The sequence below is a fragment of the Spiribacter pallidus genome, from assembly GCF_040838495.1.
Lineage (GTDB): Bacteria > Pseudomonadota > Gammaproteobacteria > Nitrococcales > Nitrococcaceae > Spiribacter > Spiribacter pallidus.
The window spans coordinates 1-57,671 of sequence record NZ_JBAKFM010000003.1; the positions used below are offsets into that span (position 1 = coordinate 1).

The 57,671-nt window shown below is 58.6% G+C and carries 44 protein-coding genes and 4 pseudogenes (1 of these 48 running past the window's edge); 7 read left to right on the plus strand and 41 right to left on the minus strand.

Features of this window, described 5'->3' with window-relative positions:
* Window positions 1-152: 152 nt before the first annotated feature.
* The 11 genes and pseudogenes from V6X73_RS06475 to V6X73_RS06525 all read right to left on the minus strand — a co-directional run bounded on the left by V6X73_RS06475 (window position 153) and on the right by V6X73_RS06525 (window position 14,140).
* Entirely contained in the window at window positions 153-824 is a 672-nt protein-coding gene (locus V6X73_RS06475; protein WP_367959332.1) for an SIR2 family NAD-dependent protein deacylase, read from the minus strand.
* Window positions 825-842: 18 nt separating this feature from the next.
* Window positions 843-1,274, minus strand: coding sequence for an SIR2 family protein (locus tag V6X73_RS06480; RefSeq protein ID WP_367959330.1), 432 nt, complete (start codon window positions 1,272-1,274; stop codon window positions 843-845).
* 189 nt (window positions 1,275-1,463) lie between these two features.
* Window positions 1,464-3,413 carry an asparagine synthase (glutamine-hydrolyzing) gene (gene asnB / locus V6X73_RS06485; RefSeq protein WP_367981291.1) on the minus strand — a complete coding sequence of 650 codons (1,950 nt, stop codon included), beginning with the start codon at window positions 3,411-3,413 and terminating at the stop codon, window positions 1,464-1,466.
* Entirely contained in the window at window positions 3,401-4,597 is a 1,197-nt protein-coding gene (locus tag V6X73_RS06490; RefSeq protein WP_367981292.1) for an O-antigen ligase family protein, read from the minus strand. Before V6X73_RS06490 ends, asnB (V6X73_RS06485) begins: the two co-directional genes overlap by 13 nt.
* A gap of 508 nt (window positions 4,598-5,105) precedes the next feature.
* On the minus strand, window positions 5,106-5,843 hold the full coding sequence (locus V6X73_RS06495) for a glycosyltransferase (protein WP_367981293.1): 738 nt from the start codon (window positions 5,841-5,843) through the stop codon (window positions 5,106-5,108).
* A 111-nt stretch (window positions 5,844-5,954) separates the two neighbouring features.
* Window positions 5,955-7,058: a GDP-mannose 4,6-dehydratase gene (gene gmd, locus V6X73_RS06500; protein WP_367959327.1), complete on the minus strand. Its 1,104-nt coding sequence runs from the start codon at window positions 7,056-7,058 to the stop codon at window positions 5,955-5,957.
* A complete protein-coding gene (gene fcl, locus V6X73_RS06505; RefSeq protein ID WP_367959326.1) occupies window positions 7,055-8,020 on the minus strand; it encodes a GDP-L-fucose synthase in 966 nt (321 codons plus the stop codon). Before fcl ends, gmd begins: the two co-directional genes overlap by 4 nt.
* Window positions 8,020-9,273 carry a glycosyltransferase family 4 protein gene (locus V6X73_RS06510; protein ID WP_367959325.1) on the minus strand — a complete coding sequence of 418 codons (1,254 nt, stop codon included), beginning with the start codon at window positions 9,271-9,273 and terminating at the stop codon, window positions 8,020-8,022. Before V6X73_RS06510 ends, fcl begins: the two co-directional genes overlap by 1 nt.
* Before the next feature lie 213 nt (window positions 9,274-9,486).
* Complete coding sequence (gene asnB / locus V6X73_RS06515; protein WP_367959324.1) at window positions 9,487-11,385, minus strand: asparagine synthase (glutamine-hydrolyzing); 1,899 nt, start codon at window positions 11,383-11,385, stop codon at window positions 9,487-9,489.
* Window positions 11,385-12,416 carry a glycosyltransferase family 4 protein gene (locus tag V6X73_RS06520; RefSeq protein ID WP_367959323.1) on the minus strand — a complete coding sequence of 344 codons (1,032 nt, stop codon included), beginning with the start codon at window positions 12,414-12,416 and terminating at the stop codon, window positions 11,385-11,387. Before V6X73_RS06520 ends, asnB (V6X73_RS06515) begins: the two co-directional genes overlap by 1 nt.
* Window positions 12,417-13,052: 636 nt before the next feature.
* Window positions 13,053-14,140 (minus strand): annotated as a pseudogene (locus tag V6X73_RS06525) (IS3 family transposase).
* 216 nt (window positions 14,141-14,356) lie between these two features.
* Here V6X73_RS06525 and V6X73_RS06530 point away from each other — a divergent pair.
* Window positions 14,357-14,704: pseudogene (locus V6X73_RS06530) on the plus strand (integrase core domain-containing protein); the annotation flags it as partial.
* A gap of 168 nt (window positions 14,705-14,872) precedes the next feature.
* On the opposite strand, the gene V6X73_RS06535 reads toward V6X73_RS06530, so the two are convergent.
* The 8 genes and pseudogenes from V6X73_RS06535 to V6X73_RS06575 all read right to left on the minus strand — a co-directional run bounded on the left by V6X73_RS06535 (window position 14,873) and on the right by V6X73_RS06575 (window position 23,947).
* Complete coding sequence (locus V6X73_RS06535) at window positions 14,873-15,607, minus strand: class I SAM-dependent methyltransferase (RefSeq protein WP_367959321.1); 735 nt, start codon at window positions 15,605-15,607, stop codon at window positions 14,873-14,875.
* A gap of 340 nt (window positions 15,608-15,947) precedes the next feature.
* A pseudogene (locus V6X73_RS06545) lies at window positions 15,948-17,102 on the minus strand (IS3 family transposase).
* 222 nt (window positions 17,103-17,324) lie between these two features.
* On the minus strand, window positions 17,325-17,462 hold the full coding sequence (locus V6X73_RS06550) for a hypothetical protein (protein WP_367959319.1): 138 nt from the start codon (window positions 17,460-17,462) through the stop codon (window positions 17,325-17,327).
* A gap of 263 nt (window positions 17,463-17,725) precedes the next feature.
* The gene (locus tag V6X73_RS06555) at window positions 17,726-18,862 is read right to left on the minus strand and encodes a glycosyltransferase family 4 protein (RefSeq protein WP_367959318.1); all 1,137 of its coding nucleotides are present in this window, start codon (window positions 18,860-18,862) and stop codon (window positions 17,726-17,728) included.
* Between the two features lie 79 nt (window positions 18,863-18,941).
* A complete protein-coding gene (locus tag V6X73_RS06560) occupies window positions 18,942-20,270 on the minus strand; it encodes a hypothetical protein (RefSeq protein ID WP_367959317.1) in 1,329 nt (442 codons plus the stop codon).
* A complete protein-coding gene (locus tag V6X73_RS06565; protein ID WP_367959316.1) occupies window positions 20,251-21,276 on the minus strand; it encodes a hypothetical protein in 1,026 nt (341 codons plus the stop codon). Before V6X73_RS06565 ends, V6X73_RS06560 begins: the two co-directional genes overlap by 20 nt.
* A 203-nt stretch (window positions 21,277-21,479) precedes the next feature.
* Window positions 21,480-23,306 (minus strand): ABC transporter ATP-binding protein, encoded by a 1,827-nt coding sequence (locus tag V6X73_RS06570; RefSeq protein ID WP_367959315.1) that lies wholly within the window; start codon window positions 23,304-23,306, stop codon window positions 21,480-21,482.
* A 275-nt stretch (window positions 23,307-23,581) separates the two neighbouring features.
* The gene (locus V6X73_RS06575; protein WP_367959313.1) at window positions 23,582-23,947 is read right to left on the minus strand and encodes a MarR family EPS-associated transcriptional regulator; all 366 of its coding nucleotides are present in this window, start codon (window positions 23,945-23,947) and stop codon (window positions 23,582-23,584) included.
* Window positions 23,948-24,346: 399 nt separating this feature from the next.
* Between V6X73_RS06575 and V6X73_RS06580 the strand changes: the two genes are divergently transcribed.
* A complete protein-coding gene (locus V6X73_RS06580) occupies window positions 24,347-25,669 on the plus strand; it encodes a tyrosine-type recombinase/integrase (RefSeq protein ID WP_367959312.1) in 1,323 nt (440 codons plus the stop codon).
* Here the strand turns inward: V6X73_RS06580 and V6X73_RS06585 are convergent.
* The 9 genes and pseudogenes from V6X73_RS06585 to V6X73_RS06625 form a co-directional block, all read right to left on the minus strand.
* Window positions 25,617-28,069, minus strand: a pseudogene (locus tag V6X73_RS06585) (hypothetical protein). The gene V6X73_RS06580 and the pseudogene V6X73_RS06585 overlap by 53 nt on opposite strands.
* A 6-nt stretch (window positions 28,070-28,075) precedes the next feature.
* Window positions 28,076-30,037, minus strand: coding sequence for a polysaccharide biosynthesis protein (locus tag V6X73_RS06590; protein WP_367959310.1), 1,962 nt, complete (start codon window positions 30,035-30,037; stop codon window positions 28,076-28,078).
* A 47-nt stretch (window positions 30,038-30,084) separates the two neighbouring features.
* On the minus strand, window positions 30,085-30,627 hold the full coding sequence (gene rfbC, locus V6X73_RS06595; protein ID WP_367959308.1) for a dTDP-4-dehydrorhamnose 3,5-epimerase: 543 nt from the start codon (window positions 30,625-30,627) through the stop codon (window positions 30,085-30,087).
* A complete protein-coding gene (gene rfbA, locus V6X73_RS06600) occupies window positions 30,624-31,520 on the minus strand; it encodes a glucose-1-phosphate thymidylyltransferase RfbA (protein WP_367959306.1) in 897 nt (298 codons plus the stop codon). Before rfbA ends, rfbC begins: the two co-directional genes overlap by 4 nt.
* A complete protein-coding gene (gene rfbD, locus V6X73_RS06605) occupies window positions 31,517-32,395 on the minus strand; it encodes a dTDP-4-dehydrorhamnose reductase (protein WP_367959304.1) in 879 nt (292 codons plus the stop codon). The genes rfbA and rfbD overlap by 4 nt, the downstream gene beginning before the upstream one ends.
* Complete coding sequence (rfbB, locus tag V6X73_RS06610; protein ID WP_367959302.1) at window positions 32,392-33,453, minus strand: dTDP-glucose 4,6-dehydratase; 1,062 nt, start codon at window positions 33,451-33,453, stop codon at window positions 32,392-32,394. The genes rfbD and rfbB overlap by 4 nt, the downstream gene beginning before the upstream one ends.
* A gap of 64 nt (window positions 33,454-33,517) precedes the next feature.
* Window positions 33,518-34,462, minus strand: a complete 945-nt coding sequence (locus V6X73_RS06615) for a DUF2235 domain-containing protein (RefSeq protein ID WP_367959301.1) — start codon at window positions 34,460-34,462, stop codon at window positions 33,518-33,520.
* Between the two features lie 73 nt (window positions 34,463-34,535).
* Window positions 34,536-35,234 carry a glycosyltransferase family protein gene (locus V6X73_RS06620; protein WP_367959300.1) on the minus strand — a complete coding sequence of 233 codons (699 nt, stop codon included), beginning with the start codon at window positions 35,232-35,234 and terminating at the stop codon, window positions 34,536-34,538.
* Window positions 35,221-35,589 (minus strand): hypothetical protein, encoded by a 369-nt coding sequence (locus V6X73_RS06625; RefSeq protein ID WP_367959299.1) that lies wholly within the window; start codon window positions 35,587-35,589, stop codon window positions 35,221-35,223. The genes V6X73_RS06620 and V6X73_RS06625 overlap by 14 nt, the downstream gene beginning before the upstream one ends.
* A 237-nt stretch (window positions 35,590-35,826) precedes the next feature.
* On the opposite strand from V6X73_RS06625, the gene V6X73_RS06630 reads away from it, so the two are divergent.
* Together V6X73_RS06630 and V6X73_RS06635 are read left to right on the plus strand one after the other, a co-directional pair.
* Window positions 35,827-36,939, plus strand: coding sequence for a glycosyltransferase (locus V6X73_RS06630; protein WP_367959298.1), 1,113 nt, complete (start codon window positions 35,827-35,829; stop codon window positions 36,937-36,939).
* Window positions 36,936-38,261 carry a protoporphyrinogen/coproporphyrinogen oxidase gene (locus V6X73_RS06635; protein WP_367959296.1) on the plus strand — a complete coding sequence of 442 codons (1,326 nt, stop codon included), beginning with the start codon at window positions 36,936-36,938 and terminating at the stop codon, window positions 38,259-38,261. Before V6X73_RS06630 ends, V6X73_RS06635 begins: the two co-directional genes overlap by 4 nt.
* Here V6X73_RS06635 and V6X73_RS06640 read toward each other — a convergent pair.
* Together V6X73_RS06640 and V6X73_RS06645 are read right to left on the minus strand one after the other, a co-directional pair.
* Window positions 38,258-39,301, minus strand: a complete 1,044-nt coding sequence (locus V6X73_RS06640) for an MraY family glycosyltransferase (RefSeq protein ID WP_367959295.1) — start codon at window positions 39,299-39,301, stop codon at window positions 38,258-38,260. The genes V6X73_RS06635 and V6X73_RS06640 overlap by 4 nt on opposite strands.
* On the minus strand, window positions 39,298-40,272 hold the full coding sequence (locus V6X73_RS06645; protein ID WP_367959293.1) for an NAD-dependent epimerase/dehydratase family protein: 975 nt from the start codon (window positions 40,270-40,272) through the stop codon (window positions 39,298-39,300). The genes V6X73_RS06640 and V6X73_RS06645 overlap by 4 nt, the downstream gene beginning before the upstream one ends.
* An 81-nt stretch (window positions 40,273-40,353) precedes the next feature.
* On the opposite strand from V6X73_RS06645, the gene V6X73_RS06650 reads away from it, so the two are divergent.
* The gene (locus V6X73_RS06650; RefSeq protein WP_367959292.1) at window positions 40,354-42,447 is read left to right on the plus strand and encodes a glycosyltransferase family 39 protein; all 2,094 of its coding nucleotides are present in this window, start codon (window positions 40,354-40,356) and stop codon (window positions 42,445-42,447) included.
* Here the strand turns inward: V6X73_RS06650 and V6X73_RS06655 are convergent.
* The 4 genes from V6X73_RS06655 to V6X73_RS06670 are packed head-to-tail and all read right to left on the minus strand — an operon-like array spanning window position 42,428 to window position 45,690.
* The gene (locus tag V6X73_RS06655) at window positions 42,428-43,375 is read right to left on the minus strand and encodes a phosphoribosyltransferase family protein (RefSeq protein WP_367959291.1); all 948 of its coding nucleotides are present in this window, start codon (window positions 43,373-43,375) and stop codon (window positions 42,428-42,430) included. The two genes, V6X73_RS06650 and V6X73_RS06655, sit on opposite strands and share 20 nt — an antisense overlap.
* On the minus strand, window positions 43,372-44,139 hold the full coding sequence (locus V6X73_RS06660; RefSeq protein ID WP_367959290.1) for a glycosyltransferase family 2 protein: 768 nt from the start codon (window positions 44,137-44,139) through the stop codon (window positions 43,372-43,374). The genes V6X73_RS06655 and V6X73_RS06660 overlap by 4 nt, the downstream gene beginning before the upstream one ends.
* Entirely contained in the window at window positions 44,123-44,884 is a 762-nt protein-coding gene (locus V6X73_RS06665) for an ABC transporter ATP-binding protein (protein ID WP_367959289.1), read from the minus strand. Before V6X73_RS06665 ends, V6X73_RS06660 begins: the two co-directional genes overlap by 17 nt.
* Entirely contained in the window at window positions 44,881-45,690 is an 810-nt protein-coding gene (locus V6X73_RS06670; protein WP_367959288.1) for an ABC transporter permease, read from the minus strand. Before V6X73_RS06670 ends, V6X73_RS06665 begins: the two co-directional genes overlap by 4 nt.
* Window positions 45,691-45,826: 136 nt before the next feature.
* On the opposite strand from V6X73_RS06670, the gene V6X73_RS06675 reads away from it, so the two are divergent.
* Both V6X73_RS06675 and V6X73_RS06680 read left to right on the plus strand, forming a co-directional pair.
* Complete coding sequence (locus V6X73_RS06675) at window positions 45,827-47,545, plus strand: hypothetical protein (RefSeq protein WP_367959287.1); 1,719 nt, start codon at window positions 45,827-45,829, stop codon at window positions 47,543-47,545.
* A 10-nt stretch (window positions 47,546-47,555) separates the two neighbouring features.
* A complete protein-coding gene (locus tag V6X73_RS06680) occupies window positions 47,556-48,581 on the plus strand; it encodes an acyltransferase family protein (RefSeq protein ID WP_367959286.1) in 1,026 nt (341 codons plus the stop codon).
* Between the two features lie 15 nt (window positions 48,582-48,596).
* On the opposite strand, the gene V6X73_RS06685 is transcribed toward V6X73_RS06680, so the two are convergent.
* The 7 genes in view from V6X73_RS06685 to V6X73_RS06715 are tightly spaced (at most 18 nt apart) and all read right to left on the minus strand, a layout consistent with a single transcriptional unit that may run on beyond the window.
* Window positions 48,597-49,517 carry a glycosyltransferase family 2 protein gene (locus V6X73_RS06685; protein WP_367959285.1) on the minus strand — a complete coding sequence of 307 codons (921 nt, stop codon included), beginning with the start codon at window positions 49,515-49,517 and terminating at the stop codon, window positions 48,597-48,599.
* 4 nt (window positions 49,518-49,521) lie between these two features.
* Window positions 49,522-52,263 (minus strand): glycosyltransferase, encoded by a 2,742-nt coding sequence (locus V6X73_RS06690; RefSeq protein ID WP_367959283.1) that lies wholly within the window; start codon window positions 52,261-52,263, stop codon window positions 49,522-49,524.
* Window positions 52,223-53,194, minus strand: coding sequence for a glycosyltransferase family 2 protein (locus V6X73_RS06695; protein ID WP_367959282.1), 972 nt, complete (start codon window positions 53,192-53,194; stop codon window positions 52,223-52,225). Before V6X73_RS06695 ends, V6X73_RS06690 begins: the two co-directional genes overlap by 41 nt.
* Before the next feature lie 3 nt (window positions 53,195-53,197).
* Complete coding sequence (locus tag V6X73_RS06700) at window positions 53,198-53,845, minus strand: hypothetical protein (RefSeq protein ID WP_367959280.1); 648 nt, start codon at window positions 53,843-53,845, stop codon at window positions 53,198-53,200.
* Window positions 53,842-55,473: an ArnT family glycosyltransferase gene (locus V6X73_RS06705; protein ID WP_367959279.1), complete on the minus strand. Its 1,632-nt coding sequence runs from the start codon at window positions 55,471-55,473 to the stop codon at window positions 53,842-53,844. The genes V6X73_RS06700 and V6X73_RS06705 overlap by 4 nt, the downstream gene beginning before the upstream one ends.
* Complete coding sequence (locus tag V6X73_RS06710; RefSeq protein WP_367959278.1) at window positions 55,466-56,743, minus strand: rhamnosyltransferase WsaF family glycosyltransferase; 1,278 nt, start codon at window positions 56,741-56,743, stop codon at window positions 55,466-55,468. The genes V6X73_RS06705 and V6X73_RS06710 overlap by 8 nt, the downstream gene beginning before the upstream one ends.
* 18 nt (window positions 56,744-56,761) lie before the next feature.
* Window positions 56,762-57,671: the 3' portion of a sulfatase-like hydrolase/transferase gene (locus tag V6X73_RS06715; RefSeq protein WP_367959277.1), read on the minus strand. 860 nt of this gene lie beyond the right edge of the window; 910 of the gene's 1,770 nt are visible here — the last part of the coding sequence; its start codon lies beyond the right edge, outside the window; its stop codon occupies window positions 56,762-56,764.

Here is a 57,671-nt window from a genome sequence, read left to right on the forward strand (position 1 = left end):
AAAACCGCTCATCTCAGACCGTCAAGGAGGCCGCTATAGAGGAACCCGGGGAAGACGAGACCTTGATGTGATGATCGGGGGACATCTCACTCCGGTGAAAAGGGCCCTTCTGGATCCGGTGTTTACACTGAGGGCGCTATAGCGACTGCTCTCTACACGGCCACCAGTGTTTCGGGTTCTGTACCACCCGCATCAGGCTCTAACCACAAGCGATGACTCAAAGGCTCTAACCATTCAATGGAGGAGGCTGACGTGAGATCAGCGAAATGCCGAGCAGGCTTGCCGCCTGGGTCGCTGATCGCCCAGAGAACGCGGCCGACAAAGTCATCCTCCTGTGTGCTCTCGTGTGGCGGAGACATCGCTGCCTGATTGATGATTTGAAGCTTGCCTTTCAGTCCGTCGCGATACAGGACCGCCCACGCATGAAGGGTATGGTGCAGATGCTTGTGATTGTCCTCGTCCAGGTACGGGACTGGCGTGATGTCTTTGGCCGCCCATTCCTCCTCCACCTCGGCCTTGGTGCCGGGTTGATAGCCGACGAATGCAAACATGGGCGGTAGCGATTCACCCGATTCGCGATCGGCGGCCACCGCATCGCTGATGTATCGCATCACGGGATCTGACACGCTGTAGCCGACGAAACACACCGTATAGCGCCGGACCAGCTCACTGACGAAGCGCGCCGCCCAACTCTCTGTCAGATACGCCAGACCGAAGTCGCCACCGGAGAGCACCAGCCGGTCTGAACCACCGGCCCGGTTCGTATCGGGTAACAACCCATGGAGATAGACAAGGCCATCCCAATGATTCTTTGGAATCGGCAACTGCGGTGCGGTGAATTTCTACACACTTTGAGAAGCTTGCTCGATCGCTAATTCGAAGAGCCGATCAAAGTTGGTTGTAATCAGCCGCGTTTGGCCGCCGGACGTACGGCTGAGCGTCAGCAACGCCTGATGAGTCTCCCAATTCTTGGCCTTGAAGGTTTTCGCCGTAAGGATGTCTATCAGTGCGTCGGTGATCTGTTCCCGACCATTCGCAAGGTCTTTCTGCAATAAACTGATTGCGACGTCGTATTGCTCTGCGCATATTGCGTTGTTGTGCCTACCGGCCTTGGGCACCGGCAACCTCGCATAGAGCTCATTCACCAGGCTCTTGAAGCCAGGTAACCCCGCTGGCATGGAAATGCCCGCGCCGGTGAAGAACACCACGCTGCCGTCTTCGTGTGCACGCAGAAAGGCTTCGGGTATGTCAGGGCCGTTCGGTTTGAGCTGCATGTAGAGTCTTGGCCGTCCAGCCTAAGCTTGATTTGGGGAGCTGAGTGTAGCCACTGCATGACCGCCACGGCGGAGCGGCTGGAAAAGTGGGCTGCTGAAGTTCAGGAAGGACCGGGAGAAGCTACCGAAAAGTAGGATTTTCGTTCCGATTTTTCCGCGTGCTTGGCATATCGGATGGAAAAGCCGCTTTTAACTAATCGTTCCGACGACACTGCGCTGCTCGTCAAGCCATGCCTGAAACATCAGGACGCACCAAAGGTTATGTTGATTCCGGCCTTGCCCCGACAAGTGCTGAGACCACGCTTTTCGGATTGGCGCCGGATCGAAAAATCCCTCGTTCACAAGCCGCCTCTCCTCGAGTAAAGACTCCGCCCAGTCTCGAAGGGGCCCCCGAAGCCAATGTTCGATAGGTATGCCGAAGCCTTGCTTCGGTCTTTCCATCAGTGAGCGCGGAACATAGCGATCGAGAACCTTGCGAAATAGCCACTTACCCTGACCATCGCGCACTTTATATTCGGTCGGGACCTGCCAGGCGAACTCAACCAATCGGTGGTCGAGGAGCGGCACCCTCGCTTCCAGGCTGACCGCCATGCTGGCCCGATCAACCTTTGTCAGAATATCGTCCGGCAGATATGTGAGCATGTCTAGGAGCATCATCTGCTCCCGCAAGCCGGGCAACTCCGAAAGCCGATCCACCGAACCCCCGTGTTCTCGCTGTTCCGACACCCCCAAGACCATGCGCTCTGGTGCTTTCCAATGGGATCGGAGCGAACGATAGAATTCAAACCCGTCCGCCGCGCCCAAAGCCTTGCCGAGTTTTTCCAGCTTCAGCTCTAGATTCGGGGCCTGCATACGCGGCGGCAGACGGCTCTTCCATCTCTGAAGATCCCGTTGTGACAAGGTTCCGATCCCACCCCCTAAGAACCTTCGCAGAGCAGCAGGCAGTCTGTTTACGCGGCGCCACACCTCCGACCCAACAACATGGCGGTTGTAGCCTCCGAAGAGTTCATCACCGCCATCACCAGACAGCGCGACGGTGACATCGCGCCGTGCGAGCTCGCTAACCAAGTACGTAGGGATCTGGGATGAATCTGCAAACGGTTCGTCGAACATTCGTGGCAGGAGGGGGATGACAGCCTGGGCATCTTCCGGCGTTACGTACAGTTCCGTGTGATCCGTGCCGAGGTGACTGGCCACGGCCGCGGCATGATGCGCTTCGTCATACTCCGCATATGCATTACCAATCGAAAATGTCCTTACGGGGCGAGCACTCTGCGCCTGCATTTGGCTCACTACCATTGTGGAGTCGAATCCACCAGACAGAAACGCTCCCAACGGCACGTCCGCCATCATTCTTCGTCCGACAGAATCGCTAAGTAAGCTGTCCAGTTCCTCTGCGAGTACGTCTGGCTCACCTACTGCCCCTCGAGCGCCATCTATCGCGATGTTTGCAAGGTTCCAGTAACAGACGGGCTCCCCCACATGACGCCCTTTGTCCCGAACCGCCAGATAATGCGCTGCCGGTAATTTATAGATACCGCGGTAAATGCTCCACGGGGAAGGAACGTGATTATAGCGGAGCATAAGGGCCAACGCACCTCGGTCCACCTCACCCCGCCAATCCGGATGCGCGCTCAATGCCTTAAGTTCAGAGCCGAATAGCAACGTATCGCCATTACGACCGTAATAGAGTGGTTTTTCCCCCATACGATCACGCGCCAGGAACAAGGTCTGCTCTGTGCGGTCCCACAGCGCGAAGGCAAACATGCCATTCAATCGTTCAAGGGCGCCTTGAATACCCCAGTGGCGCAACGCAGCCAGTAAAACCTCCGTATCTGAATGGCCTCGCCAAGCAAATGCACCACCTTTGCTTTCGAGCTCCTGCCGAATTGCATTGTGGTTATAGATCTCACCGTTGTATACGAGGACATAGCGGCCACACGGTGAGTGCATCGGCTGGTGCCCGGATCGCGACAGATCCAAGATCGAGAGACGTCGGTGCCCGAGACCTAGTCCAGCATCATAGTCGACCCATATTCCAGAATCATCAGGGCCACGACTCTCGAGCGCTATAACCATTCGGAGAATCGTACTTTGCCTCGTCACCGCATCTCCAAATACCCCAATCACTCCGCACATGAGACACGCTTAGCACTGGGCTCATCTAATCGTCCAGATACGGAATTACGAGGACTTGAAATGTATGCGAGGAAGACCCCAAACTCGACCCAGAAAACAAAATGCCTTGCTGAAAAATGGAAAATACCACTTACGAGGTAGGATACGATAAATGCGAAAATCACATATTGACGCCTTTTAAGGGCTTCAGTCATCGCAATTATTATAACGCCATATATAGCTAACGGAACCAAAAACCCGAACTGCATGGACAAATCGAGCAGATTATTATGCGCCTCATACCCTTCAAATGGAGAAAAAATACCTGAAAAAGAGCCGGCTCCCCAGCCAAATAGAGGCGAGGCCAAACTCGCGCGAACCGCATTAACTAACAGCGCAACTCTGCTCCCACCTTCATCCGCTTCATCCCAGATCTGCACCAAATACTCGTGGACTAACTCACCATAAGATATCACAACAATTGCTGTTAAGAGAGATAAAACCCCGATGTTAAAAATAAGTGGCGTCTTTTGATAATAGAAAAACACTACATAAACTAGGGAGATTGCACCTATCGTAACAGAAGCAACATAAGCATCACTGCCTGACAAAACCCCAATATAAACAAGCAACGGCAAACCTAGAACCAGGAATCGTTTGTCATACATAGCTAATAATAACGAAATGGAAGCGATATAAAATATGAGCTGATTTGGATTGTTTGCGAACCCCGTATACCTGAACGAGCCGGCATTATATCCAATTGTTACAGAAACTAGATTACCCACCAAGAAAGTCGCAAGCGAAGTAACCGCAACGATGCGCATATCGATACGACCACACCTAATTTCATCGGCTATCAAAAAAGCCAGGATCAAACCCCCTGCGAAAGAAAAAACGTACACTGGATCCGACATCTCTGAATAGTGACTAAAAAAATAAACAAAGGCGGTCACCGACGGACATATTAAGAAAAAAGCAACTATTAAATATAATTCACTCCATCCTAAAAGTGTTCTTCGAAAATTAAAAATTCTGCGACCGCCTCTTGTTAGCAAAGCACATGTTATAAAGAGAAAGATCAATTCCGAGATACCAACTGGACCCCAAAAGCGAAGCGCCGTCATATAGCCTGAACCGAGAGCTAGGCCTATTAAAATACTCAGCACTAAGCTTCGCTTGAACTTAGATTCCGATGATAACATAGTGATCTCTTAAGAAATTCTGCCTAGTCTATCGTCGATTAAACAAACAACGCTATATCCTTCATCTATACATGATTAAAACCGCTTGCTTTCCGGGAGTGTACACAGTAACAAACTGCTTTTGTCACCTCGGCAGTGTAGGCAACTACCCCTCCCTTCCATCGCCATCCTAATATCTCGACGGCGCAGCCACGCGTAATAGCCACTGCGCGAGACACCAAACTCCGCGGGGAAGTGGACCCTTTTGCGCTTGAGCATGTCGCTGCCTGCTGTTGCCATGCGCCACCACCAGTCTACTAACTTACTGAGATGTCCACTGCTGGTGGGAGAGATTAGATCAGTGTTGTTCTAGAGGACCTGACCATCTTTAAAGAAATGGATCTAAAGATTTTTAAAGTCGAATAACACCTTGAAAAACCCGATCGCGATTAAAAGAATCTTACAGATGGGGGCATTTCAGCTCGGGCTATTTAGCTTAAAATCAAATAACAATTTATAAGCATTCACGCTACTTTCTATAAGGCAGCAATTGCGGCAAAAGCCTCCGACCCCCTGTCCAAAAGATACACTTAAGCCAGTTTATTATACCCCACGTTAAACCGAAGTGACGTCGAGCTATAATAAACTGGTCATTAGAGCGAGAAACCAAAGCTTCTATGCCTTCCACACTATGGGACACACCGCCCAGCTCACAAATGGCAACTGGCATTTTGTAGAACCTGAGGCCGATGGAATTCAATGCCTTTAGTTTTTGGTCAAGATCCGCGCCTATAGCCAAAGTCAAATCGAATGGATTATCTACGCAGAACCGCGTCGGAAACCAGATTGTTTGGTGTGATGGCATTTTAAGGAGACGCGGCCACATGCGGCCGCTAGCCCCATAGGAACGGTTCTCCCAGAGGTGCTGACCAGCCACAGCGAATGACTCGTTCTCTTGAATTCGCATTAGCTCGGCCATTGCTCTCGGTATTACTTGGTCTCCGGAGTTCATGAAACAAATATACTTCCCACGGACGCGTTGCGTCCCTTTTGTCATTGCATCGTAAATACCTTTATCCCGTTCTGATCTCCAACTGTCAATCACATCTCTGTACTTCGCTATAACGGATTGCGTGTTGTCACCAGAGAGCCCATCCACAACCACTACTTCAAAGTCACTAAAGTATTTATTTAACTCAACGAAGCCATCTAGAGTTTTCTCCAGGCCGAGAGCGTTATTTTTGTTAATTGTCACAAAACTGAACATCTTACTTTCACTCAAAGCCAGTCGTTTAGACCTATACAAAACTATCACCCCGTGCCGAAGCCCAGGTTTTTGGCCACGACCGAACCGTTTCCGGTCATTAACTCTAATTCTCTACTTTCTCTGGGAATCCCAGCCCAGCAACAGCGCTCTTTGCGTACCCGTTTTTATATCGATCTGCATCATCTCCTCAATCAAAGCATCAATCCCAATCTCTGGCTCCCAACCCATCTCCCGCCGCGCTTTAGAAGGATCACCCAACAAGGTCTCCACCTCCGTCGGCCGGAAATAGCGCTCATCGACTTCAACAATGACATCGCCCACCGATACGCCGGGTGCATCGTTACCGCTCACACTTGTCACAACCGCCTGCTCGCCAACACCCTCTCCGCGGAATTCCAGCTCAATCCCCAAGACCCGCGCCGCGGCCACCACGAACTCCCGCACCGAACACTGCTGTCCAGTCGCGATGACGAAGTCGTCGGGCTCGTCCTGCTGCAGCATCATCCACTGCATGCGCACATAATCTTTCGCGTGGCCCCAATCACGCTTCGCATCGAGGTTGCCGAGGTAGAGGCACCTGTCGAGCCCCTGCGCGATATTGGCCAGCCCGCGGGTGATCTTGCGGGTGACGAAGGTCTCGCCTCGGCGGGGGGACTCGTGGTTGAACAGGATCCCATTGCAGGCGTACATCCCATACGCCTCGCGGTAGTTCACGACGGTCCAGTAGGCGTAGAGCTTGGCCACGGCATACGGGCTACGGGGATAGAACGGCGTAGACTCGGTTTGCGGGACTTCCTGGACCAGCCCGTAGAGCTCGGAGGTGGAGGCCTGATAGAAACGGGTCTTCTCCGTCAGGCCGAGCAGCCGGATGGCCTCTAGCAACCGTAGCGTGCCCAGCGCATCGACGTTTGCGGTGTATTCCGGCGACTCAAAGCTCACCGCCACATGACTCTGCGCCGCCAGGTTGTAGACCTCGTCCGGCTGCACCTCCTGGATAATGCGAGTGAGGTTGGATGAATCCGTGAGGTCGCCATAGTGCAGGACGAAGCGCTGCTCGCGGTCATGCGGGTCCTGATAGATATGGTCGATGCGCTCGGTATTGAACGACGAGGATCGACGCTTGATGCCGTGGACCTCGTAGCCTTTCTCGAGCAGAAATTCAGCCAGATAACTGCCGTCCTGCCCGGTGATGCCGGTAATCAGGGCTTTTTTCATGCGGGGTTTTCCAGATACCACTGATAGGTCTGTTCAATGCCCTCGCGCAGGCCGATGGATGCCTGCCAGCCGAGGCCTTTAAGGCGGGAGACGTCCAGGAGCTTGCGCGGCGTGCCGTCAGGACGATCGGGATCGAATGCCAACTGACCCTCAAACCCAACGACATCGGCCACCAAGCGCGCCAAGTCACCGATGGACAGGTCTTCACCCGTACCCACATTGAGGTGCGAACAGCGCGGGTCGGTGTGCGCTTGCCAGGTCGCCCGGTCCAGATTCATAACGTGGACGCAGGCCGCCGCCATGTCATCCACGTGCAGAAACTCCCGCATCGGCCGCCCGCTGCCCCAGACCGGTATCGACTCGGCGCCGGTGACCCTCGCCTCATGAGTTTTTCTGATGAGGGCCGGGAGGACATGGCTGGTCTCGAGGTCAAAATTGTCGCCTGGGCCATATAAGTTGGTTGGCATGACGGAGCGGAAGTCGGTGCCATACTGGCGATTATAGCTCTCGCACAGCTTGATGCCCGCGACCTTTGCGATTGCATAAGGCTCATTGGTGGGCTCTAACGGGCCGGTAAGGAGTACCTCCTCGCGCATCGGCTGCTTGGTATCCCGTGGATAAATGCAGGAACTCCCCAAAAACAGCAGTCGCTGGACCCCGTGGCGCCAGGCCGCATGGATGACGTTATCCTGAATGGCCAGATTGTCGTGGATGAACTCCGCTGGATACGCATTGTTCGCCTGGATGCCGCCGACCTTGGCTGCGGCCAGATAGACTTGTGTCGGGCGATTAGCGGCGAGGAACTCGTCAACGGCGGTGGCGTTGCGCAGATCCAGATCCTTGGAAGTCGCGCTGAGGACGTTCGCCTCCCCCGCAGATTCCAGCGCGCGACGGATGGCGGAGCCAACCATGCCTCGGTGACCCGCGATGTAGATGCCTCCGACACCCTGACCGTTTCCCATCAAGATTGTTCTCCCGCCGTTGAGCCGAGCATCTCCTCGTAGAGCGTCTTGTACTGGCGTGCGATTACCCTAGAGTCAAAATGATCGACTGCACGCTTGCGCGACTGCTGGCGCAGGCATTCCGCACCCTCCGTGTCCTGTCTCAGGACCCAGTCGATTCCCGCCGCCAGATCGCCAGGTTCGTAAGGCCTAGCGCGGTAACCCGTCTCCTTGTGCGCGACGATGTCTTTTGGCCCAGTCGCATCGAAACAAACAACTGGCGTCCCACAGGCCATGGACTCGGCGAGGGTCTTTCCAAATGCATCCATTAACGAAGGCGCGACGAAGACGTCAGCGGCCGCATACGCTAGACGAAGCGATACAGCATCGGAGAGAAAGCCAAGGTGCGTCTTTGGTAGATCGACTCCTTCCATCGCCGCTTGAGCGGATCTCCCGAAGGTGACGATGTGCATGGAACGGCTGTTTGCCTGCGACAATGCTTGAAGGAACCGATCAAACCCCTTGTAGAAGTCGGTCAGCCGCTGCGCGCCGACTAAAATAACCTTCTTATCGGCCGGCAAGTTAAGTGCCTGCCTCGCTACCTGGATTGGTAACGGCGAGAACAAGCGCGTGTCGATGTTATTACTGATCGTTCGGGTTTGATGTCCCCGGAAAACTTCGGAGCGACGCGCGCACTCGCTTAACCAGTCGCTTATTCCGATAACCTGCAATCCGCTCGGTATGGTCGCATTTTTTGCCTTTACTATAGCCCTACTGAGATCCCAGCGGCTCTTACTAGCTAACTGTGGGCAATGACCGCATCCAATCCCGTATCGGTCGCAGTCGATCGCGTAGTGACATCCACCGGTCAACGGCCACATGTCGCGCATGGTCCACACGATCGGCTTGTCAAGCCTACGCAGCGACCTCATCGCCACTAATCCGTTGATCCAGTGCAGATGGATAACATCTGCTGCTCGGTACGCAGACGTCCGAGTGAAATTAATCCCAGCAAGGCCTGTATTGAAGATACTCTGTTGCCGCTTCGTATAGAGGCGTGTCGGAAAATTACCAATTCGATTACGCAACGCATAATCAACCCGCTTAGCCTGAGAGTCTGCGAGCGCGGTAACGGAATCGTCGCCCCGCGCGTCCCGCCCGCTGATCATCAGATGGGAATCAACACCAATCTCACGTAAGGCGCTATGCAACCAGTAGGTACCACGTGCGGCGCCACCGGTTAGTTCGCCAGATTGGAGGTGCAGGACGTTCAAATCAATCTCTACGCACTGTTATTTTGGCTGCAGAGGTAGGGCGTGACATATATATCGACCAGCACTGATTCTTCACTAAACCAATCATTGGCTGGCAAATGTCCATCACAACTGTCCTACAAGATACCAACCATGCCGAAACTAGAAACATTGACCACGGAATAATTTCTCTAGGAAGGAAGTTTTTGACTCGAAGCCTAACCCACCCCAAACTCATAACCGGCAGGATGTGTGCTTTATCCAAGAGAGTAAAACAAAAGGCGCCCAAGCACTGCGGGGGATACTACCCTTATTGATACGATTCTTCATTCTATCTAGGTAGGATCTATCGAAAATCTCCTTGGCTTCGGAGGAAAAGAACGCGTCTCGCACTCTAGGCCGTAAGCGTCCATTCATCCAAGTAGCAAAAGGCAGCTCGAAGCCTTTTTTGGGCCGCTGCCAACAACCGGGCGGGATTAGGTCAGACACGGCATCCACCAAAACTGCTTTCATCTGCCCATTACAGATTTTCGCCTCGGCTGGTAACGCTAACGCATGTTCCGCCAACTTATGGTCTAGGAGCACTGGCCGGACCTCCAAAGAATGAGCCATGCTCATGACATCGTTGTCTCGCAACAAGGTATTTTGCAGGTAACCCTTACATTCGGCATAGCTAAGTTGACTAACTGCATCCCAGTCCGAGAGATCACTGCCGAGAAGAGCCGGATGCGTATACGGACCACACAGGGCGGCTAGGGAGCCGGATAGTTGTCCACGCAGCTTGTTTGGAACTGTTAAGTTACGCATCATCGCCAAACGTTGCTCAAAACTGGCTGCCTTGTAGGCTCTACGGACCGTGAATCGGTTAGGCCTAGCTTTGTGCAACATCGAAGCGATGTAATCCACGGGACCTGCCTCGCCCCGGGCCGCTTCCTTGAATGCGGCAAAGTGGTGATACCCGGCAAATAGCTCATCCCCACCTAAGCCAGAAACCGCTACCTTGACCTGTTGCGCTGCGGCCTGGCTGACTAGATAGGTATTGGTTCCGTCGACGCTAGGCTGATCTAGCGCACTAATAATATCGTCAAAACACTCCGCAACGTCTCGATCGTTAACAAGCACCTCGGTATGCTGACAGCCGATATATTTAGCCACTTCTTTGGCAAACGAAGTCTCATCCGTCACTTCCACGAGTCCTTTAAAGCCCAGGGAAAACGTCTGGACTGGCTCTCCGGTTTCACGCTGCATCAGCGCGCAGACAGCCGCGGAGTCCACCCCGCCGCTAAGAAACGCTCCCACGGGTACGTCGGATACCAAATGGTTCTGAGTGGCCTCTTCCAGGAGAGACCGAGTTTTCTGAACTAGGTCTGGATAGGCCAGAGTCTCAAGGGCATCCCGATTGGCCTCCATCCCCCAGCTCAGGTCCCAGTACCGGGAGGGTGTCGAGACAAAACCGTCCTGGGATACATACACGGCAGTGCCTGGCTCTAGCTGATAGACGCCTTTTAATATGGTGCCCGGCTGGGACACCGCCCCGTAAGACAGATATTCCACCACCGCCTCGGGCCGGACTGTGCGCTGCACCAGACCCGACGCCAGCAGGGCCTTCAGCTCCGAGGCAAAGGCAAACCCTCGCCCGGTTTGGGTATACACCAGCGGTTTGATCCCGAATCTGTCCCGGGCCAGAAACAGGTACGGACTATCCGGTACTTTCTGCCCGCCAAGCCAACTGCCCCCGTAGTCAGGTCCCCGATCCAAAATGGCCAAAGCGAACATCCCCCGCAAACGGCGTAGGCAGTCCTGTCCCCAATGCCTGTAGGCGCTGAGCACCACCTCGGTATCCGTCCGGGTCCGAAAGGAATGCCCAAGCTCTTGCAGCTCCCGTCTCAACTCAAGGTGATTGTAGATCTCCCCATTGTAGGTAATGGAGAACCTGCCTGAGGCATCGGTCATGGGCTGCCTGCCGCCAGCCGACAGGTCGATAATAGACAGCCGCTTATGTCCCAGGCAAATGCCGTTTTCCCACTCCACAAGTATATCCCCGTCATCCGGCCCCCGAGAGGATATGGCCTGGAGCATAGGCTGGAGCGCTTCGGGGGAGGGCGTGTTGTATAAACCTGCTATGCCGCACATTAAGCAAAGACTTCCTTAATGACATTGACTACATTCTTTTCGAAATGGTCAAATAAAAAATTATTTTTGACATGCCAATACCCTGCCTCACCCATTTTGTGGGCAAGCTCAGGGTTGTTCATCAATAATTCAATTTTTTCAGCGATCTCATCAGGATTCGGATTTACGAGAAAACCAGTCTCGCCATCAATAACGCAATCAGTCTGTCCACCTTCATTGCAGGCTATAACAGGAAGCTTATGTAAACCGGCCTCCAAGTAAACCAAACCAAAACCTTCGCCACCCCAAATGTCATTTGGATTTATTCTGACAAAGCTAGGCATAACAAACGCGAAACACCTTGAGAAAATATGGCTTAGCTCTGCGTCATCTACATATCCATGAAAGATCACATGATCTGAAATTCCTAATGTTTTCACAACCTCTTCTAATCGATCCCTATCATCCCCTTGACCTATAACATGAAAAACTGGAATATCAGCAGTATCTGAATTCTTTAAAATAGACAAAGATTCAAAAACAAGCTCATGCCCTTTATATTTTTCCGTTGAATCTATCCTGCTTAGAATCACTATTTCATTTTTCATTTCAACATCGTTGCTTAACTCAAAAGGTTCAATAGCGTTATTGACAATAGATACATTAGCTGAAGGCCAGTTTTCATGAACTCTTTCTGCAGTGAAAGAACTAACGGCTATAACTTTATCTGCATATTCGAGATTCGGATTTTTCTTTTTTCCCCATGCACCCCACACTTCTATACCATGAGTCCAAATTATAGTTTTAGTTTTATTTGGTATATATTTTTTATACCTATTGTACAAAAAGGAGTGCATGAATATTATAAGATTTTTGCCTCTTAAAGAGCGCCTTATACTAATTTCTTTAAGGATACGAATGAGTTTATTATTGCATCTTTTGCTAAACTTTTGTACTATAAAATGCTTGTAAATAGCTTTATATACAAGCTCACTTAAAAATTCTATTCCTCCATTTTTGGAAAAATCATTACTTATTATTAATATTTTCATTATATTTTTTCAGATTTCATTGAAACGATATAGCTGTTAATACTTGTCTCTGTCTCAACTGGAATGCTAACCAACAACCTTAATCAACAATATATTACTTGAATGGTTCTTTATCCAAATATACACCTAAGGCTTTTTCATTCCTATTGGTTGAACCGCGTTGTATATTCTTGTCAAATACCTTAGAATTATTAGTCTGATGCCCAGTGATTATGACATAATTAAATGACTGTAAGTTGATTAATAAATTTTGGATTACTCTATTATCAAGACGTTGCAATACTTGGCGAACCAATGCTGACCGATATAGATATCAGTATTTACAATCGGTTGTTCAAAGTCTATTTCTTTAAACTTTAGACATTCATTGCCATAATTTTCATTATTGTAATTATTTGTCAAGTCCCGCATGATTGCTCACCTGCCGAATGAAACTGCGGGTGAGTAGTCCGCCAGTTTTTCATGGCCTGGATGGGTGTTCGGTGATTCAGCGCTCTGATCCTTCCCACCAGCAGTGGACACCTCAGTAAGTTAGTAGACTGGTGGTGGCGCATGGCAACAGCAGCCAGCGACATGCTCAAGCGCAAAAGGTTCGGTATTCCCCCCATTTATAACCGGGGCGATAAGTAGAGCTCATCAGGCGGCCATGGCCACCTTCTGTTTCGGGGTTATGCCGCCTAGTGCCATATTCGGTCGTTCATTGTTGTAAGTCCATAGCCATCGGGTGGCAAAGTCCTGGACCTCGGCGATCGATTCGAACAGATAGTGGCTTAGCCAGTCATAACGGATCGTTCGGTTGTAGCGCTCAACATAGGCATTCTGTTGCGGCTTTCCGGGTTGGATATAGTTGATGTCTATGCGCTGTTTCTTTGCTCACGGAATGAGCTTATGGCTGACGTATTCCGGCCCGTTGTCGCAGCGAATAGCCTGCGGCTTGCCTCGCCACTCAATTAGCTGCTCGAGAGAACGAATGACGCGCTCTGCGGGCAGCGAGAAGTCCGCATCGATGATCAGGCCTTCACGGTTGTAGTCATCGATGACGTTGAAAAGCCGGTAGGTCCGTCCATCCGATAGCTGGTCGTGCATAAAGTCCATCGACCAGCTTTGGTTTACAGCCTCCGGCACCGCGAGCGGCTCGGGCTTCTCCCGGATCAGGCGTTTCTTCGGCTTAATCCGCAGGTTGAGCTCAAGCGACCGGTAAATGCGATACACGCGCTTGTGGTTCCAGCGGAAGCCTTTGACGTTGCGAAGGTATAGGTAACAGAGCCCAAAGCCCCAGTTGCGGTGATTGTCCGTTAGACGCACCAGCCAATCGGCAATCACTGCATTCTCGTGCCCAAGCTTTGCCCGATACCGATAACAAGTCTCGCTGATGGAAAAGGCGCAGCAGGCGAGTCGAACGCTACAGCGACCGGCGGCGACTGCCTTTCGGGCCATCTCACGGCGATGAGATGGCCTTACCACTTTCCCTCAAGGGCCTCCTGGCGCAGATCCGACTTGAGCCGCTCTTCGGCATACATCTTCTTCAAGCGCCGGTTCTCGTCCTCGAGCTCCTTGAGCCGCTTCATCGTTGAAGTGTCCATGCCGCCAAACCTTGAGCGCCCCTTATAGAACGTCGCATTGCTGATGCCGTGCTCGCGGCAGAGGTCTGGGACTTCGACCCCCGCTTCAGCCTGCTTAAGTACCGCCATGATCTTGCTGTCGGTGAATCGTGATTTACGCATGTGGAATCTCCTGTCCTTGCTAGGGTACAAAATTCCACTTATCACCTCGATCATTTTTCGGGGGGATTACCGACGCCAAGACCTACCGAACCTGGAAGCAGGACACGATAGGTGATCGGCGCCCGATGGCAGAGCGTCCACCGCAGCCGCATGCGCTTACTGAAGCGGAGCAGTGCGAGATCCTCGAGCAGTGCCACCGGCCTGAGTTCGCGAGCCTGCCGCCCTCGGGTGAGCGACGAAAATCCGTTGTCCGAGGCGCTGTTCCGCACCTGCAAGTACCGCCCGGACTACCCGCCGAATGGCTTTGCTGACGTCCATGAGGCTCGAGACTGGGTCCTTGGCTTTGTTTGCTGGTACAACCATGAGCATCGGCACAGCAGCCTGCGCTATGTCACGCCGCGGGAGCGGCATGTCGGCCGCGATAAGGAGATCCTCGCCAGAAGGCATGCGATCTACACCGCCGCCAAGCAGACCAATCCCCGGCGCTGGTCAGGCCGCACACGCAACTGGAAACCCGTGGGTGCGGTCTGCCTGAACCCGGAAAAGGCCCTGGAAGCGGCATAGCAAAATGCGAAAACTAGGTTGACGGACACCGGTTGCGTTCGCATGTAACCGGATGTTCAACGTTGAGCCTCCTCGAGCACAGTGTTCAGCAGTTCGCGTGCGCACCACAAAGGATAGCTCTTCAGAGAGATGGAATTATCCAGGACGTGACAAATAAACTAGCTGTTTTCATTTTTCCACAACCGCAAACCAGTCAGCAATTATTCTATTCTCGAAAATACCAATTTTTTCGCAACATCGCATCTGTATTTTAAAAAATTTCGCCATATATCTAGATATTGTATTTTCTTTTTGAAGAAGTTGCGGTATATTTACAACAGAGCTGTTGATATGAGGTGATATTTTCACATTTTTAAAATGGCCATCTTCCAAAATCGATTTTAGCCCTGCATATGAGTACTCGCGACGATGGGTCTTATCCGTAAAATGAATATGCGCTAAATTTAACTTTTCTAATAATGAATTGTCTTCATTCGGCACACTCAAGAAAAGTCGGCCGCCGCTGCCTAATAACCGATAAGCTTCTTTGAGAAAACCTACATCGTCATCAAGATGTTCAATGATATCGAAAGCTATTATGTTGTCGAAAGGGCCATTCAATAATGAAAGATCCTCAGCGTTCATGGCATAAAACGTGAAGTTGCTTGCTTGCGGATCTCTTCTATCTTCCAAGTCGACTTGGATAACTTCGGGACATCTGTCTTGACAAGATAAAGCATATAAGCCGTTACCGCATCCAACATCCAACAAGGAACCCGTATTGCAATAGTCGCGCAGCAACTGGCTTTTCAAAGGATTCACACCGGGATGACGATAGGATCGCACGACACCTCTATGGGAGGTTGCCTTTAATTCTGTATTTGAAATACGCACAGCTTGGTCTCTCCCGGTACCAGTGAACACTCGATTACGCCGCTATCCGGGCCTCGAATGCATCAGGGCTAATGTATCCAAGGGTAGAATGGCGAAGGGCTAGGTCTTACTCTAGTTAGACTTATTCAAGAAGGGGTTGGTGCGGGGCATCGGGGTGCATACGCGGCACAACATGAAATTATCTTTCCCACCGGCAATGGACACCTCAGTAAGTTAGTAGACTGGAGGTGAACCATGGCAGCAGCAGCCAACGACATGCCCAAGCGAATGAAGGCCCGCTACAACGCGGAGTACCGTACCGAGGCGCTGGCACTCAAAGCATCGGTGTTAGAGCCGCAAGCAGAGAGCTCGGCCTGCACGCAGATGGGTTCTACCCCACCACTGCGGACGATTTCGTTAAGCGTCGTTTCTGATCCATTGGTTGTTCAACCCGCCGACGCATTCTCGGGTTGTGCAATCACTCAATATAACCAAAGACATCACTTCGCGCCTCGGCCTGCGTTAGATAGCGCCGGCGACGAACCCGATCAAGCTTGAGGAGACCGAAGACCCCTCTGCCGCGGCGTTATCGCCACAATGGCCAACCGCGCTCATGCTGCAGATGACGTTATGATCGCGCAGGAACGCCTGGTATTCACCACTGGTGAACTGCGTCCCGCGGTCGGAGTGCAGGATCACCGGGCTGTTGTCTTCCCGCTGACAGATCGCCATCAGGACCGCTTTGAGCACCGGTTGCCGGTCTTGCCGTACACTCATCGACCAGCCGATGACCACGTTGTTGTAGAGGTCGATGACCGCAGCCAGATACAGCCAACCCTCGCCGGTGCGGATGTAGGTGATGTCCGTCACCCAACGCTCGTTGGGCGCTGCCACGCTGAAGTCCCCTTCGAGATGATTACTCACCGCCATCGGTCGGCTGCCAGAGCGTTTGCCCCGCCATCCCCGACGTTGCGGTATGCCTTGGAGACCCTCGGCGGCCATCAACCGGGCCACCCGATTGAGGCTGAGAGACTCCCCCTCATAGAAGAGCTCCTCATGCACACGAGGGGCCCCAAGAACACCATGATGGTCTTTGTGAAGGTCCCGCATACGCCGGCGCAGCCGCTGGTTCTCAGCAGCGCGCTTGCTCACCGGTCGTGCAAGCCAGGCATAGAAACCGCCTGGCGAGACCTCCAGACAACGGCACATCAGTCGAATGGGGTATTCACCGCGACAGCGCTGGATCACCTGGTACCGACGGGTGACTCCCTGGCGAAGAACGCTGCCGCATCGCGCAAAAAATCCCGTTCCTTTTTCACCCGAGCAAGCTCTCGCCGTAGCTGGGCGACCTCTTCGTCTCTGGTTGCCCCTTGCCGGGGAAAGCCTCCTTGCCAGCGGTGTTGGATGCACGGCACCAACGCTCGAGAACCGAGCGATGAATACCCAGGTCATGCGCAACGTCTTTGATCGTCACGTCAGGCCGACTCGCGAGCTCGACCGCTTCCTCTTTGAATTCTCGACTGAACTGTCGTCTCTTCTGTGCCATCGGACACCTCCTGCTTCCCATGATGAAGCTTTTCAGATGTGTCCGCAGCTGTGGGGTAGAACCCGATCTGTCAATAGCAAGCTGAGGGCGGCCACGAGAACTGCGTCAGTTAGCGCTAGCACCACCCGGTAAGGACAATACCCGACTCAAGCACCAGCTTGAAGTGACGCGTCCAGAACTGCATCGGAAGCAGCTCTCCATGTCCCACTCGGCTTCATCGACTCAGCGCTCCATCTCAGCAACGGTGAGGTCCTGCTGCCAGGCTACTCCAACCGGCGTGGTCTTGCCCCTGAAGATATTGATCACCACCGCTGATCTGCGCTTCGTGGTCAAACGTTTGAGGAGTGCTTCGTCGCTCATGATGCCCTCCTGTCATTTGAACTCTAATCTGTGCAGGCTTAGAGAAGGTCACTTCAGTACATCGAAGTGGCGTACGACCGAACGCGTTGCTATTCCGCTTTTGGTCACATAAGTCCTGATACGTTCGAGGACCGAATAGACGGGGTAATCGAGTCACCTTTGTTGCTGGGGAAGATCTAAATACTCGTCTGGTCGGTCCACTGCGCAGTGACACCTGGCAAGTCACCGGATCTTTCCTTTAGACGTACTCGCCTTCGAATACCTCAATATGCTTTCCATTGGAGATGCTCCTCACCGATCTCGTGGTAAGCAAACTCCTGACGCATCACCTGCTGGACAACATAGTGGAAATTCTTCGTCATCCGCCGGGTGCAAAAGTTTTCCAACGATCTCAGCCGCCCAGCCTCTGCATAGCCCAGGCGTAGTCCTTCATCCAACGCATATGCCCTGACCCGCGCTTTAAAGCTCTCCCGGTCCCCCTCGGGGAAGAGCAGCGCGCTCTCACCCAACTGCCAAGGAATAGCCCCGGAGTCAGATCCGATCACCGGCACCCCGCACGCCTGGGCTTGGACAGAGACCAAGGGAAAGGTGTCTATCCAGTGGGGCATGGTCTTAGAGGCAAGGACAAAGCAGTCCATGGCCCGCATATAGGAAGGAACCTCATCCATGGATACTGATCCAGTGAGAATAATCCGCTCGCCCCAGGGACTGTTTTGCTGTAAGTCTTCGATTTCCTGCCGCATGGAACCGTCGCCGACCAAAAGAAGCGCCCAATCCACACCCTCCAGGGGCAGTATGGATATGAGATCGTCCAGCCCTTTGTCCTCAATCAGCCGCCCGGCATAGCCGATGACAAACTTGCCCTTTACTCCGAGCTGCTCCCGTATATGCTTACGCTTGCCCTCATCCGGGCAGAACATGTCCTCGTCTACGCCGATCTGGGTCTGCATGTAGACTGGCTTTTCATACCCCCCGGCCCGAAGGGATTCCAGACAACCCGGATAATGTACCAGAGCGGCTTCCGTATTTTCCTTAATGTCTTTCCACATCAGACGGTGGTAAAACCGTTCGGTCCGAATCCCGCGAGCGTTCATGGAGAAGAAGATGATTTTTGCCTTCGAGCACCACAGCTTTCTATAAAGATATATCTGATGATGCACCCAGCTGCTTTCTTCATGAAGGATGTAGATCAGGTCTGGCTTGATAGAGCGAAGCTTCACATCCAAGGAAAGGAAAAAATACCGCCCCCAATTCTTTACGCTCGTGGTAGCCATTGGATGGATATGGAAATTATGGCTATGCTCTTCCTGAGACTTAAATACTTGTTTTTCCTGAAACCAGTACGACTCCCAAACCCGTGGGATAAGCAAATGAACATCATACCCATATTCTTCTGCCAAAATGCGCCATCGCTTTCGCGGTGGTTCTTGGACTAGGGCATGGCCTATTATACAGATAGTGGTTGACACGGGCGGCTTCTTATTCTTTTCGCGTAGCAGATAGAACAATTAATTTTCTATTCTCAGTATGCGCACTATCAACTGCAATCATCCTTTCGTTGCGGCTCCATCTGGGATGCAGGTCTGCTCGGTACTCAGAATCATTGTATAGCGAGTAGAATTTGCCAATACTCTCAGTCGAGTTATTTTCGCTGTCATATATCCACAGATGGCGATAACAATCATCGTCCTGGTAGGTATCCGTGAGCATGTATCGCTCGTCATGGCTCCAAGAATTGTGCCCATTGTCCGGTAAAACTTCTCTGCCGAGTATAGTCAACTCTCTGGATTGGTCCGTATAGTTAATAAACGCTGTATTCCTAACAAGCCGAGCAGCGCGTTTCTTGCCCAATAGCATCTTGATAGGCTGATAGGCTAATTTGGCTGTTTTATATAAAAGAGACGAACTAGTTGAAAAATCCTGCATAATCTTGGATCGTCCGGAAGGGACCAAGGCCCAGATGGTAAAGACCTGATCATTTTTCCAGTTCATGTGCGAATAAAAGCCTACATCCGGAAACATATAAATATCTCGGCCATCCGCGTCGGCAGTAAATAAGCGTGTCCTGTGGCCTTCGTTACCGCTATCCCAGCGATGCAAGAAAGCGAAACGTGTACCATTTGGGTTCCACATCATATGCTCAAGCCAGTTATCGCAATCTTCCAACTCGGACTGGTAACCAATATCGACAACGTCCCTAGTGCGTATGACCTGGGTTACCTCACCCGTGTAGAAATCGAGCCGATAGATCCCGTCTTCCTCGTGGATAGGCACATCCCAGGTCCTGTTTATCACACCCGGATAGTTGTATCCCGGCCGACAGAAGTACAGCCGCTCGTAGTTGGCTGCTAGTGCGAACCGACCTGAGGGATGTACCGCATAAATGGGGCACGAATGGACTGTTTCTTCACCGCTGTCAACGGAGTAAACGACCGAAACAAATTGCCCATCCCGCCTGTCGTTATAGATAATCCGAGACTGAAAATCGGGTGGCATCCATTGCAAATGGCTGCCCTGCTGCCAGTTAAAGGCCCTAGAGACACCTATTGTGGTAAATTCCCTCGTGCCTATGTTCCAAAAGCCGACTTCTGCTTCGTCTTCTGCGGTGATGGGCCGCCCATCAAAATCAGTCCGATGGGTAAGTAAGAGGGTATCTGTGGCATCAAATGGTGACTTATCATAGTAGCCGAAAAAGTAGCTGTGACCGTCAGTCGGACTTTCAAAAATGGTACGGGTGTCCTTGTGAACATAATAGTTCTGATTCATTTTTAGTTGGTTTTTTCGATTTTTATGTTCTTGGCGCTTCATACGGAAAGGTACAATAGCCGTATCCCATTAAGTCAAGGTTATGCTTTTCGTGTAGGTCCTTGTTGGAGGCGGAGAATTCTTCATTCAGCCTATCTATGTGGTGGTCCGGGATGTATACATCTCTTAATTTTTGTCCAGGAATATAAATTCTTTGGAGCAAATTAAAAATGCGTTTATTTCTGAGGTTTAGAGAACGCTCGCCAAGCCAGCGTCTTTTATGTGGCGCCAGGATCTCTACTAGGTTTCTGGAATCTGAGGGATAAAAGTTGTCTCTGTTACTTCTTTGATTAACTTTATTCCGTGTAATGCACTCATAAACATACTGTTTATCTATGCCTATTGCGCGAGAGAGGGTTTCAGCATATTTCTCTGGGTTATTTACTAAATCTTCGAAAATTAAAATTACAACATTATTACTACCGAAAAGCGTCTTATAAAGCTGAATTATACTTTCATAATGCAAGGCATCAATTATAAAATGCTTTGGGTTTTTGTAAAGAGCATAATTCAAGAAACTATTAAAGCTTCTCGTCCCTTTGTGACGCTTAAAAGCCAGATTGTATACTTGAGCATACATTGATTTGATTAGTAGGTCTTGTCTCCTTATAGATATGATTATTTTTATTTCGCCAAAGAGATTGCTTTCTGCAAAAATCATGTAGAGCTTCCGAGCGATCTGACTTGGGTCTGGTGCCCATACAAACGGATAAGGATTAAAACGGAAGAACATGCTACAGCTTGTCAAGGACTCGCTTGACAAAACAACTTTATTGTTAGGCTCAGAGAATTTTGACAACACTTCTTCTAGATCCGCATTTATATGCTTTTTATTACGCAATATTGCGTTTTCTCTTCCAAAGAAAATATTTTCTGACAATTCTCCCAAATCTTTATCATGCAAATAATCTATTTCGCTGTGTATTGAGAATAAGTTATCCTGCAAGGTTGTTGAGGCAGTTTTAGGGTAGCCAATGTGGATATATAGAGTCTTTTTCTTTGTCGTCATGACGTCTTTTTGAGTTTGAGTGTTTTTACAAACCGGAACGAGACAAAGCTATTGCGATAGTTGCACAAATTTGGTTAGTGGTAATGAAATTTTCCAATGCGAAAGATCACTACTTAAAACTTCGTCAAGCGCTTTGTCTTCGGGTTTTCGCATATCAATGCAGCACCTTAAAAAGCGGCCACTTCCAGGTCAGGTGAACAATCTCACGGGCGGATCACCGTATGGTGCTGCCAACCGCCATCCGCCATCCGCCAGAAGCGCTGGCTCTCGGTCTTCAACATCTCAAAAGTTCCATTGACCGCGACGCGGCCCTGTTCGAGAAGCACCACCTGATCGCAGCCTTGGACCGTTGAGAGCCGATGCGCGATCAGGATGGTGGTCTTCTGATGATGGAGCGCATCGATCGCCTCCATCACCGCCCGCTCAGTGACGGTATCGAGCGCACTGGTCGCTTCATCTAACACAAGGATATCTGGATCGTGGTAGAGCGCCCGGGCGATGCCAATGCGCTGGCGCTGCCCGCCCGACAGGCGAACGCCCCGCTCGCCGACGATTGTGCCATACCCCTGCGGCATCTCGTTGATCACAAAGTCATGGACCTGGGCCATGCGCGCGCAGCGCTCCACCTGCTCGGCGTCGATCCGCTCGGGATCGATCCCAAACGCGATGTTCTCAGTCACGGTCGCGTCGGTGAGGAAGATGTCCTGCGGCACATAGCCAAGTGCCGCCTGCCAGGCGCGGAGGTTGTCATCGGTGACCGGCTCGCCATCGACGGTGATCGCGCCTTCGGTCGGGCGCAGTAGCCCAAGGATCACATCCACCAGCGTGGTCTTGCCGGCGCCGGTGCTGCCGACCAGTCCCACGGAGCTGCCGACCGGGATGGTGAGGTTGATATCCGCCAGCGCCGGCTGGGTCGCTCTTGGGTAGTGATAGGCCACCTGATCCAGCGCGATCTCGCGTTTAAGCTGCATCGACGTCGGCGCGGTCTTACGGATTTCGGCGAGCGAGGCCCGGCGGTGCAGATCGTCATAGACCGTGTCCACCGCCGCTGAGCCAAACCGCAACTGCGCGATGCCCTGATAGACCTGTTGCGCGGCGGGCAGCATGCGATAACCGGCGAAGGCATAGAGCCCGAGCATCGGCAGCACGCCGCCGAGGCCGCCGCCGCTCACTCCACCATTGGATGCCATTAACACCAGCGTCAAAACAATGATGCCGCCGAACCCGATGGCCTCGATCAGGTGCTTCGGCACCTGACCGAGCACCTGGCTCGCGGCTTGGTGTTTGGCGAACCGCGCCGACGGCCCGCGGAATCGCGATAAGTAGGCATGCTCCCGGCCGAGCAGCTTCACATCCTTGATGCCACCCATTGCCTCACCAGCGGCGGTGAAGCGCTCCTGGTTGGCGCGGACGCGATCTTTGCCAATGCGCTGGAGGAAGCCGCGGACACGGATGTAGATCAGGGCATAGGCCCCAACGATCACGGCTGCGACACCAAGCGCCAGGATGGGATCGACAATGACAAGCAGCGTCACGATGGCGATGAGCACGGTCCCGTGGGCAACAACGTTGAGGCTCGGCAGTATGGCTTGGCTCTGGAGCTGTTGGGTCTCAGTCAATATGCTTTTCGACATATCCCCGCTGTGCCGATCGAGGAAATACGCATAGGGCTGGCGCAGGTAGGTCTCGAGCAGGCGCTCCGAGAGGCTGTGCATGCGCATCCACGCCCAGCGCTGGATGGCGTAGAGCGTCACCGCCCGAAAGACCGCCGAGGTCACGATCAGCGCGAACGCCCCAATGCCCAACGCCATCAAAAACGCATCCACACTCGCAAATCCACCCCACTCATAGGCGGTGGCGAGCACCGGGTTGGTCTCGACGATCCCGGGGTTACCGAGCACCGAGAGGAAGGGCATCACGGACACTACGCCGGCGGTCTCGAGTACGGCCATACCCACGGCCATCATGAGCACGATGGCACCGCGTTTTTTTTCACGCCGGGTAAAGAGGCTTAAGAGTTTTCTGATCATAGCGGTCGTGCGGGCCTTATCGGCGGTGGATGCCTGTGGCGGTGTGTCTTTCTTGGTAGGGCTTGCGGCGGTGAAACTTCCGCTTCGGACCGGAAGTTACCGTTCAACCCGCTATACGCGAATCCCCGGGGCAACCCCCGCTTATTCTCGGAGGCTGCCGGGGTTGAGACGGCAACCCCCGCCCTTGAATCACCCCAAAACGCCGTCATACCGCCTTGAAGTCGCTCCCCCGGGCGTTTCCGTCAATTGCGCGGAACATTTTCTCTCCGTGAGCCTCACTGGCTTTGCCCCTCGGCATTTTTGCCCACCCGCTCGCGCAGCTCGGCGATCTCGGCCTGCAGGGCCTGGTACTCGGCCTCTTTGCGGCGCAGGAAGGCGAGGGTCATGCGGGTTTTCTCTTCGATGCCCTCAGGCGTGAGGAGATAGGCGTATTTCAGTTTTTGCGGGTTCTGCTGAAAGTTTTGCAGCTTGATCAGGCCCTTGTCGATCAGTGCGCGCAGGCAGTAGTTCGTTTTGCCCAGGCTCACCCCCAGCTCGCGCGATAACGCGCGCTGGCTCAGGCGGGGGTCCTGCTCAAGCGCTTCCAGCGCACGCAGGGCCAGGGCCTCGTCGAGGGCGGGGGTGTTGGTTGGAGTGGGCATAGTTTTATTGAGGCGGTGCGGGCTTTTTAGCGCGACGGCCTTGGGCGGCTTTTTGAGGCCGCCGGCAAGGCTTCAGGCACGCTACCGCCGATGCCGATCTCGCGGTGTTTTGCGAATCAGCGGCGTTGGTCAGCGTTCAAAGTGTGAACTAATGCCCGGGGTGGGGTCAATTGATGGGGGTCAGAGTCCTGGCGTTGAACGCCTTCGGAAGTCAAACCAGAAACGGATGACAATCCCGCATTTCATGACCGGCCTGCGGGTTGCAATCGATCCAGATGACGCTCCGCCGGGATGGAATCCAGCCCCTCTGTCCGCTCACAAGCGCTGGGCTATCACCCGCGAACTCGATCACAGCACGGCAGCCGCCACTCACCGCATTCTGAATGCATGGCGACTTTCGTGATCCGGCCAAACGGCATCCTTCAGTATGACCTGTTCATCAACGGGCAACGTTTCCGCGAGGGCACGGGTCTGCCCGACACCCCGGCAAACCGCCAACGCATGCGCCGTGACATCAAGCGCATCAATGCCGAGCTCGAGACCGGCGTTTTCAGCTACGCGAAATGGTTCCCCCACAGCGAGAAAATCGAGGCGGCTGAGCGCCTGCTGCGCGAGAACCGCAGCAACGACCCGGGGCAGCGTTTTGGCCGCTACGCCTGGAGCTGGTATGAGATGTGTAAAGCCGACTGGAAGCCGGCCTATCGCAAACGGGTCGCGCGCAACCTGCGTGGCCATATCGTGCCGTTTCTAGGCGACTACCCGGTGGACCAAATCGACGAGCGGGCGCTGCGGCTATTCCGGCAACAACTGCTGCAGGCCACGCGTCCCAACGGTCAGCGCCAGTTCAGCAACAGCCGTATCACCAATCTGATGGCCCATATCTCAGCGATCATGAACCTGGCCGAGCGCGAGCTGGGCGTCGACAACCCGGCTAAATATCTGCCCCCACTTCCGGACGATCGCAAGGATCCAAAGCCGCTGACCGTCGACCAGGTCCATGCCTTTTTGCAGGCCGTCGATCCGCGGATGAGGCTTTATTTCGAACTGCGCTTCTACACCGGGCTTCGAACCGGCGAAGTCAACGGCCTGCGGCTGCGCGATCTGGATCTGCCCCGCAATCGCCTGCGCATACGGGTGGCGCTGACCGACGGCATGCTGCAGATGCTCAAGACCCGACGCTCACGCCGCAACATCCAGCTGTCGTCGCGGCTCGGCCAGGCCCTGGCCGATTACGTGGCCGAACATCATGGCCCGGCGATGCTGGCGCTTCTCAAAGGCGGCGTCCCCGAGCAGCCCGAAGGGTTCGACCCCAACACCGCCGGGGTCCGTGACCGTGCCCGCAACGATCGCGACCCGGCGGACCCGGGGGATTTCGCCGACAATCCAAGGCTCGTGGTGCCCGATGCCAGCCGGCCCGAGCATCCGCTGGATGGTCTGGTGTTTACTGATTTCCAGGGCCAGCCACTGGACCCGACATGGGTTGCAAAGCAATTCTGGCAACCGACGCTCAAACGCCTCGGCCTGGAGCGACGCCGCGTCTACGAGACCCGACACACCGCTGCCGTTCTGCATCTGGCTGCCGGTGAGAACCCGCTTTTCGTCTCCCGCCTGCTGGGCCACGCGGACTCGGGGATGCTATTCAATGTCTATGCGCCGTTTGTGCCCAACATCATGGGCCGGGACGGCGAGGCCTTCGAGGCATTGATGACAGGCGCTCGCTGAAATGCACCACCTGTTCCGTCTGCCTTGGCAGTGAGCCTGCGGCCTCGTCCACTCGGGCGACATCCAGTCGGGCCATCACCCCAAGCGCCAGCACTGCCGTAATGATGACCCCGTTGAAAATGCTGCCCACCACCGGCGAGAGCAACATCAGCCCTAGCACCGACCACAGCACCCCGTGGGCGACGATGACCTGACCCATGGGCCAGTCGCCAGGCTGGCCCGCTGAGGCCACGGCACGGACCCAGGCAACCAGCAGGGCGAAGAAACCGGTCAGGGCGGTCAGCCCGCCGGTCATCACAAGCGCGGCAAAGGCCGAGCGCGTCGGCGGGATCACACCGGCGCTCGCTCCATGAGCCGGATCCCCAAAACCGGCAAGCGGGCGCTCGACGAGCGCCCGACCCACCACCCGCCAGTCATCCAGCCGGACGGAGATACTTGGTGCCCGCGCAGCGCCGAGCTCCGGCGCACCGCCCAGATAGACCAGCACCGCCTGTAAGGGCCCCAGATAATTGGCATTAATGGAAACGCCCGGGGGCTTGAGGGCATTGGCAAGCAGGACGCCGGCCACCACCACCGCCAGAGCCCCGCCGGTCACGCTTGCCACCAGTCGTTTGGGGGCGCGGTGCAACAAAACCGCGATGACCATTGCCAGCAGCCCGACAAACCCGGCGGTGACGGCACTTCTAAGCTGTAGCCCGAGCAAAAGCACCAAAAGTAGGGTCGCCCCCACCGCGGCCACCAAAACGCTGGCCCGCGCCCGCCAGCGGCGGCGGTAGTTGACAAGCCCTGAAGCACCACCACCCACCAGCACCAAGAGCATGAGCACAAGCAGCAAACCGCCGGTCTGGGTATCCCCCCAATAGCCTGGCGTACGGAAATAGCCCGCCTCAATCATCTGCCAGTCCACCGAAGGTACCCACACCGCCAGAAGCGCCGCCACCGCCAGACCGAATACAGGCAACGCGTGATGGCGCAGCCGCATAAACCACCAGCCGGCCGGCACGGCTAGCAATCCACTCAGCCATAAAACCGGTAACGCCTCGGCGCTGGCCGCCGGGCGGAGGACGATGGCAAGCCCCAGCCACACCGCCAGCGCCAGCGACACACGGGCCAGCCCGAGCCCACGCACCGCCATCAGCAGGGCTCGCCACTGCGCCAGTGAGGCCATTGCCAGCAATCCGCCCGCAAAGAGTCCCACTGTCCGAGCGCCCAGCGGCACCGCCAATGCCATACCGTAGAGCCCCAGCAATGCCGCGCGATCCACCAGCGGCCAGCGATGCTGATCGGACTGGGTGAACCAACTGCGCAGCCGGCGAATCGCCCGGGCGGTGCGCCAGGCATAGCGGACGAAAAAGTAATGGGCCAACGCCAGCAGTATCAGACCCGCTCCCAGCAACACATCCGGGACGCCGGTGAGCGATGCGCCAACACCGGCGAACCCCAGCGCCAGGGTGAGCGCGCTGTAGAGCATGGCCGAGGCGCCTGGACCTAGCCCAGCCCGGCCAAAGATGTGATGCAGATGGTTGCGATCGGCATGAAACGGGCTCTGGCCGCGAAGCAGCCTTCGGAACATCAGGCTTAACGTGTCGGTGACCGGTAGTGCCAGCACCCAGGCGATCCCCATGGGCGAGACGAGCGCCTCCGGGTGCTGCGAAATATCAATGGCCAGCCAGACGATGACGAGGCCCAGAGGCAGACTACCGGCATCCCCCATGAAGACAGCAGCCCGTCGGCGCAGGGGTGTGCGCAGGTTAAAGCACAAAAACCCCGCCAACACCCCGACCACCGTCAAGGCAATCAAGGCATCATCCCAGTCCCCGGCGAAGCCCGCCACGGCGGCCAACAATCCCAGCATGACCACCGCGGTGCTGCCGGCAAGCCCACAACCCCGTCGATCATGTTGAACGCGTTGACAAACCCCACCAGCGCCAACAGGGTCAGCGGCAGGATCAACGGGCCCAAGCCCATGGCTTCACCGCTCGGCCACTGCCCCAGGGAGGCGAGCTCGATACCGCCCCAGGCTATGGCAAGCACCGCGGCGAGGGCCTGAATGGCGAACTTTGGACCGCTGGAAAGCCCATGGGCGTCGTCCACCAGCCCCGCCAACACCAGTAGCAGCGCCGCAATCCCCAACGGCAGCCAGGGCCTGGCCGAACCGAGCCAGCCGGCACCCACCGCACCATCCAGGCCATGCAACAAAAACGGCAGAGCCAGCAGCAGGGCGAAGCCCATCCCCAGGCCGCCGACCACCGGTGTGGGGTGCCGATGGGTCTTGCGCCCCCCCGGCTGATCCACCAGACCAAGGCCGGGAGCCGCCTGTCGCAAGAGCTGGATGAGGATGAGCGCGAAACAAAGCGCCGCTAGCGGGGGACCGATGGCCTGGACGAGAAGCGGCCCCATAAAGACCTAATGCAGCTGCGGGCGATCGGCCTCGTTAAGCGAGGCCTCCAGCCGCCCGGCGAGCCGGTCGTAGGCCTCCCGATCCATCCCCGAGCCACGGATGGAGCGGCAGAGCACCTGCGTGGCACGGGCATAGTCAAAGCCCTCCACCGCACGGTGGAGCTCATCGAGCATGACCGAGAGGTCCTTCCACGGCACGGAAGGCTCGGCGGTCTGCATGATCATCGGATGCGCGGTGTCGCGGACATCCGCGCCGTAGAAAAGCGCCTCATGGAGCTTCTCGCCGGGACGCAGGCCGATGAAGTCGATGGCGATGTCACCCTCGGGGTTGGCCTCATCGCGCACGGTAAAGCCCGAGAGCCGCACCATCCGCCGGGCCAGCTCGAGGATCTTCACCGGCTTGCCCATATCCAGCACATACACCTCGCCGCCGTTTGACAGCGCTCCAGCCTGGATCACCAGAGAGGCCGCCTCGCGAATGCTCATGAAATACCGGGTCACCTCCCGGTGGGTGACGGTCACCGGCCCGCCATGACGGATCTGCTCGCGAAAGAGCGGCACCACCGAGCCGGAGGAATTGAGCACATTGCCAAAACGCACGATGGTGTAGCGGGTCCCGCCCGGGCGCTCCGCGGCCAGGCTCTGCAGCACCAGCTCCGCCAGCCGTTTGGTCGCCCCCATGACGTTGTGCGGATGGACCGCCTTATCCGTTGAGACCAGCACCATGTCCTTCACCCCAGCGGCCTGGGCGGCTTCGGCCACGCCACGGGTGGCAAGGGCATTGTTGCGGATCCCCTCCAGCGGATTGGTCTCCACGAGCGGCACATGCTTGTAGGCCGCGGCGTGGTAGACCACCTCCACCGCATAGGCGCGGAACGCCGACTGCAGCCGACGCTGATCGGTGGCCGAGCCCAGCAGCGGGACGATCTCCACCGCCTGTCCGGCCATGGCCGCGGTCTGCCGCAGCTCGCGTTCGATGCGATAGAGCAGGTATTCCGAGTGATCGAAGAGCACCAGCCGAGTGAGTTCGCGGGTCATGGCCTGACGGGCCAGCTCCGAGCCGATGGACCCGCCGGCCCCGGTGATCATCGCCGACCGGCCGTCCAGCGCCTCGCGCACCAGGGCGTTGTCCGAATCCACATGCCCGCGGCCGAGCAGATCGTCCACGTCGATCTCCTGGATCTGCTCCACCCGCGCGCGGCCCGAGACCAGATCCGCCATGTCCGGGAGGGTCTTGACGTGCACCGCGTAGTCCTCGAGGGACTGGACGATCTCCTGGCGCCGGCCGCGGGAGACCGAGGGGATGGCGAGCAGGACATGGCGCAGCTCACAGCGCTCGATCAGCCGCGGCAGATCCTCGGGCGCATAGACCTTGAGTCCGGCGATGACGTGGCCGTGGAGTTTGGGATCGTCATCAATGAAAAGCCGGGCGTGGAACTCACTGTTGTCCAGCAGGGTGCTGCGAAGCTGCACACCCGCCCGGCCGGCCCCGTAGATGGCCACTGGCTCCCGGCCCCGGGGTTTGCTCAGGAACGATTTGAACCAGTTGCTCGCCAGAAGACGGATGCCGCCATGGATCATGAACACAAGCCCAAGGAAGATGGGATAGGCGCTGCGGGGAAACGGTGCAAGCCGCATCAGCTCCACCAGCGCCACGAAGGCCAGGGTGCTGAGCACCGCGGCCTTAAAGACATCAAAGATCGCCCGCGGGCCGATGTAGCGGGCCACCATGCTGTAGAGACCGCTCAGGGCAAAGCAGGCGATACCCAGCGGCGGGACCACCAGCACCACCCACCAGTGGACGAGGAAAAACGGATGAAAGGGCTCGCCCAAGCGAAGGAAAAACGCCAGCCACACGGCAAGCGGCAGCATGAGCAGGTCAGTGCCCATGGTAATGACGCGCTTGACGCCGCGGGGCAGCCCCAGCAGCCACTCACGGATCCGCTCCGTCCTACGCTTGACCGTCATACTGAACGCCCTGCCCGATCGTCAGGTCGAGTGTACCACTCATCCCATTAGAAACAGTCCGCCTCGGCCAGCGGCACGCCCGCCTCATCCTTCGCCGAGAGCACCGGCTCGATGCCCGCCGGCCATTCGATCCCGATGGCCGGGTCGTTCCAGATGATCGAGCGCTCGTGCTCGGGGGCGTAGTAATCGGTGGTCTTGTAGAGCACCTCGGCGGTCTCGCTGACGACGATAAAGCCATGGGCGAAACCCGCTGGCACCCAGAGTTGGTGCTTGTTCCCGGCACTCAGGCTTGCCCCCACCCATCGCCCGAAGGTGGGGGAGTTGCGGCGGATATCCACCGCCACGTCAAAAATCTCTCCCACCACGGCGCGCACCAGCTTTCCCTGGGCCTGTTCGATCTGATAGTGCAGCCCCCGCAGAACGCCCCGGCCGGAGCGCGAATGGTTATCCTGGACGAAAGCCTCCTCGCAGCCGGTGGCCTCGGCGAACGCCCGGGCATTGAAACTCTCGAAGAAAAACCCGCGGTGGTCACCGAAGACCCGGGGTTCGATGAGCTGGACATCGGGGATGGCTGACGGGGTGGCCTTCATGGGCGGGCTCCGGATTCGTTCAGGATTTGCAGCAGGTACTGGCCGTAACCGTTTTTGGCAAGCGGCTGGGCCAGGCGCTCCAGCGCGGCGGCGTCGATCCAGCCATGGCGGTAGGCGATCTCCTCGGGGCAGGCCACCTTCAGGCCCTGGCGGCGCTCCAGCGTGGCAATGAACTGCCCGGCTTCGATGAGGCTGTCGTGGGTGCCCGTATCCAGCCAGGCATGCCCCCGGCCCATGAGCGCCACGTGCAGGTCCCCTTCATCCAGGTACAGGCGGTTGAGGTCGGTGATCTCGAGCTCACCTCGGGCGGAGGGCTTGAGATCGCGGGCATAGTCCACCGCTCGCTGATCGTAGAAATAAAGCCCGGTTACGGCGTAGGCGCTTTTCGGCTGGGCCGGTTTTTCCTCCAGGCTCAGCACCCGGCCATCGGCATCGAACTCCGCCACGCCATAGCGCTCCGGGTCATGCACCCGATAGGCGAATATCGAGGCCCCCTGGCGGCGATGGTCAGCCGCATCCAGCAGCTCGGCCATGTCATGGCCGTAGAAGATGTTATCCCCCAGTACCAGCGCCGAGGGCGCGCCGTTGAGGAAAGGCTCGGCGATGGTCAGGGCCTGGGCCAGGCCGTCCGGGCTTGGCTGGACGGCATACTCAAGGGACATCCCCCACTGGCTGCCGTCCCCCAGCAGCTCCTCGAAGCGCGGCGTGTCCTGGGGAGTGGAAATGATGAGCACCTCCCGCAGCCCGGCGAGCATGAGGGTTGCCAGCGGGTAGTAGATCATGGGCTTGTCGTAGACCGGCAGCAGCTGCTTGCTGAGCGCCCGGGTGACCGGATAGAGCCGGGTGCCCGAGCCGCCGGCGAGGATGATGCCCTTGCGCGCGGTGGCGGTCATAGGATCTGCTCCAGGGTGTGTTCGAGGGCGGTCTGCCAGTCCGGCAGGTGGACGCCAAAGACCTGACGCAACCGGTCGGTGGCAAGCCTTGAGTCCGCCGGCCGCGGCGCCGGGGTGGGGAAGTCCTCGGTGGAGATGGCGGCCACCGACTCCGGCCCGGCCTTGATCGGATGCCCGGCGGCCCGGGCGGCTTCAATGACGTGACAGGCCAGGCCATGCCAGCTGGTGTGACCGGTGGCCGTGAGATGGTAGATGCCATCCTCGGCGGGTCGCTCGCCATCCCGGGTCAGGGCCTGGGCGGTGACATCGGCGATGAGCGCGGCTGTAGTGGGTGTGCCGATCTGATCGGCCACCACCCGCAAACTGTCGCGCTCAGCGGCAAGCCGCAGCATGGTACGGGCAAAGTTATGCCCCCGCGCGCCGATCACCCAGGCGGTGCGAAAGATCCAGTGCCGGGCGCCGGTTGCCGCGAGCGCGGCCTCCCCGGCGAGCTTGGTGCGGCCATAGACGCTTTGGGGGTGGGGGGCGTCCGTCTCGGTATAGGGCCGATCCAGAGTGCCTTCAAAGACATAGTCGGTGGAATAATGCACCACCCGCGCCCCTAGCTCCCGGCCCACGGCGCCGATCACGCCGGGGGCCTCGGCGTTGATCGCCTCGGCCAGCGCCGGCTCGGACTCGGCCCGGTCAACCGCGGTGTAGGCCGCCGCGTTGACGATCACATCGGGGCGGGCGGCAGTGAGTGCCGCGCGCAGGCCATCCAGGTTGGCCAGATCGCAGCCACCGCGATCCAGGGGAATCACCTCACCCACCGGCAGCAGCGCCCGGCGCAGCTCGAAGCCCACCTGCCCCCCGGAGCCGGTCAACGCAATCCTCACCGCGCGTCACCGTATTGCTGGGCCACCCACTCGCGGTAGGCGCCGCTGACCACGCGATTCACCCAGTCCGGGTGTTCCAGATACCAGGCGATGGTCCGCTCAATGCCGCTGGCAAAGTCCTCCGCCGGCCGCCAGCCGAGCTCTTCGCGCAGCCGCGTGGCATCAATGGCATAGCGCCGGTCATGGCCGGGGCGGTCGGTGACAAAGTCGATCAGCCGATCATAAGGCCCGGCCGGATCGGGCCGGTGGGCATCCAGCCGGGCGCAGATATGGCGGACGATGGCGATGTTGGTCCACTCGTTCTCACCGCCAATGTTATAGACCGCCCCCGGGCGGCCCGCCTCGAGCACCCGACGGATGCCGCTGCAGTGATCGCCCACATAGAGCCAGTCACGGACATTGCTGCCATCGCCATAGATGGGCAGCGGCCGGCCGGCGAGGGCGTTGTGGATGACCAGTGGAATGAGCTTTTCCGGAAACTGGTAGGGACCGTAGTTGTTGGAGCAGTTGGTGGTCAGCGTGGGCAGGCCATAGGTGTGGTGATAGGCGCGCACCAGATGATCGGCACCGGCCTTGCTCGCGGAGTAGGGCGAGTTGGGCTGATAGGCATGGGCCTCGGTGAAGGCCGGGTCGTCGGCGGCGAGCGAGCCGTAGACTTCGTCGGTGGAGATATGCAGAAAGCGGAAACCGTCAAGCTCGGCGCCAGTCAGCCCGGCATGATAGCCCCGGGCGGCCTCGAGAAGCGCGAAGGTGCCCACCACGTTGGTGGTGACAAATTCGCTCGGCCCGTGGATAGAGCGGTCGACATGGCTTTCGGCGGCAAAGTTGACCACCGCCCGCGGCCGGTGCTCGGCCAGCAGCCGCTCCACCAGGGCCTGATCGCCGATATCGGCTTTGACAAAGACATGGCGCGGGTCACCCTCGAGCGTTGCCAGGTTCTCGAGATTGCCGGCGTAGGTGAGCTTGTCGAGGTTGATGACCGGCTCATCGTGCTGCGCCAGCCAGTCGAGGACGAAATTGGCGCCGATGAAACCAGCGCCGCCGGTGACGAGAATCATGTCAGCCTGCCTGCGTGCCTGGAAATGCCGCGGATTATAGCGCAAAGGCGCGCCGGAGGCAGCGCTAGTCCAGTCGCCCCGCGTTCGCCTGCCGCCGCCTTGCATGCACTGACGGGTGCAGAACGGCGTCTTCCGGTATCCGACGCGGCCGCTCACCACCAAAGAGCCAGACCAGCAAACGCCCCGGCCACCGTTGCCAGGGCCGATGCATGGGGGCGAAGGGATCCGGTGGCTGGGCAACGGAGTAATCCTCACGCACGCGGAGCCCCACGGCCTGGGCCTCGGTCAGCATCCAGCCCAGCGCAATCTCGGCAAGCCCGCGTCGGGCATAGCCACCCCCGACATCGCCGTGGGCGCCGGTAAACCAGCGCTGCCGCAGCGTTTGGTTCGTGCCCAGACGGTCCGGGGACCACAGCAGCGGCTCGAACTTGGGCCGGCGCTCGTTGATGGCAAGGGCATGCCGGGCATGCCGCACCGACGCCGCGAGCGTTGTGTCCATAATCACTGCACGGCCGTAGAGATAACCCAGCGAGGCCACCGTGTCCCAGGCGCCGATGAAATGCACGGGACAGGCCCGGGCGTAACGTTCAGCGAATGCCGCCCGTTCGCTGGCCGGCGCTCGCCGGGTATAGAGCCGCAGCGCCTGGTGCTGGCGCCGTGGATCCGGCTCCCGTATCAGCCCCACCCGGTCCAGCAGCCCACTGAGCGCCCGCATGGCATAGGCACCGCGGCTGTAACCCAAAAGAAACACCCGATCACCCGGGCGGTAGTGACGCACCAGAAACCGATACCCGGCGGCCATATCCGCGACCAATCCATAGCCGAACCAGCGCCCCAGCAGCCCTTCCGGGCCGTTCCCCAGACCCGGGATGTAGCAGACCGACTGATCCGCGGCGTTTTCTGGCAGCCGCCTTGCCAGATGCACGACGTTAGACGCCGGATCGGAACGATCCTGACCGGTGCCGTCGCAGAGGATGACGATATTGCGGGGAGTGAGCGGCGGGGACATACCGCCATTGCAGCACTCGTTTCAGCCTAGTTTTGTGATGATCCTCGCAATACTCGCAATATCACCAACCGCTTCAATCACTCTGCATAAGCCTTTCCTTCCACGCAGCAACCCTCCCCCTATCCCAATTGGAAATCGCGGAGCTAGCATGAGACCGATAATAATGATCCTCTTCACTTAAATCGTTAGGATCCTGGTACCACGGCAAATGACGCGCAACATAAGGAAAATCCGTCCTAAGACACGGGTGATGCGACTGCAGCCCATCATAAGGCCTGTAAACGGCGAAAGTCGTGTCTATATCGGCCTCAAAAACCCCCGCTTCTCTCTCTGTCCTCCAAAACTGTGACTCCCATTTCATGACTTCTTCTCTTAATGGGTAGCGCCTCGGAAGATCATCAATCCTTAAACCAAGTCCAGCTTTAGACACGTCTGGATATTTTTGGAGCAACTTCAATAGATATAGCGCAGCGTCAGAAGGACACTCTTCACTAGGCACAACATCCGGATCGGTCAAGACATAGGGCCGATCAGACGCATGTCGCTGAATTACGCCAGATAGCCATGGCGCCCGGTGGCCGAGGTTTTTCCCTGTAAAGACCACACTGAAGGAGCATTTTTGAAGAAACTCTACTAATGGCGGGTAGGTGGAAGCATTATCGACTAGCCAAATATCTGAATGTCCCGATTGCGTGAGCCAACTCAATAACTGCTTTAATGGCTCAAGCCTGTCACGAACCGGAATAAATACAGGGATATCATTTTGACGCATGACGTCTCCTCAAATCCGCATAAAACTTCCGAAAGGGATAAGTAAATCGCATCAATCGTGTAGCATGAAGTCGACGCAGCTCATCTTGAACAATACTCAGCTGGCACCGAAGTTCTTCAACTCGGTGATCCGATGCTTCCTCGGACAAAATAATGTCCTCGAGCCTTACGATCTCTGAAGCCATTTCCTCCATAAACCGCATCAGTTCTAGAATGCGGAATTGAAACGACTCATTCTCCAACTCAAGACTTGTCAGGACCTCGCTGAGCTCTTCCGCTTCAGATTCACTCAACGTACGCGCATGCACTCCCGGTGAACCGGACGAGGAACTGGCGAAATCCTTTTTTCTAGGCATTGAGCCTCCGATACTTGCGCAACTACTGCTGGAAGGGAAGATGAAAGAAAAGTTTAGAATTAATATCAGAACCGTCAAAATACCGCAGGCCATTCCTTCCAACAATCCCATCCAAACCCGACCCTACCGCATAAGGAACATAGATCCTGAGCGGAAAAGCACTTCTCAAGCGAAAAACAAGACGCCGTCTAGGCTGGACTGGTATAATATAGCTTAATCGGTATCAGTGGGTTCTCTATGAAAGTGCTCTACGTCGCGGGCCGGGAAGAGGCCTACTCCCGCACGCGCATCATCATCTCCGCACTTGAAAAGCGAGGCCATGACGTGGTGACTTGCTTGCCGCCGGATAGGCGCTTTCGTCACTACCCACGGCTGGCCTGGCAGGCGCTGCGGCGGGCCAGTGACTGCGACGTGGTCCTGATCGGCTTCTACGGTCAGTTCCTCGTCCCGCTTGTCCGCGCGGTCACGCGCAAACCCATTGTGTTTGACACCTATGTCACCACCTACGACACCATGGTGCTCGATCGCGGCAAAGCCCGTGCCGGAACCATCAAGGCCTGGTTCTACGGACTTCCGGATCGGATCGCCTATCAGCTGGCAGATATCAGTATCCTCGACAGTCAAACGGTCATCGATCATTTTGGTCGTCTCTTCAATGTCGAGACCGAACGGATGAGGCGGCTTTTTCTGGCCGTCGACGATGGCGTCATCCATCCGCGGCAGGACCAGCCGGAGGAGAGCGCCTCGACGCCCACGCCCGATCAGCCGCTGATCGTTCATTTTCACGGCGAGTTCACGCCTTTCCACGGTGTATCCACCATTATCCGCGCCGCCGCGCGGCTCAAGGACCGACCGGTGATGTTTCAGATTGTCGGGCGCGGCATCACCTACGACGCGGATCGTGCACTGGCTGTGTCGCTGGGTGCGGACAACATTCGTTTCATCGATCCGGTACCCTACGCCGAACTGGCCGATCTTATGGCGCGCGCCGATATCTGCCTGGGCATCTTTGGTGACAACCCGAGAGCGGAACTTGTCATTACCAACAAAGTCATCGAGGCATTAGGGATGCGCAGACCCCTGATTACCCGGATGACCGGACCAGTCCAGGAACTGCTGGAGGATGGCGAGAACGCCCGCCTTGTCCCACCGGCAGACGCACAGGCGCTTGCCGACGCCATTATTGAACTTGGCGATCGGCCACAGCTGAGAGACCATCTTGCCTCGGCGGGGTACCAGACGTTTCTCAGCCACTCAACCACGGAACAGCTCGGGGCAGGCCTCGAAGAGATACTGGCCGAAGCCATGACAGCGCATGACGTCTCACCCAGAGAAAGGACGGAGAATTGAGTCAGGAAAACATCGAGACAGCCATACTTGGCGGGGGACTTGCCGGCCTCTCTGCCGCCTATCACAGCAAAGGCGAGGCGACGGTCTTTGAGAAGGCGAGTCGGCCCGGCGGGCTGGCCTGTTCGGAGCAGACCAACGGCTTTGTCTTTGATTATGCGCCCCACATTCTTTTCCCGGAGACCGAATACGCAGCAGACCTGGTTCGGGAGCTTCTGGGGGATAACCTCAACGTGCAGGCACGCAAGGCCTATCTCTATCACCTCAAGTATGACCTCTACTCTCGGTTCCCCTTCCAGTCGCATCTCCACGGCTTGCCGGTGGATGTCATCGTGGACTGTCTGGCCGGGCTGATGGAGGTCATGCGCGACCCCGATCGCCCTCAGCCGACGAATTATCGGGAGTGGATTTACTGGCGCTTTGGCCGCGGTATCGCCGAGCATCTGATGATCCCCTACTCCGAGCGGGTCTGGACCATTGATCCGCGACACATGAACTTTGACTGGATTGACCGCCGGGTGCCCGAACCCGACATCGAGACCGTACTGCGGGGGGCACTGCATGATGAGAGCAGTCAGTCGGGAGCGACCAAGGAATTCTGGTATCCAAAGGATGGCGGCATCGAAGCACTCCCCAAAGCCCTTGCCGCGAGGGTCGAGGATTTGCGTCTCGAGCAGGTAGTGACTGGCATTGACCCGATCACGCAAACCGTGAGCTTCTCGGATGGGCGCAGCATTCACTACGAGTATCTCATCTACACGCTGCCGCTGACTGCGCTGCCTCAACTGATGCCCAGTGTGCCCGAGCCGGTCCGTCGCGCCATTGATGGCCTGCAGTTCAACCGCATCGACTGCGTGAACATCGGGATCAATCGCCCGGACATGAGCCCCCATCACTGGCTCTACTTCTATGAGGATGACTTCATCTTCCACCGGATCAGCTTTCCTCAGAACTTCTCGCCGGCTACCTGCCCCCCGGGGACAAGCTCAGTCTGCTGCGAGGTGGCAAGTTCGGACCATCGCCCGCGGCGCATTCATGATCACGACCAACTCATCCAGGCAGTCATCGACGGACTCTGCAGAGCGGGGATCATGCGCCACGATGACGAGGTGCTCGCAGCAGACGTCCTGCCAATCGATCCGGCCTATGTCATATACGATCTGGACTATCACGAGAACGTGAAGACGATCCACCAGTGGCTGCTCAGTCAGGGTATTCACCCCTGTGGCCGGTTTGGCGACTGGGAGTACTACAACATGGACCACAGTATGATGAGCGGTAAACGCGCCGCCGAAGAGATCGCCGCGATAGAGCCCGTCACTTAGGCCGCATCCCGCCCACTACCAAGCCAGGCCGCCAGGCCGACGAGCGCTACAGGCACCACCAGTGGCAGCCCCATTGGCGCAACCGCGCCGCTGCCTATCGCAAACGCCGTCGGCCAGAGTACGCCAAGGTTGAAACAAAACACCGCCAGCGTCACCCGGGTGTGGCCCAGCCTTGCGGCCGCGTGCTGATAGGCATGGCTGCGATGCGCCTCATGGACACGTTCGCCCCGCAAAAGACGCATTATCAGCGTAAGGGTGGCATCCACCCAGAAAACCGACGCAAGGCCGATACCCGCCCACAGCAACAAGGGCTGTATGTGGCCGGCAAGCAGGGTGAGGAGCCCGAGACAGAGACCGAGAAACCCGCTGCCCGCGTCCCCCATGAAGATGCGCCCGGCCGGAAAGTTCCAGGGCAGAAAGCCGAGGCTGGCCGCCGCAATGAGCCCCCCGACAGCCACAACGGCCGGGTGCGGCCCGAGGACAAGCGAGATCAACGCAAGCCCCCCGGCAACGCTCAGCGCCTGCATGCCGGCGATGCCGTTGATGCCATCCATGAAGTTGAAAAGGTTGATCATCCACAAAAGGTAGATCCACGCGAGGCCATCCCCCAACCAACCGAGGTCATGGGTGTCACCCGCTAAAGCAAGCGGCGGCAGACCGCCCAGCCACAGCAGCGCCCAAGCAGCGGCGAGCCCATGAACCCCGATCCGCCAGACCGGCGCAACACCCATTCGATCATCCAGCCAGCCAACGGCAGCGACCAGCCCAGCGGCACCGACAAACATCAAGAACTGCGCAGGACTGATCCAGCCCGTCAGGGCCATCAAGGGCAGGCCAAGGAAGGTGACGGCCACAATGGCCAGCCCGCCCCCGCGCGGCGTAGGCACGCTGTGGGAACTGCGCGCATTGGGAATATCCAGCATCGAGTGACGCAGCGCATAGCCCCGCAAAGCACCGGTGAAAACGGCGGCCAGGCCAACGGCAATCCATAGCGCAGGGGCCAGCCAGATGAGCGCAATACCGGCGTCAGCACGGCTCATGGACGATATTGTCCCGGATTTGTCCCATCGCAGACTGCCGCGCGGACCATGCGCCGCAACCCCTCCTCCAGCGAGAGCGGTGGCTGCCACCCGAGTGCCGCCTGGGTGTCGGCGGCATCCATGCAAAGTGACTCCGTCAGCCGAAGCAGGCGCTGTGACTGCCCCGTGACAGCCGCGGCAGCCTGCAACACCGGCAGCGGGACACGCAGCAGCCTGGGCGATCGCCCCAATGAGGCAGCCAGATACCGGACAAGGTCCGGCGTCGACGGCATCCGTGCATCGCGCATCAGCCAGACATGCCCAGCAGCCGCCGGGGTGTCGATGCAATAGCAGATGCCATTGATGAGGTTATCGAGACCAATAAGAGAGCGCCGATTATCGCAGGCGCCAAATGGCAGCGGCAAACCCCGGCGTACCGCAGCGAGCAGCGTGGCCATGTTGCCCCCCACACCAGGCCCGTGGACCAGCGGCGGTCGAATGACCACCACCTCCAGCCCGGTTTTCTCGGCGATCGCCCAGAGGCGGGACTCCGCTTCGGCCTTAGAGCGGGCATAAGCATCCGCCGGACGGGGTGGATCTTCCGCTCGGAAAGGCGCCTGGGGCGACGCACGCTCGCCATTGACTTTGATACTGGAGAGAAAAATCAATCGGCCCACGCCGGCGGCTGCGGCTTCCTCGGCCAGTCTTGCGGTGCCATGGGTATTGACCTCGCGAAAAGCAGCCTGGTCGGACTGCGCTGCGCGATCCATGACATGCACCCGAGCGGCGCAGTGAACCACCACATCCACACCACTCAACGCCGTGCGCCAATGGGTATCCGCGTTGATATCGCCGACGACGACTTCATCCGGCCGTTCACCCAGGCGCTGCCGGGTAAGCGCGCGGACAGGACGGCCCTGTGCCATCAGCGCCTGGCAAAGGCCCTGGCCGACCAGCCCGCTGGCACCTGTCACGCCAATGCAGATTCCCATTCAAGCCCCTGATACGATTAGCTGAATGGATCATGATAGCGCTCGCAAACGGAGGCGTCTCGTCGTGAGGCGAAGGATTGCATGCCCGAGCAACGACGATTGAAGGTTTTCCTGACCCTTGCGGTCGGGTCGCTCATGGGCGTAGCGGTTGCTGCTGCCGGGCTGGCGTTCAACCACCCGGCAACCGTTTCGATGACCCTGACCGGACCGGGAACGCCCGCGGAGTTATTCTACAACCTGGGTGAGCAGGGATTTCACCAGACCCGCACCGAGGCCTGGCGACTGCCAGATGACGAACCCACCACCCTGCGCCACAGCCTGCATGGGGTCCGCCCACTCACGGCCATCCGAGTGGATCCGGCGCAGGCGCCGGGAAAGCATGTCGACATTGCCGAGGTGCGCGTCGAGACCCCCTGGAGGACCTGGGAGGCCCAGGGCGATGCGCTGCTCGCCTCTCTGCGCCGCCACCATGACCTTCAGATCAATGGCATCGATGATAAGGCGTTGCAGACGCTCAGCACCGGAGCCGACCCGCAACTCATCATCGACCTCCCCACGACAGCCATCGAGCGGCCGGCCTCCGTCACCTACCGCCTGCTGATCGCCGGCGGCGCCGGCGGTTTGCTGCTCACCGCGCTCGGCCTTGCTATTCGGCCGCTCATACCAGCGCGACGACGCCCTCGCCCGGGCATTATCATGCTGGCAGGCGCCATTCTGCTGCTGACGCTCCAGTCCTGGCCGCTCATCACCGACAAGCCCATCTATGGCGATGGGGCGCAGAATGCGGTCACCACCTACAACCTCTGGAAACATGGCGTCTTCTCCCACGCCTCCGGCAGCCCACCGCCACCCAGTAATTGGCGTGAACCGCTACCTGCCATGGCCGCCGCCATCTGGCTACAAGCCACCATGCCGGAGCGCGAGGCTGTCACCGCCCAATCTCTATCCCGTGGCGAGCACAGCATTGATTTAAAGCGCAGCAACCTTATCTGGATTGCGCTGGGGCTCATCGGCTGCGCCTGGCTGGTGCAGCGACTGACCGGCAGCGTTTACGCCAGTCTCTCCGCGCTATTGCTGAGCTGGCTGTACTTTTTCGGATTTCCCGAGCGCATCGATACCTTCTACACCGAACTCCAGGCCGGCACGCTCATGCTCTGGTCAGGCATTGCACTGCACGGCCTGGCCACCACAAGGAACTGGAGGTGGGCGCTGACGGCAGGCGTTCTGATGGGGCTGATGGCACTGACCAAGGGCATCATGTTGTACGTCGCATTGGTGGCCATCCCGCTGTTTGTGCTGGTGCTCCGGCCAAAACCGCAGACATCCCTGGGCGTCATCGGTGCCGGTCTGGTCATGGCACTGGGCACCGCGCTCGTCATCACACCCTGGATGACACGGAACATGATGCTGCTCGACGAGAGCAGTGTCACCGACCGCGGCGGATTGATCCTCTATGGCCGCAGCGTTCTCAATCAGATGCGCAACGAAGAAATCCCGGGTGTTTTCTACCTCTATGGCCCGCAGCTCTACAAAACCATAGTGGCCGGGACGCAACTGGGACCCATTGGCAATGACTTTGAGCGCGGCGGGCGCTGGCAGCGGTTGAACCGGGGAGCCTCGAGTTTTGCCGGTGCCGACCTGCGCGCCCAGGCCGCCGGCCGCCCCGAAGATGCCATCAGCTTTCACCGCCGGGTGGGGGCTGAATACAACCGCCGCATCCAGCAGCACCGTGATGACGGCCACCCACGGCCCCGCCTCGCCGCCGGCGCGGGCATGCAGCGGGATGCCATCGACAGTATTCTCAGCAACCCGGGCCGGCATCTGGTCATGAGCATTCCCTGCCTCTGGCGGGGCTACTGGGGATTGCCGGATGCAGACTTGCCAGCGCTCTCCGTGCAGCGCCAGACATTCATTCAGAACATGCTCAACCTCACCGGCGGCGCAGCGCTAATCGGGCTTTTCCTAACCGGACTGCTCGCCCGACGGGGCGAGCTGGTGGGCTGGACGCTGATGGCCGGCGGAACCATCGCCGCCTATGCCATGCTCACCCACAGCATCCCGCGTTACATGGCCCCGACCCATCCGCTGATGATGATCGCCCTGGTGGTTGTCGGCTGGTACGGATTGCAGGTATTGGCCCGGGGTGCCCAGCGAATCAGCGCTGCAGCCGGCTGAGCAGCTTGCGCGCCACTTGCCGGGTCGTGATCCGCCAGTCCCGGGCCAGTGTGCGCAGATGTGGCGCAATGCCCTCGGGTTCGATCAATTTGCTGTGCTCGACACTGAATACCGGGCGCTCGGTTAGCTGGCAGATCTCCACAGCCTGGGCATAACTGCTTTCAATAAAAAGCGCATGCGGCGTGCTGGCATAAACCTCTGCCTTGAATCTTGCATGGCCGCCACCCCAGCGGCGTTCGCGGGCCGTGACGCCCTCAAGCATCACCAACTCTCCATACTCGACGCCATGCCGGGCCAGCCAGTCTTCAGTCAACGCCCGGTATTTGCCAAGCCGTGAGGTCACAACCGTGCCGACCGGCTTCGTTGGCAGAAGCCTCGGTGCGGCCTGTTCGAGAAACTGCCGGTAGCGAGGCCCATCATCATTCTCCCGCCGTCCCGGATCCTCGCAGAGCACACCATCGATATCCACACAGGCATGGGCGAGCGCCCAGTGATGCATGTAGTTCCACTCAAAGAGCCGTGGATGATTGATGATCTCAAAATAGAGATCCACCGAGAAAAAGTTGCTGGGTAGGGCAAATAAAGCCAGATAGGTGACCCGGGCATTCAGACCCAGGGACTCGACATGCGCGCGGGCCCGATCCATTGCCTCGCCGGTGCTGATGCTGTCATCCACGATCAGCACATGACGGGCTTTCGAGACCGACTCAATCCAGCTGGCACGGGGCCGCGTGGTGCCGGCAGGCTTTAGCCGGTCTTCGGCCAGCCCCTCCAGATCAGTCACCGGAAGATTCTTCTGAAGGGCGATAAGCACGGCTGCCATCAGGCCACTGCGCGGCACACCGACCACCAGGTCCATATCCTCGGGCAGCCTGTGCAGATTGGCTCCGATGGTCTGGTTGAGGTGGGCGAACGTGACGAATTTCATGCGGCTTGAGATCCCGGCTTTTCAGGCAGGCGCCCGAAGTGCTTGTAAAAATAGCGGGCAATGCTGCGCAGATGCCACCCCATGTAGCGCAGGTCACGGCGGCTGGCACGCTGGGCGTGGTGAACCGCGGTCGCACCAGGGACAACCTCGACCCGGTAGCCCCGTTTCCATAGCCGGGCACAGAGATCGACATCTTCGTAGTAGAGATGAAAGCCCTCGTCGAATCCGCCCAGCCTGGCGAACACCGCCCGGGGGAAGAACAGGAACATCCCACCCAGCCAGCCTGCCGCCTGGGGAGCGTCGCCGGAGATCGGGACGCGGCCTTCATGACGTCCGAAGGCCTTGCGCACCAGATCCATTGGCGACGGGAAGAAGCGGGCGTTATCGTCGAACGCGCCATCTGGCGCGAGCATGCGCGGTGCAACCACCCCTACCTCGGCGGCATCGACGGCCTCTTGCAGGGCCGGGAAAGGATCTGATGGCAGCCGCAGGTCCGGATTGAGCACCGCAAACCATTCACCGCCCCCCTGCTCGAAGGCGCGGTTGTGGTTGGCACCAAATCCCTGCGGCCGGTCATTGTGCCGCCACCGGATGTCGGTGCGTGAAGCGATGGAGCCCGGCAATGCCTCAGGGACGTTGAGGGTGATGGTCAGCGCGAGGGGCGTGGCCAGTGCATCCAGATCTGCCACGAGCCCCTCGAGCCAGGCGCCCTGGTCATGGGAGATGACCGATACTTTGAGTGGCGCCTCAGCCGAAATAGTCATCGAGAACGTCCTGGGTCGGGCCGCTGGCGCGAATACGCCCATGCTCAAGCCAGATGACCCGATTACAGGTGGCCTCCAGCAATGAACGGGTATGACTGGCCAGCACCAAGATCTCGGTGTTGTCCACCAGCGAGCGCATGCGGGCCTCGGCCCGATGCCGGAAATCCTCATCACCGGTGGACAGCCACTCGTCCATCACCAGGACCTGGGGCTGGATCGCGGTGGAGACCGCAAAGGCCAGTCGCAGCTGCATGCCGGATGAGTAGGTCCGAAAAGGCATATCAATGAAATCACCGAGCCCCGAGAAATCGATGACCCCCTCCATCCGCGCCCGTGACTCCGCCGGTGGCAGGCCCATCATGGCGGTGCGCAAGCGTATGTTCTCCCGTCCGGTGGCTTCAGGGTCGATGCCAAGACTGATGTTGATCAGCGACACGCACTCGCCGTGGATCTCGGCGGTTCCCCCCGTGGGATGATAAATGCCGGAGAGCACCCGCAGCAGGGTGCTCTTGCCCGAGCCATTGTGCCCCACAAGCCCCAGCCGATCGCCGGCGCGGATATCCAGGGTAATCCCCTCAAGGCCGCGGACGGTGACGTGACCATGGGCGCCGCGGTTGATGCTACCGCCGGTCATGCTCTGCAGCATGCGGTTTTTAAGGGACAGCGTCGCGGCGTTGAAAACCGGAAAATCGACACAGACATCCCGCAGGCTGATTGCGGCCTTTTCGTGTTGTTTGCTGCTCATAACCAGTAGGCGATGCGGTTGCGGTATTGACCGAAAAACAAGATGGCGACAAGCCAGCCCAGCGCGGCCATGCCGGCCGGGATCAACCAGTTCAGCGCCTGTGTGGCCTCACCCATCAACGGCGCGCGGATAATGGTGATCCAGTGGTAGAAGGGGTTGAGGTTGATCAACGCTACATCCACACGGCGCTCGAGCAGCTCCACCGTCCAGAGAATCGGCGTGAGGTAAAAGGTCACCTGCAGGATATTGGCGATAATCTCGGTCACATCCCGAAAGCGCGCGCAGATGATTGCCAGAATCAGCACCGCCCAGGTCAGATTGAGCGTCAACAACACAAGACCGGGCAAGGCCAGGAGCGCCTCGGGGCCTACCGGACGCAAGAACACCAGAAAAACCACTGGGATGATGATCAGGTTGTGCGCCAGGATCAGGATGTTGCGGTAGACCACCGTGGCAATATGCGTCGCCAGCGGCATCCGCACCTGCAGGATCGTCTCGCCGGCATCGATGAAGGCGGTGCAACCCTCGCCCAGGGTCGCGGAGATGTAGCCCCAGAGGATCAGTCCAATCGCCAGGTAGGGAATGAAGGTCTCTCGATCGAGTCCGAAGAGACTGCCGAACACCAGGCTGAGTGCGGCAATCAGCACGCCTCGGTTGATCGTCAGCCAGAAGGGTCCGATTTTTGAGCGCCGATAGCGGGTGGCGATCTCCTGCCAGCCCAGGGTAAGGGTGATATGCCCGTGGCGCAGCGCTGCCCCGACATCGGCGAGCCCCTGGGCCGCGGCGGCACGATAGGAATGGGTCATGGACGTAAGAAATGCCTGCGCTGGATGTGCGCATAATATACAGCACGCTCAAACGACACGTGAAATGATCACTCTGCCAAAGGTATGATACCGCTCATTAAAGGAGCCTCGCGTCGGGCATAAGGGAGATGACGGGATGCACCAGGCACTAAAGGATCTGCCGGAACGCAGGAAGGGAATCATCTCACTGCTGGCAGGGCTCACGCTGGCAGGCTGTACCAGCAGTGGATCGGATGTGGCCAGCGTCCCCAACCCTTACGTGGTGGAGACCGGGGGTGTGCAGGTGGCGACCATGCGCACCTTCGGCGACAGCTATTCCACACCGGGGTCCTACGGTCTGCCCTGGAGCGATTACCTGGCCTCGCTGGGTCGGGTGCAGGCGGTGGAGCCTTACGCCGTCGGCGGTGCTCAGGCCGCCGTAGGACTGCGGAACTCGTTCAACGTGCAGGTGGATCGGTTCCTGGCCTCCGGCTCGCCGGTCGGCCCCCGGGACCTGACCGTGGCCTATTTCGGCTATAACGACATTGGCCGCGGGGGCAGCGTCGATGGCCTGGGTATTGCCCGGGCCGGCTATGAACTGGGAGTCAACCGTCTGCTCAATGCCGGCGTCACCGCCGCCGGCCAGCGGCTTTTTCTCACCCAGATCCACGACTGGAGCCGCAACCCCGGCGTGAACCCGGCCGTCGCGCCCGAGGTACAGAGCTGGAATGCCTTTGTGGCTGGCGTCGCCAACCGCTCATCCAGCATGGTGGCGGTCGACCTCTACACCGCGCTCAACCGCGTTTATGCCGACCCGGCGCGGTTCGGGTTCGTTAACGTCACCGACGCCAGTCGCAGTCGGGCATCGGTGGACTACCTCTACTCGGATGACCTGCATTTCGGCGCCCGTGGCGCCACGATCATCGCCCGCACGTTCAACCACTACCTCACACGCGGCTGGGACTGGGCCAACAGCCTGAGTGCCGGGGCGAGCGCCAGCCAGCGCCTGGCCTCGGACATCGACAGCGGTGTGGTCTTCATGCGCTTTAAAGACAGCGGCGCGAACCCACTGGAGCGGCGGGGACTGTCGCTGATGCCGCTGGGGGATGCCGGCGATGACCGGGGGCTGCTGCTTGACTATGCCGCCGGTGCCGACCGCGGGCTGCGGCTGGGCATGGCCCTGGTCAGTGACAGCGTTGAGCGTCAGCGCCTGGCGGATGACGGCATCACCCGTCAGCGGGATCTCGCGAGCGATGGCATGGCCGCTTACATGGCGCTGGAGAAGGGCATGCTCCAGAGCACCACCCAGTTCAACCTGATGAGCCACAGTCACACCGGGCGCGGACAGGACGATCTCATCGCGCGCCAGATCTCACGAGATGTGAGCAGCCGCACCTACGCCATGCGCCAGCGCCTGCAGGCCTTCATGCCGATGGGGGGATTCACTATCGCACCCTGGGGGTCGATCGGCCATCAGCAGCAGGCGATGGATGACGCCAGCTACGAAACGCTCTACACCTCACGCAGCACCGTCACGACCGGCGGCTATGGCCAATGGCTGGCGGGGCTGGGCGTCGAGGCCTACACCCCGGCCTTCGATCTCGGCCGCCTGGGCCTGCTCAACATCACCGGCTCGGTGGGGATGCGCGAGCGACTGGGCAACCCCCATGTGGATTTCACATTCGAGGAAACGGCCCTCCCCGGTGTCAGCCAGGTGGAGCGAGTGGCGCTGGGGGATCTCAATGAACGCCGTGCCGGATTGGGCGCCCGCCTGGATCTGAGCGACACCACGTCAATGGAGATGGGCTATGCCCGGGTCGAGCGCAACGATGCCGACACCGAGCAGTTCGACATCAACTTCAGCATGGCGTTCTGAGCCCCGGGGCATGACGGTGGGCCGAGTTCAGTGGATCGATGCCGCGAAAGGCATTGGCATCGCACTGATCGTCATCGGCCATGTCTGGTCGATGACCAAGCCGAGCCTGGCCTACCAAATCATCTACGGCTTCCATGTCCCGCTTTTCTTCCTCCTGGCCGGGCTCACTTTCAATCCTGACCGGGAATCGACAACCGGGGCACTGGCCCGCAAGGCCCGGACGCTGCTCATTCCTTATCTTTGTTTCGGCTTGCTGGGGTATTGCGTCTATGCCGCGGGTTATCTTCTCGCTGAAACGGCCGGCCTGCGGCTGCAAGGCTTCAGCTACGGCCTTCTGCAGCCGCTTCTCGGGCTCGCTTACGGCTCTCTGGGCGACGGGAGGCTGGCCAACAGCCCAATCTGGTTTTTAACCGGGCTTTTCTCGGCCTTTGTCATGATCCGTCTCATCCATGCAGGGCTCCACCGGCCGGTGTTCCGCGTGCTCGCGATTGGCGCGATCTTTTTGCTTGGCCTGTGGATTGGTCCACGCTGGACCCTGCCCTGGAGCATGGCGCCCGCCATGCTGGCACTGCCTTTCATGGCCGCCGGGATGACACTGCGACAGACCAACCCCCTCTCACGCCTGGATGGCCGCGCCCGCATCGCCGCCTTGCTGGCAACGGCTGCGATCACCGCGGCGGCCCCCTTGAACGGGCACATGCAGCTCGGCCATGGGCTTGTCGGCAACCCGGTCCTTTATCTGGTCTTTGCAACCGCGGGCAGCGCCACCGTGTTACTTTTCTCTCAGCTGCCGCTTGCACTGAACCGGAGCTTTGCCACCATCGGCCGTCACAGCCTGGAAATCCTTGTCTGGCATATGTTGATCATTAAGGCGGTGCAGGTGGTCCTGGCCGTTGCAACCGGATTGGACATGGCCGCGCTGACCGAGACATTTCTGCCGGGCCTGGGAGTTTTATGCCTCACAGCCTTGCTGACAATCGCCGCCAGCGTCGTCACGCGGCGCTGGATACCCTGGACATTGGGGGGCAAAGGCTGACCGTGACACCAGCACCTAGACCGTGACCAAAAGCTTGGTCGGTGGCGCACCTGTCATCCCATGCCAGCCGTCCACAGCCCCCCGGACCATCGCACTGAGCGACGCCTCGCGTCTTGGACCCGCCAGCCCCACCCAGGCCAGGAGCCCCAGGCTGCGCCAGACATCCCCCCATTTCCACAGCCCCGACAATCCAGCCCTTCGATAGAGCAGGACGCTGTTGCGCATCATCATGTAATAGCGCCATGGCGGATAGACCGCCACCGAGCGCCACCGCCCCAGCCAGACCCGCCGCTGGCGCTCGCCCAGGCAATGGCTGAACGACACCGTCGGGACCCCCACCAGCGACCAGCCCCGGGCGCGGGCACGCAGACACCATTCGGTATCCACATGGTCGATGAAGAGCCCCTCATCCATGTCACCCACATCGTCCAGTGCGGCCACCGGGATCAGCGATCCGGAGGCGATGAGAAAGTCCACGGCCACCTCAGCACGCTCACCGCGGGGATGGACACGGGAGAACCCCCACGGCCGGTAGACCACGAATCCTGGCCATTCACCGCCATTGGGCTGATGATAGGCAGGCCCCACGGCCGCCACCCGCTCACCATCATTAAAGCGGCGGGCGAGCACTCCGGCGAGCGTCTCAATGCCCTCCGCCGTTGGCAGGGTGTCCTGATCGAGCAACAGCACGGCATCCACACCGTGGTTCCGCGCCCGAGCCAATCCCTGGTTCTGGGCGAAGGCCAGACCCCGATTGTCTTCATTGAACAGCCAGTCGACCGCGGGATGGGCCTCGGGCAACGCTGTTCGCTGGGCCTTATCGGCCTTGTTGATGACCACGATGGTGGCCGAGCAGACGGACTGGAGACGGTCGATCAGCTCGGCTAGACCGTCCGAATCCACCCGATAACCCACGACAACCGCAGCAATGCGCATGGGCTCAGCCAATGGAAGTGGCCTGCGCATCACCAGCCGCGGGCCGCGGCTCACCAGTGTTCACTGTCGGCCAGGTCTGCTTCAGCGAAAGATTGGGATTGAAACATGGGTCGATGGCCTCGAGGCGATACGGCGCGTAGGCCCGACGGGACTGCGCAAAGTCCACCGCCGGCACCACCGGGCTGCGCGACTTCGACTCGTGATGAGTAAGCCGCGCTTCAGCGACAAGGACGTTGTGGCCAGCCTCTTTGCGCGCCGCCAGGGCAAAGGCCACGTCACTGCCGCAGATCAGAAACGCTTCGTCCAGACCCCCAATGGCATCATAAACGCTACGACGAACGGCCATGCACGCACCGGTCACCGCCAGCACATTCCGCGTGATCACCGGCGAGACAAACGGATTGTCCACCCCGGGATGGGCCGCCGCCGCACCCTTGAAGACATGGTCCGCCCAGCCTCCCATGCCCAGTACGACCCCACTGTGCTGCAGGGTGCCATCCGGGTAGAAGAGCAGTCCCCCCGCAACGCCCACGTCCGGCAGTGCCGCGTAGCCGGCAAGGGCCAGGAGCCAGTCCGGACTCAGGACCTCCGTGTCGTTATTGAGAAAAACGAGCACCTCGCCATCCGCCGCTTCGGCCCCCAGGTTATTGACCGCCGACCAGTTGAAAGCCATGTCCGCGCGAATAACCCGCACGGGGGACGAATCAGCATCGATGTCGGCGAGATAGGCGAGGGTCTGGGGATCGCTGGAGCCGTTGTCGACGATAATGATCTCGAAATCGATATCACGCGTCTTCTCGAGGATGCTCTCGACGCACGGCCGCAGATAGGCAAGCTGGTCGCGGGTCGGAATAATGATCGAGGCCTTGAACGACGGATCCGCTGCAAAGGCCAGCCGGTAGGTGAGCGGATACTCACCCGCCTCTACCGTGGCGTTTAGGGACGGATAGCGAGAGCGGACATAACCGGCGACCGCCTTGCGGCCGGCCGCCTCGGCATAGGGTTTGGCGCCATCGCCCTGAGCGGTGCTGCCAGCATGGACACGCCAGTGGTAGAGCACCCGCGGGATATGGCCAACCGCTGCGTCGCCGGCCGCCTGCGCCGCCTTCAGCCACAGGGCATAGTCCTGGGCGCCGTCCACCCCGGCATCGAAGCCGCCCACCTGCTCAAGCAGTGCCCGCTCCAGGGCCACCATGTGCCCAAGATAGGCCTGGCTGACGGCAAGATGAGGTGACCAGTCCGGCTTGAAAAAAGGCGCCTGGGGGCGATCTTTCCCATCAATCTGATCCTCGTCGGAATAGACAAGCCGCCAGGCCGGGTTGTCCTGGATGGCCGCTGCCAGCCATAGCAGTGCATCGGCATCAAGACAGTCATCATGATCGAGTAGCACCACCCAGTCCCCCTCAGCGAGGGCCCGGGCACTATTGCTGGCCGCGACAATATGGCCGCGCTCCGTGCGCCAGCTCACCCGAATGCGGTCATCCTCGGCCGCCAGCGCACTGAGCCTTGCTCTCACGGCCGGATCGCTCGAGGCATCGTCGGCGATACACAGCTGCCAGTGCGGCCAGGACTGATTGCGAACCGACGCCACTGCGGCATCCAGCCACTGCATGGGTGGGTCACAGACCGGCAGCAACACCGAAATCACCGGTGTGCGGGCCTCATCCAGACGCTCAGCCACATGGCGCGCCTGCACCACCGTACGAGCTGCCTGGCGACGACACCAGACGGCATAGTCCCCGCCGGGCTGCCCGGTCAGCCAGCGCTTCAAGCGCCGACGATGCTGTCCGGCCAGCCCGATCGCAAAGGCCACGCCATCCCCGATGGTGGTGAGCAAACGCGTACTGATCCCCAGCGCCACCGCCGGCCCCGGCCCAATCACCGGCGAGAACAACACCAGTAGAAGACCTTCCCGCACACCCAACCCCCCCGGTGCACCCGGGACGACATAACCAGCAACCCAGGCCGTGGAGAACAGCAACGTAAAGACCAGAAAACCGCCCGTCTCCACACCCAGCAATGCCCGTAGCTGGGCGGTCACACTCAAGCCGAGCAGACCGAAACAGCCAAGCAGCATGGTGCCGGTGAAAAGCGCTGTGACCGGGCGTGGCAGAGCGATTGTCGCGTTGTTGCCCAGACGGCGAGCAACACCCGGCAGCCAGCGATTGAGCGCAGCAATAGCCGGCCAGGGCAGAATGGCACTGGCGACACCCAGCAGCAGGATGACGCCGGGGTTGTTCAGCAGGCTAAACCCAGCCTCCAGCGGCCTATCCAGCAACCAGACCAGGGTAATGGTAGCTAGGCCAAAACCCAGCGCCAGTGTCCAGAGAACCTCAAGCAGGCTTGTCCCCAGTGCCGGACCCAGCGGAAGCCCAGCCGCCCTCGCCAGGGCCGCACGGCCCAGAAAATGACCCACATTGCCTGGCAGATACTTGCCGATCTGGGAAACGGCAACAATCCGCACCGCGGCCCCCACGCCCACATGCACGCCCTGATCGCGCATCAATGCGCGCCAGATGATCCCCACCAGAGAGACCGTTAAGGGTACGACCGCAATCGCAAAAAGCGCCGAGCCCAGGGCCAAACCGTCCGTTCGTAACGGCGGCATTTCGCGACTGTGCCGCATCAGCGCGGTGATGAAATACGCCAGCCCAACAACAACAACGGCCAGACCCAGACGGCGTGGCCAGGGGTTTGCCGCCGGCTTAGAGGTCTCCGTCACGTTGCTGATCAGCTTTTCGGTCATAGCGCAGCATCAGCGCATGGGTGCGGATCTCTTCGAGCATCTTGCGATTGGCGGCCAGCAGATCGGCGAGGAAAGCCACGAGGAAGGTCTGGAAGCCGACCACCAGTAAGGATCCGGAGAGGATCACCGACTGGACGTTACCTAGCCCCTGGCCGGTCCATCGCAGATAAAGATAGCGCACACCCAAAAGAAGACCCGCGGTGAAGATCACCGCGCCTAGGGTGGAGAAGAAACGGAACGGTCGGTAGATCACCAGGACGCGGATGATGGTCGCCAGACTGCGCTGGATATAGGAGGGAATGCTCGTCATCAACCGGGACGGACGCAGATCCTCGTTGACCCGTACCGGTACGGTCTTGATGGCCAGATTTTTCTGCCCCGCCTGGATCACCGTCTCAAGGGTATAAGTGTAGTCACTGAACACCATCAGATGCTGCGCCGTTTCGCGGCTCATGGCGCGAAAACCGCTGGGGGCATCAGCGACATCGGTCCGGCTGGCCACGCGCACCACCCAGCTGCCCAGACGCTGGAGCCATTTTTTCAGCATGCTGAAATGCTCAATGTTCGAGATGGGTCGACCGCCGATGGCCAGATCCGCCTCGCCGGTGCGGATCGGCTCAACCAGCGCGGGGATGTCATCGGCGTTGTACTGATTATCGGCATCGGTGTTGACGATGATGTCCGCCCCTCGCTCCAGGCCCGCTCGAACCCCGGTCATGAAGGCCCTCGCGAGCCCCTGATTGCGACGGTGCCGTACGACATGATCGACCCCACTTTCCCGCGCGACCCGCACGGTCTCGTCGCTACTGCCATCGTCAATAATCAGCCACTCGACCTGATCGATGCCGGGTATCTCGCGCGGCAACTCCGCCAGGGCCTGCGCCAGGGTTTCCGCTTCGTTATAACAGGGGATCTGGATGATGAGTTTCATCTTCTAGGGCCTCCGCCAGGCCGCCATCAACAGGACGGCAATAGTAAACGAGACAATCGCGAGCAGCGCATACGCATCCTCCCTCGCCTCAGGCGCAGGGCGCTTCACCAGCAGGCGATGGACGATGAAAGGCTCGCCCCCAGCGTTTTCACGATCCTGCCACAGGGCCACGGCCTGCTCGGCCGGACTGTCACGACCGGTGATTGTAACCGTAGCCGGCTGTCGGGCGATCGCTTCGAGGCTGAGCGCATCAAAACAAACCGCATGAAAGCGATTATCCCGAAGCTCATCGACAAAAACCTCGGCTTCAGCCGTCTGTGCCTCGCCGTCAATCACCACATCCAGGACACCCACATTATCGGCATTCCCGAAAGTGGCGAAATAAAAAGACAGACAAAGCGGGCGATCGCCGAAACGCGCCAAGGAATGGGGCTGCAGGCGTGACCAGTCCACCGGTTGCGTCACCGAGACCCCGGTGGCGAGCCGATCGGTTTTTTTCGGATGCGCCAGATGCGGTTTATTGTCCAGCGGCTTGAGGCGATAGTCGGCAATGACCTCATCATATCGGGCCGACAGGATCAGCAAGGCAAGCCCCGTGACCCCCAGCAGCGCCAGACTGCGCCAAAACACCCGCCATGCCTTGCCGCTCAAAGTCGCGTCTCCAGATAAAACGGGATGACATGCGCGATAAGCGCATCACCAAGACCCGTCACCATCGCGATGCCAGCAAGGGCGAGAAGCCACGCCGGAATACGCAGGCCGCTGACGGCGACGCCCAGTCCGGCAATCAAAAGCGGGAAGACCGGATAGAGATAGCGCCCATGCACGCCGGTTGGATAGCCCAGAATGGTGAAGCCCTTGTGGATCTGCAAAAAGAGAATCACCCCGAAAACCGCGAAGGCGACCGGGCCGTAAAAAGCAATCCGCTCTCGCGGCGATCCGCCCATCACCAGTAAGGGGAGTGCCAGGGCTGCGGCAATGGGTGGGGCAAGCATGACAGCCGTATGCAGGTCGCCGAAGCGGTAAGCAGGCCACTGACTGGCTGTAAAAAGCGCCAGACTGACGCTCGCTCCAACCAGGGCACCAACCGCAATGAGCCAACGTGACCGACCCTTTCGGGCCACATGCGAGACAACCCACCCGCGCACCGAGCCATCCCGCTCAGTGCCATCGAAGCTGGGCTCTCCATATTTACCCCAGCGCTTCAGCGCCACGGCAAGCAGATAAACCATGAAAACACCAACAGCGGCAGCGAGCACGATGGCAAAGACCGTCCGCGATAGCCCGAAAACCTGCGTCATACGGATGCCGCTACAGATATCCTGCAACGCCGGGGTGACGCACTGACCCGAGAACCCGATCAATCCATGGAAATGAGCCATGAACCATTCCATCACGGGCCAGTTGGTCAACAACTCTGCAAAGCCGGCGCTGTGACGCTCTCCCTCGAACGCCGCATCGAGCCCGGAGCGGTAAAAGGGCTCGCCGAAAAGCACCGCGTTGCGCAGCATCCATAGCCCGGCCGTTGAGACTGAAACCGCGGCCAGACCAAAGGCATGCAGCCACCAGCGCCAGCCGCGTGCCGACATTTCATAAACCAGCATGGGCCCGAGAACGGCAATAAGCACCCAGGCAGTCATCTTGGTCGCACCCGCCATGGCAAGCCACACGGCACAGATATAGGCATCCTGCCAACGCTTTCGCTGGACGAATCGAGCAAAGAAAAGCGTCGCCAGGGCTGAGACGAGAAAAAGGAATATATCGTTATTGGCGCCTGAGGCCAGGTGCAGGGTTGTCGGGATAAAGGCAACGCCACCGGCGACTATGGTCGCTCTGGCACTGTCAAGCCCGACCGTTACCAGAATCCGATAGAGCACCAGGACCAACAGACCCAGCGACAGTGCCGAGACCAGGCGCGGCACAAGGCCGAGCCAATAGTGATCACCACCGCTCACCTGGTCCACCACCCGGTAGGGAAGCGCCGCAATGGCGTAATAAAGCGGCGGATGCTGGGTAATGTAGTTATTGCGGTCCTCGACCCCCCAGACCTCCGGGTCATACCCCCAGCGCCCGACGGTCATTTTTGCCTCGCCCAGCCTTGGCAGAATCTCGCCATTGGCAAGGTCATGAACATAAGAATAGTGACCGGATTCATCGGGTGTGTCGCCAAAAGGCGTCACCCGGGCGGCCATGGTGACGGCCAGCGCCGCCACCACAACGGCAAGCATCACCACCGTCCAGCTCCAGCGACCGTTGGATGCGCTGATGGCGTCAGTCACTGGCCACACTCCCGGATTTCTCCTGCCATTGCTGCCAGACGGCTTCGGCCAGCGAACTGAATGACGGGGTGTGGGCCTGATAATAGGCGAGCAGATCCTGGGCATGGGGCATGCCCACCGGTTCGGCCGTGTAAGCATCAAGTGCGCGGGCCAGGGCGTCGGTCAGGCCGCGGAGGTCCCCCGGTGCCGGCGCGCTGACCCGGTTGCTCCATGCCTGCGGGTCTTTGTTGGCATAGCGATTGGTTACGACCTGCAGCCCGGCGGCCGCCATTTCGAGCGGCGGGTAGCTTGGATGCGGTGAGACCATGAGCGACAGCCCCGCATGGGCTCGCCGGAGCTCAGCGGCGTATTCATCCAGCTTGAGCTTACCCCGCGACTGCAACCGGCAGCCACGGCCGAGATCGATGTCCGCATGCGGCTCGCCCACCGAGATAAAGGCCCAGTCGTCGTATCGGCCGTGGGCCACCAACCGCCGGAGGACATCGACCACCACGGCAAAGGCGTTACGCTCCACCGTCGGTCGGCCATAGACCAGCACTCGGCGCTCCCGCGAGCAGGGATCGGCCTTGATGGTGGCCGCCAGGGTTTCATTGATCACCGGCTCAAACGCAAGCGCATCCGCCGGCAAATACCCATGACCGGCCATAAAATCCCGCAGCAGCGTGCTGTTGCATACCGGCACGATGCGCTGCGGGCTGCGATAGGTCTGCTCGGCCAGGGCATATCTCGATGACCAGGGATAAAACCCGGGCTCGAAATCCTGGATCAGGTAAATAAAAGGGGCTTTAGTGGTCAGTTCAGCGGCGAGATGGGCCGTCCACCAGGCCGTTGCAATCACACACTCATCCGGCCGCATTGCAAGCGGCGCCTCGCGCCCGCCGGCCGGGATAATGACATTGCCCGGAGCATCCTCCTCGCCCAGCCCGGCAATGCGCCAGTCCGAAAAACGGGCATGCTCTTCGGCATCCAGCGACGCCTCATCGGTGACGACGATGCGCAGATCATCCACCTGGCCACGAAACCCCTCCAGAAAACCCATGGCGGTCGCAATGCCACCAAAGTAATGACGGCGGGATAGGCCGGGCAGAAGCAGCGTCACACGGCGCCGTGAGGATGCCCTCCTTACCGCCGGTAGAGGATCTATTTCGCCGACTTCGGGCCGGGCATGCCGGATTCGGCTGATCTCTTCGAAGAGATTGCCATAAATGGCCCGCAACCACCGCTGCAGCCAGTGCTGTAGCAATAGATAGCGCAGCAGCGGTTTCAACATGCCCCCGGTGCCTCAGTCTCAATCGCTTAAATCATTGAGACCAGAGGATACACGCTTGTCGGTTCGCTCGCCCGGCGCGAAGAGCGCCTGGTGATACAGCCAGTCGGGGAAGGCCTGACTGCGTTTTTTATACTCACCGGGCTCGAACTGCGCACAGACGCCCGACTCGCGGATATAGGCGAGGACCGGCGTGGAACCGCCAGTGTAGAGCCGGGAGAGCACCTCGGGCAGGCAGTAGAAGGGCCGGCCCGACATCTCCTCGATCAATGCCTGCCGGCGCTCAGCGTCGGCGTGATAGACGTAGGCAGGGACATCACCCACCACTGCCGGGTCAGCGTGAAAGCCAAGGGCATAGTCACGGTTGCTCTCACCCACCGAGAGGAAATAATGCCTTGGCAGTATGCCGTGGCGGTGAAAATACCGCCCCAGCGATGGTTTGTGGTCACCCAACACAAGGATGAGTGCATCCGGGTTATCGGCCAATACTCGATCCGCGAATGCAGTCATGTCCTGGATGGAACGCTTCATTTTGTAGGCGAAATGGGCCTCACCCCAGTCATCCTCCTCACCGTAGGGGCCGTGACCATAAATTGAGGTGAGAAAGAAAAACGCCGGACCGGGCACGGTACCCCGGCTATCGAAAACGGCATCGTAGAGGATGCGATCACGCGCCCAGACCTCCTCTTTGGCCGCCATGTCCTCCAGCGACAGGAAGTCTTCGAAGCCCAACCTGGGCAGCATCACGTCACGGCGCCAGAAGGCCGCCCAATTGTTGTGCGCAGCCCGGGTGCTCCAGCCATTCTCAACCAGCGCGGCGGGGTAGCTGTCGGTGGACGAGCGGATATAATCGATATACCCCTGGTAAATGACACCGTTGAGTGCTCCATTGGCGGGAAGACCAGTGATCAGCTCGAAAGCGGCATTAACT

Bases quoted from the DNA above. Each gene is read 5' to 3' on its own strand.
- rfbA (WP_367959306.1), bottom strand. From the start codon at position 31,520: ATGACCGCCACCGCGCGCAAGGGCATCATCCTCGCCGGCGGCTCGGGC.
- V6X73_RS06570 (WP_367959315.1), bottom strand. From the start codon at position 23,306: ATGATCAGAAAACTCTTAAGCCTCTTTACCCGGCGTGAAAAAAAACGC.
- V6X73_RS06590 (WP_367959310.1), bottom strand. From the start codon at position 30,037: ATGACGGTCAAGCGTAGGACGGAGCGGATCCGTGAGTGGCTGCTGGGG.
- V6X73_RS06575 (WP_367959313.1), bottom strand. From the start codon at position 23,947: ATGCCCACTCCAACCAACACCCCCGCCCTCGACGAGGCCCTGGCCCTG.
- V6X73_RS06565 (WP_367959316.1), bottom strand. From the start codon at position 21,276: ATGACGACAAAGAAAAAGACTCTATATATCCACATTGGCTACCCTAAA.
- V6X73_RS06675 (WP_367959287.1), top strand. From the start codon at position 45,827: ATGCACCAGGCACTAAAGGATCTGCCGGAACGCAGGAAGGGAATCATC.
- V6X73_RS06685 (WP_367959285.1), bottom strand. From the start codon at position 49,517: ATGCGCATTGCTGCGGTTGTCGTGGGTTATCGGGTGGATTCGGACGGT.
- gmd (WP_367959327.1), bottom strand. From the start codon at position 7,058: ATGAAAAAAGCCCTGATTACCGGCATCACCGGGCAGGACGGCAGTTAT.
- V6X73_RS06615 (WP_367959301.1), bottom strand. From the start codon at position 34,462: ATGTCCCCGCCGCTCACTCCCCGCAATATCGTCATCCTCTGCGACGGC.
- V6X73_RS06550 (WP_367959319.1), bottom strand. From the start codon at position 17,462: ATGAGCGACGAAGCACTCCTCAAACGTTTGACCACGAAGCGCAGATCA.
- V6X73_RS06695 (WP_367959282.1), bottom strand. From the start codon at position 53,194: ATGAAACTCATCATCCAGATCCCCTGTTATAACGAAGCGGAAACCCTG.
- V6X73_RS06665 (WP_367959289.1), bottom strand. From the start codon at position 44,884: ATGAGCAGCAAACAACACGAAAAGGCCGCAATCAGCCTGCGGGATGTC.
- asnB (WP_367959324.1), bottom strand. From the start codon at position 11,385: ATGTGCGGCATAGCAGGTTTATACAACACGCCCTCCCCCGAAGCGCTC.
- V6X73_RS06480 (WP_367959330.1), bottom strand. From the start codon at position 1,274: ATGCAGCTCAAACCGAACGGCCCTGACATACCCGAAGCCTTTCTGCGT.
- V6X73_RS06690 (WP_367959283.1), bottom strand. From the start codon at position 52,263: ATGACCGAAAAGCTGATCAGCAACGTGACGGAGACCTCTAAGCCGGCG.
- asnB (WP_367981291.1), bottom strand. From the start codon at position 3,413: ATGTGCGGAGTGATTGGGGTATTTGGAGATGCGGTGACGAGGCAAAGT.
- V6X73_RS06560 (WP_367959317.1), bottom strand. From the start codon at position 20,270: ATGAAGCGCCAAGAACATAAAAATCGAAAAAACCAACTAAAAATGAAT.
- rfbC (WP_367959308.1), bottom strand. From the start codon at position 30,627: ATGAAGGCCACCCCGTCAGCCATCCCCGATGTCCAGCTCATCGAACCC.
- rfbB (WP_367959302.1), bottom strand. From the start codon at position 33,453: ATGATTCTCGTCACCGGCGGCGCTGGTTTCATCGGCGCCAATTTCGTC.
- V6X73_RS06650 (WP_367959292.1), top strand. From the start codon at position 40,354: ATGCCCGAGCAACGACGATTGAAGGTTTTCCTGACCCTTGCGGTCGGG.
- V6X73_RS06630 (WP_367959298.1), top strand. From the start codon at position 35,827: ATGAAAGTGCTCTACGTCGCGGGCCGGGAAGAGGCCTACTCCCGCACG.
- V6X73_RS06495 (WP_367981293.1), bottom strand. From the start codon at position 5,843: ATGTTCAGTTTTGTGACAATTAACAAAAATAACGCTCTCGGCCTGGAG.
- V6X73_RS06620 (WP_367959300.1), bottom strand. From the start codon at position 35,234: ATGCGTCAAAATGATATCCCTGTATTTATTCCGGTTCGTGACAGGCTT.
- V6X73_RS06520 (WP_367959323.1), bottom strand. From the start codon at position 12,416: ATGAAAATATTAATAATAAGTAATGATTTTTCCAAAAATGGAGGAATA.
- fcl (WP_367959326.1), bottom strand. From the start codon at position 8,020: ATGGGAAACGGTCAGGGTGTCGGAGGCATCTACATCGCGGGTCACCGA.
- V6X73_RS06490 (WP_367981292.1), bottom strand. From the start codon at position 4,597: ATGTTATCATCGGAATCTAAGTTCAAGCGAAGCTTAGTGCTGAGTATT.
- V6X73_RS06680 (WP_367959286.1), top strand. From the start codon at position 47,556: ATGACGGTGGGCCGAGTTCAGTGGATCGATGCCGCGAAAGGCATTGGC.
- V6X73_RS06655 (WP_367959291.1), bottom strand. From the start codon at position 43,375: ATGAAATTCGTCACGTTCGCCCACCTCAACCAGACCATCGGAGCCAAT.
- V6X73_RS06625 (WP_367959299.1), bottom strand. From the start codon at position 35,589: ATGCCTAGAAAAAAGGATTTCGCCAGTTCCTCGTCCGGTTCACCGGGA.
- V6X73_RS06710 (WP_367959278.1), bottom strand. From the start codon at position 56,743: ATGTTGAAACCGCTGCTGCGCTATCTATTGCTACAGCACTGGCTGCAG.
- V6X73_RS06645 (WP_367959293.1), bottom strand. From the start codon at position 40,272: ATGGGAATCTGCATTGGCGTGACAGGTGCCAGCGGGCTGGTCGGCCAG.
- V6X73_RS06640 (WP_367959295.1), bottom strand. From the start codon at position 39,301: ATGAGCCGTGCTGACGCCGGTATTGCGCTCATCTGGCTGGCCCCTGCG.
- V6X73_RS06660 (WP_367959290.1), bottom strand. From the start codon at position 44,139: ATGACTATTTCGGCTGAGGCGCCACTCAAAGTATCGGTCATCTCCCAT.
- V6X73_RS06670 (WP_367959288.1), bottom strand. From the start codon at position 45,690: ATGACCCATTCCTATCGTGCCGCCGCGGCCCAGGGGCTCGCCGATGTC.